The organism is Fusobacteria bacterium ZRK30, from assembly GCA_024628785.1.
Classification (GTDB): Bacteria; Fusobacteriota; Fusobacteriia; order Fusobacteriales; family Fusobacteriaceae; genus Psychrilyobacter.
Window position 1 is genome coordinate 1,903,160 of the sequence record CP102405.1, and the last position, 57,671, is coordinate 1,960,830.

Sequence of the window (57,671 nt, forward strand, 5' to 3'; positions counted from 1 at the left end):
TACCTCTGGATTCAGCTTGTTTTTTTATGGAAAAACTTCCAATTCCTATCAAGATTCCAATGAGAGCAATCACTATCAATAATTCTATTATCGTAAATCCTCTTTTTTTCATATTTTTCTCCCCCTTGCTTAACGGCAAACTATTACTTTATACTTACCATCTTATCATTCTTTTCCTTTAATCCAAAAAAAAATGGAGAGAATCTCCATTTTTAATTTATTTCAGTCATTTTTTATACTAATTCTTTAGCTATATCTATTGCTTTGTCATAGTTAGGATGATTTGTAATTTCTTGTACATATTCTACATGTTTTACAATCCCATCCCTGTCTATAACCACGATACCTCTGGATAAAAGTCTTAACTCCTCCAAAACAAATCCATATTTCATTCCAAAATCTAACTCTTTATGATCTGAAAGGGTTATTGCCGAATCTACACCTTTATTTGCACAAAATTTCCCTAAAGCAAATGGCAGATCTGCCGAAATAGTAATTACATTAATATTTCCATGCTCATAAGCTTCTGTATTAAATCTGATTGTCTGCAATTCGCATACCGGTGTATCTACTGACGGCATAACTGAAATTACAACTACTTTTCCCTTTAATTCTTCCAAACTAAATGGGGATAAATCTGTTTTTAAAGCCGTAAAATTTGGTGCTTTTTTCCCTACTTTGATCTCATTACCTATTAATGTTAATGGATTTCCTCCAAATGTAATATTGTTACTCAATCTAAACACCTCCATATTGATATACTAAACTTTACGACAGTTTCAGGGAAAAGTCAATACTTTGGAGTTATTTTATTTTTATACTGATTATAATTAACTATATATTTCAACTTCTTCCAAATCAGGATTAAATTTATGTCCTGCCGAGATCAATCTGTTTATTTCTAATTTAGGCAAAAGGTTCCTGTATTCACTGTCGTGCATTATAAAAAATACTTCTTTTTTTATGTATTTTTTTACAGTATCTTTAAATATCTCCCTTATTTTTTCATCTTCACATTCTACTTGGATGTTATCTAAATTTATATCTATCTTTTTTACTATTTCAAATTCATTCATAAGAGGTTCAAATATCTCCATAAATTCATGAATGATTTGGTTAGTTTCCAAGTTATCAGCCAAATAACCGCTTGCCCATCTCGGGAAAAGGGAAAGTTCCACAGCTTTTAACTTTATATCTGAAACCACCTTTAATTTTGAAACTTCATGAAAAATAAGTAGTTCATAGATATAGGAATGATTTGAACTGAGTAGAAGTTCCATATCTTCATCTATATCTATCTTTTCTCCATCTAAAAATCCATCGAGATCCAAACTAGTTATATATTTTTTTTCAGTGTCTACCTTATATTCAAAATCTCCATCTTCACTTTCTATTGTAAGTTCTCCGGACCAATTGATTTTATCTTTTTTTTCATCTAAACGAGTCCATTCGTTAAATGATCCCTCTACTAATCTTGCAAATTCTATCTCATTAAATTTTTCTAGATCACCTTTTTTTATATCTATATCTATTTTTTTTAATTTTATCTCCATTCCTGCCTCCTAAATTTAAATCTTTTTTACTCAAAAAATATTGCTAAATGCTCCTCTGAACCAGGCTTTTTAAGATACGACCCTATTACGAACACTATCCCACCTACTACTATTGTAGGTACTATTTGATGCATCCCAAAAAACTTTATTTTTAAAAGGGTCATACCGACATACACCAAAAGGCTTATTCCCATACTTAGAAGAGCCCCTGTAGAGTTAGCTCTTTTCCAATATAACCCCAGCAGTATAGGCCACATAAATACTGCTTCCAAGCCTCCTAGAGCAAATAAATTTAGCCAAACTATAAATTCAGGGGGGTGAAAAGCCAGTGTAAATACCATAACACCCATAATTAAAGTTGTCCATAGGGAGATCCTGCTCAATTTCTTTTCATCTCTATCCACAGCTATATAATTTATATAGATGTCTTTTACTATGGTTGAACTTGTCTGAATCAAAAGAGAATCCACTGTAGACATAATTGCAGCTAATGGTCCTCCTATGAAGACTCCTAATAGTACTGGAGATAAATTTCTAATAGCTAAGATTGGAATTACCTTATCTCCCAACTGTTCATTAGGGATAATCGCTATTCCCATAACTCCAATCAGGTGCATCATTATCATTAAAAATCCGACTACAAAGGTTCCTATAACCATGGCTCTATGGAGTGATCTGCTATCTTTAAATCCCATACATCTTATGGTAGTCTGAGGCAGTCCCAAGAGACCTACTCCTACTAATACCCAAAACGACATGATAAAGGGCTTCGTTATAGCTCCTCCACTACTTGGAGTGAGCAGATTGGGATCTATCTCATAGATGGTTTTCATGATGTTTCTCATCCCGCCGCCGGCTTCTTTTAAAACCCAAAACAGAATTATACTGGTTACCAGCATTATAACCCCTTGGATAGCATCAGTTATAGCTACAGTTTTAAATCCGCCAAACACAGTATAAAATATTATTGCAAATCCAAAAATAACTAAACCTACAGTGTACTCCAGTCCTGTCAAGACTTCAAATAACCTGGCTCCTCCAATAACCTGAACGACCATATAGGCCATAAAAAATAATAGGATAGCCGTAGAAGACATAATTACTACCCACTTATTTTGGTATCTTGCTCGGAGGAAATCATTTATTGTTATACCGTCAATTTTTCTGGAGATAATAGCTAATTTTTTTCCTAATATTCCCAAAGTTAAAAAAGCAGTGGGGATCTGAATAGAAGCTAACAGCACCCATCCTAAACCTAGTTTATAGGCTACTCCAGGTCCTCCTAAAAATGAACTGGCTCCAGTATAGGTAGCAATAACAGTCATGGCCAGGACAAATCCTCCCATGCTTCTATTTCCGATAAAATATTCGTTGGTGAAATTTTTACTTTTTTTTCTTCTTGGACTATTATAATATGCTATATATAAAGTTATCCCTAAATATACCAATAGAGGTAATATTAATTTTATTTTTTCCATTCTTCTCTCCCTGCATTTTTTTCATATGTTTTTAAATCTACTTCTTTAAAGAATAACTTGATAGAAACCCACAATAAAGTTGTTATCATCAAAAACCCTAAGACACAAGAATAAAAAAACCATTCTGGTAAACCTAAGATATATTTATAATCTTTTGGATCTACTTCTCCCAATCCATATGCAAAACTATACCACCACACAAAATATATGAGGTATAGAACCACTGTTATTATCGCTTCTTTCTTTAGTTGTTTATTAATTTTCTTCATCCACTTTACCCTTTCCTAATTTTTTTAATAATTCAGTTAAAATCAATTTTTCTGTGTCTGTCAATACATCGAAGGTATTTTTTAAATTTTCAACATGGGTTCCCAAGATGTAATCCAATAGATTTAAGCCTTTAGAAGTAATACTAATTAGTACCTGTCTTTTATCTACCTCAGACCTTTCCTTTTTTATATAACCCTCCTTTAATAGATTATTTACTACCACTGTCATTGTTCCGCCACTTGAAAATGTCTTTTCAATGATCTCTTTAATATTAAATTTTCCCTTGTGATAGAGTAAATTTAATACTGAAAATTGTGTTTCTGTTAAACCTTCCTCCTTAATTTTTGGATATATCCTACTATTTACAGAGGAATTACACCTAGATAAAGTTACCAATAACTTCAAATTTCTCATCTCTTTCTCATCATAATTTTTCATAGGAAAATTATACTACTAATTAGTATAAAACGCAATGTTTTCAGACAAAAAGGCACCCATACAGGTGCCTTTCATGAATATTTTTTCATTATTTTGATTTTTTACTTTTTCTCTAATTTTTTTACCTTTTTCACCAATTCTGGTAATTTTTTTAAACTGGCTTTTATCTTTAGATGCTCTTTAACACTTACCGGTGGATTTCCAGAAAGAATTTGATTAGAAGCTATATTCCCTGATACTCCTGATTGAGCTCCTAAAACCACATTATCTCCTATCTTAATATGTCCTGCTACTCCTACCTGTCCTGCCAAAGTACAGTTGTCTCCAACCTCAGTACTTCCTGCTATTCCCACTTGAGAGATAATAAAACAATTTTTACCAATTATTCCATTATGTCCCAACTGTACCAGGTTATCAATTTTAGTATATTCTTTTATAATTGTATCTCCAATAGCTCCTCTGTCTATGGTAGTATTGGCACCAATTTCAACATCATTTTCTAAAACTACCCTTCCTATTTGTTCTATCTTTATATTGTTTCCATCTACCTTGGTATATCCAAATCCATCAGACCCTATCACAGCACCGGGTTGTAAGATACAGTTTTTTCCTAAGCTGCAAAATTCCCTAACCACTGCATTGGGATAGATAACAGATCCTTCTCCTATCACTACATCCTGACCTATATAAGCATTCGGGTGTATTGTTACGTCGTCACCAATCTTTGCTCCATGACCTATATAGACATTAGGGGCTATTCTTACCCTCTCTCCTATTACTGCACTGTCCTCTATCGCTTTTATAGGAAACATCACTTCTTTTTTAAAGAACTTTAACAATATAGGCATCAATTCTCTGGGATTTTTTTCAACTACTATATATGTTTTATTAGGCAGATATTCCTCTAATTCAGGGACTACCAATACTGTTGCATCAGTTTCACCTAATTTCGTTAAAAATTTATCCTCTGCTGCAAATGTCACCTCACCCTTCTTGGCTTGAAAAAAGGGAGCAAGTCCAGTAATTTCCTGGACTTTATCCCCCTTAATTTCTCCACCAAGAAGAGCCGATAATTTTTCTAAATTATACATAAACTCCTCCTAATATCATTATAATTTTATTTTTTTTGAACTTTCTAAGACTTTTAATACATCTGCAGTTATATCTTTCCCACCGTATAATACAGCTCCCTCTTCAATAACCATCTCATATTTATTTTTTCTCGCTACTTGTTGAACTGCTGATTTTATCTCAGTTTGTATTGATCCCATCTCTTCATACTCTAATCTTCCTAATTTTTGTTGTAATGCTTGACGTTCTTTTCCAAATTCCATCTGTTGTTTTTGGAATTTATCTTTTTCCGCAACTGTTACTTTATCACCTTTAGCATTTAATTCTTTAGCTATCTTTTCTAAATTTTTAGCTTTAACTGCTAACTGTCCCTCTAATTTTGTTTTTTCAGTTTCTAATTTTGTTTTAGCAACCTGTGTCTTTGAATAACCTTGAAACACTTTTTGTGTATTTACAGTAGCTATCTTAGCTGCAAAGATCGATACCGACATACTTATTGCCATTGCCAACGTTAACATTTTTTTCATTACACTCACTCCTATTTATTTTAATATTTTATTTAAAACATCTGTCCCATGTTAAAGAAGAATTGCATCCCATTTTCTTCAGAGTCTCCTACTGGGAATCCAAAATCAAGTCTGATAGGTCCAATTGGTGTTTTTATTCTAAGTCCCACACCTGCTGATTGTTTCATATCGTCTGGAACATTCCCTTCAGATCTGTCTACAAACTTATCACCACTGTCTCCATGATACCAAGATCTACCGATATCATAGAAGAAAACTAGACCTAAAAATTCATTTATCTGGGTTCTATTCTCGATATTAAAAACTAATTGATCCTGTCCTCTCAACCAACCGTACTTATACCCTCTCATAGAGTTAGCTCCACCAGAAGCATATAATTGTTGATATTTCAATGAATCGGTACCCATTCCTGCAACCATCCTGTAGGCCATGGTATTTCCTTTAAATAATCCCTGATGATATTTTCTAAGTTCTAAGGTAGCCTTAGCAAAAGCTTCATCATCGCCATTGATTCCTGAATTATCTTCATATGCACTTCCTACCTCAGTTCCAAAATAATGACCCATTTCTACACTAAATTTAGCATAGTTACCAGTTGTAGGATCGAGATAGTTATTTCTCGTATCATATATAACTGATGGTGTCACACTGGCATAATTATAAGTTTGTGTCTTTTTCCCATCTTCATTTTCTTCTTCGACTCTCTCTAGTTTAAGTCCTAATTCAAATCTTAAGTATCTGCTGAGACCTTTACCTATTGAGATTGTACCTCCATGAATAGTACTTGCATAATGATCAAAAGTTTCACTGTCTTCATCCTCTTGTCGATACAAATTCCATCCCCATGATACAAAATCCGTGTCCTTTATCCAAGAATCTCTAAAAGATAAACTTACACTTGTATAATCTTCCGAAGATTTTTCAAAGGTAAATCCAAAATCTTGTCCTCTCCCCTTATAGTTAGTATCTTTTATACTGATACTTCCTACCAGTCCTACTGCTGAACCGTAAGATATTGCACCTTGAAGCATCGCTGTTCTGTCTTCATCTATAAGCATTACAACTTTTACACCATCTGGATCTCCAGGAATACTTTTATATTCAGGCTGGATATTTTTAAAAGCACCACTTCTCATTAGGTTTCTTACTGACTGATCGTAATCTTTTTGATTAAATACCTGTCCTTCTTTTACCTCTAATTCCCTTTCAATTATAAAATTTTCCGTTTTTAAAAGAGTATCATTGGATTGTCTACGAGCACCTTTTTGCTTAGTTACCATCTTTTTATACTCAACATTACGAATAATTCCCTCAGAAAGAGTTATTACTAATTCCATATTGTTATTTATATCTATATTTATTACTTTTGCAAGAGTATACCCATCTTCATGGTATTTCTTAAGAATTCTGTCTTTATCATCTCTCAATGTATTTATATTATAGATTTTTCCAGGTTCTGTTTGAATTAACTTAGTCAATTCCTCTGTTGAATATTTTGTATTCCCCTCGATTTTTACACCGGTTATAACCTGATTTTCTTCTAAGCTATATTGTACCGATATCCCTTCACCATATTTATATACCTCTGGGTTTACGTCTCTAAAATGACCGGTATTAATAAGATTTCTTTGTCCTTCTAAAATCTTTGTCTTAGAAAAAAATGAACCTACTTTAATCGGTATCTGCTTCAAAATCTCTTCTCTGGAGATATGTAAATTTCCAAATATATCTATTGAGCTTATAATTAAAGATTTATCCACCTTTACCCTTTCGGACATAGGCAATATATTTTCTTTCTTTAATAGATTAGCCGCATCTTTATCCTCTTTAATTTCAATAATAAGTTTTATATTATTATTTTCTAATTTAGGATATATAGTTATATCATCGATATAGGATAAGTTTTTTATAGTTTGATAGTCTATTACCATGTTGTTCGTAGAGTATTTATCTCCTACTTTAGATTTTAAATTCCCTTTGATAACTTCCATTGGGACTTCCCGATTTCCTTTAATATCTATACCAGATATTTCGTAATCCAGGGAAAAACTTACCAATGAAATCAAAAAGGTTAATAAAATTATTAATTGTTTTCTCATTCTTCTCCTCCAAGTAAAAATATGTTAAGTATTATCTGCTCCAAATTTTTATATTTTTTTCTCCAACTTAAGTCGATATGGTAGTTAATGAGAGTATCTCCTGTTCTTGCTCTCCCCTCTGGAATTTTACCAACTCCTCCACCCCACGACAAGTTTTTTGTTATTCTATGATCTAAAGCAAAATCATACTCAGTGACATTGTCATAATATTTAGATGCTCCCCATCTAGCTTTAGCTTTCCAATACAGTTTATCTTTGTATATTGGATTTTCTGCATCTATCGATGCCCCTAATCCTAAAGTCCCTGTATCTTTATAAGTTCCACCTTCATATTCATACGCTACTAAATCAGATGAAATTTGAAATTTTTCTATTTTTAATACACTGGCAATTTCTGAAGATATAGGCGAAAAAAGTTTATCACTTATCTCTCTATCCAATACATCTTTCACAACTACATTAGTGTTTTTTTCATCACTTACATTATGAAAAGTCAATAACGATCCAATTTCATCCTCATTTAACCCTGAACCTGTACTCATTTGGATCTGTAAATTAGGATATTCACCACTTATATTTATATATACATCTTCATTTGCAATGGTAGAGTTTGCATTTAACACCACTATCGGATGAAAGCTCACACTTTCCGCTTCAGTTTTAATAAATTTTGCTGTAGCAGTACTCAGATAAAATAAATTGTTGTTAAGTACAATGGATCCATCATCAATACTGACCATCCCATTATAACTTATCTCTTTATTTTTTAATTTTAAATTCCCATCTATATCTAAATCTCCATATATATTTTCAACAATGGATGTATAGGTCAACTTTGAAATCTTTAGTTTAATTGGACTTTCAGTTTTTAAGTTTATATCTATATCAATACTAGGTCCGTCATCTTCAACTGTTTTAATCTCAAAATCACTACCCAATTCTCTGGATCTCCTAATAACTTCCTTTTCTTTAATCTGAGAAGCTATATTAGAAACCTCTGTATCTTTAACATCTGGAATCCCTAAAATTTCACCGCTATTGATTATAAAATCACCAGTGACCTTATTTTTAGTAAAAACTGCGTCTGAACTTAACACTAAGTTGATCTTATCCTGATAGGAATAATCCACCTTATCTAAAACCAAATTAAGTCTATAATCAAGTTTGGATACCTGACTATCCTGCTTTTCTATTCCCTCAAAAGCAGGGATTTTTAGATAACCTTCCATTTTAATGTCACCATTATTTATCTTGCCTTTAAAATAATCGATCTTCACAAGTTTTTTATCTAAAACCACCTGGGTATTAACCTTATCTATGAAGATCCCATATTTTGGCATTTCAGCTGAAAGATCTTTGACTTTAAATTCCCCATAATTATTTTTAGAATTTATCTCTACATCGATAGTAGCGATTCCCTTAATTTTATTTATGTACTCAGAGAAAGAAAATATGTTCAGAAAAGAAAGGTCTATTTCATTGGATTTGATATTTAAACTATAATCAAAATCTTTAAAATTAATTTCTCCCCGAGAAGTCAGTTTATTATTATGATAACTTAAACTCAATTCTTTTAATCTCAGCTCTTTTAAATCTCCATGGAGATCGACCTTTAAGTTTTCAAGTTTATTTCCGTCAATAAGAATAACTTTACTATCTATATTAAGGTCATATTTTAAATCATTAAACGAACCGTCTACACTAATATCCGTTTTTAACTTTCCACTTATATCCTGTGTTTCTGAATATTCTTTTAAGTTTTCAACATCTAAAATATCTTTAATTTTAAAAGAAAGTTTATTTTGGCTTAGATCAATCCACCCTCCTCCATTTAAAAGTTTATCCCCTTTTTCAGAAGAAATAGTAACACTGTTAATATCCATGTGACCACTTTTATCTAATTTCCCTAAGTTCCCCCCTTTATAAGTAGAGACCATCTTTAGATTCGGCAGCTTCCTCCCCCGGAGATAGACATTATCTGCAAAAGTTTTTAAAACTCCACTAATATTATCTGGTGTTCCCCACAGGACAACTTCTCCTGTGAGACGATATTTCAAGTTCACATCTCCATAATATTCTGCCAAATTATTTTCAAGTAAATTTACCTTTAATCTAAAGTTTTTCGAGGAAACATTGTAATATCCACCGATATTATTTTCACCGACTTTAAATTCATCAAAGTATATTTTTTGATCATAAAATCGTATTCCTCCCTTTAAATATATCTTTGGTAAATTCTCATATTGAACCCAGGCATTGGTCGAATAAAGTTTAATTTTTAAATCTTTTGTTTGACCCTTTAAACTTCCATCAACATCTTCCAGATCCATCTTGAACCCATACTTTTCTAGTAATTTTATCTTATTTTCTTTTATTCCCCTTATTTTATAATCAAAATCTAAGGTTTGATTAATTATATTATAGTCACCTACAATTGTCAAAAGATTATTTCTGAGTTCTGAGACCTTAAAAACATCATTACTATAATTTAATCCTACCTTAAAGTCTTTAAATTCAACGTTATCGTAGGATACCTCTCCCAAATAACCATCGAAGTCTGCACCGACTTTTCCGTTATTAACCACTCTCAGTCTTCCACGGATATCCTTGTAGGAGACACCATATCTACCGCTCTTACTCTCTACATTAGAGATTAAAGAAAATTTTTCTTTTTCTCCTATAAAAGTACCATCAAAATCTATTCCTGTTTCCAAGTCATCAACAGATATAAAATTTTCAATCTTTAAATTTTTTCCTGTATAATCAAAATTATAGGAGAGATCATCTATATTTAAATAACCATTAGCAGATAAGTGCAGCTCATTGTAGAATAAATTTATCTTGTTAAAGTAGATCCTGTTGCCATTGTTAGTAAAATTTAAAGCTAAGGACCTCAGTGAATCTTTTCCCTTTATCTCCACTTCTCCCTGGCCTAAAAGCAGATCTTTATTAGCATAATCATAGATCACTTTAACATTGTTTTTGGTGGAATAATATTCACCATTATATTTTATCTCTACATCTTTAGTTCCTATACTGGAAATCCCGAATATTTGTCTGTTCAGATCTATCTCCCCACCTATCTTCAATATATCTGAATAGAGGGTATAATCAATTTTCTCAGTATTTAGATCATATTTAAAATTACCATTTAACTCTTTTAATTTTAAAGGGCTCTTCCTATTTAAAATACTGAAGTTCAGGTCTAAAATATCTTCGTCGTAGGATCCGTTCAGCAAGGTGTACCCCTCACTCCCATCATAATTCATAAAAAATCTCAAATCTTTTAATCTTACCTGATCTCCAGACAAAACTATACTTCCCTTAAGATCTTTTACCTCTGCACCTTTAATATTCAAAGTATCTAATCTCAGATAGTTGTCCAAAGTTAAGTTGAAATCCTTATCAAAATTAAATTTTAACCTTAGATATGAAACGTTGAAATCTCCCAGGTCATCCAATTTTTTCTTCAGGGTATCATCGAATAAGGTTACTTTTTTAATATCTTCTTTATTCAAATCACTGGCCGTTATATTCATCTCTACATTATCCGGGAGATATTCTAAGGAAAATTCAACATTTTTCTCCTCCATCTTACCATCTAATTTTAATTTTATCCTCTCACCTAAAAAATCCACTCCTCCATGGATATCCGTTGCCACCCCATCATATGCACTAGTTTTAAAACTGGCTTTGGATAGGTAAGCATCTCCCCACAAACCATCACTATCTATGGTTAAGTCCAGATCTGCTTTTCCTCCTAAGTAGTTTGTATATTCATCTACATAGGCATACTGCATTAGGTCTTGATCAATATCCCCATTTTTTAATTTAATGGTCATAGAGTATTCTTTTTCATAGTTAGTGAAGGAATAATCAACCATCTCATCACCTTCAGTATTATAAAACCTCAGGTCGATTCCATGGGTATCATCAAAACTGACATATCCGTCTACATTATTTACAAACTTATTTATAGGTTTTTCATAATAATTGTCCTGAAACAACAGCTTTCCATTAGTTACTGTAATAATATCTATAGGTACTCCTGCTTTTCCAGGGCTTCCAGTAGCAAAAATATCCACTATGTTTACATCTCTATTTTTATCTACTGCAATATATAGATATGGATTTTCAGCACTGATCTCTGTAATTTTCCCCCTCAGGAGGTCTTTTATAGAGTATCGCAGGATAAGCTTAGGAGCATAGAGTACAGTTACCCCCTTATCGTCTTTTAAGACTGCATCATCTACAACAATGAGACCAAATGTGGAAAGATCAGAGGTTGTATGGGATATATCAGCTAAAAAATACTTTAAAGAGATATCTACCATTTTATCAAAGTTATCCCTGACAGTAATGTACAATGGAACAGTTATCAACATTAAAACCAGTACCGAGGAAGCAATGAAGCTTTTTCGGTATTTCATGATAAGTTTTTTCATAGCTTCCCCCTTTTTTTATTTAAAATTCAAAAGTTCTTAACTCTTTCATCAGTAACAACCTCTATTTTTTTGTTGGCTCGTATCTGGAATTTTTTAATTCCGACTATTATAGTGGTCTTTTAAGTGGTATTCCTGCTCTTCTTGGATATTTCCTGTCAGTCTCCTCCATTTTTTTTATTTCAAATATATATCTTGCATCTCCACAAAATGGTAATTTTAATTCATCTACTTTTACTATTTCACTGTTTAATATTTCAAATGCATTTTTCGAGTATTCCAACTCCTCCTGATAGTCCATTTTTTGGGCTAAAAATGTAGCCCCGACCTTTAGAAAGGGAACCATATATTCCAGTATCACATTAAACTTTGATACTCCCCTGCATAACCCAAGGTCATAAGTTTCTCTCTTATTTTCCAGTTTTATATAATCTTCCGCTCTCATATTTACCACTTCTACATTGGATAGATTTAATTTTTCTGCCACCATCTCTAAAAAATTTGTTTTTTTACTTACAGAATCCATCAGAGTGAAGTTTATATCAGGATTGGCAATGGCTAATACCATCCCAGGAAACCCTGCTCCTGTTCCTATATCCATAGCTTTTTTAACACCAAAAGGTATCTTAGTTTGCAGTAATAAAGAATCTAAAAAATGTTTTTCATACATAGTTTTTTCATCTCTGATAGCTGTTAAGTTGGTGTGTTTGTTGGTCTCTAACAATAAGTTCCCATACTCTAATAACATATCTACTGTAGCTTCATCTAATTCCAGTCCTATTTTTTTTAGTCCTTCATAAAAAAATTCTTTCATCTTATTTGTCACCTCTTATCTTTAAAACCATAAGTAATACAGATATATCTGCCGGGGATACACCAGATATCCTAGAAGCCTGCCCTATATTTAAAGGTTTTTTCTCTATTAATTTTTCCTTGGCTTCACCAGTTATTCCGCTAACTACATCATAATCGAAATCTTTAGGAATTAATCTTTCTTCCAGTGCTTTATGCTTTTCTATCATCTTTAATGATTTTTTTATATACCCGTCATATTTAACCTGAACCTCTACCTGGTATTCAGTATCCTCAGGATATTCTCCTAATTCAAATCCATCTATAATTTCAGCGATATATTTAATATCTTTATAATCTAATCTAGGTCTTTTCAATAGTTCTAACAAGGTAGTTCCTGATTTCAGGTCCCCACTATTTTTCTTGATCAACACCTCTGCAATTCTTTTGTTACTAGATCCTAAATTTAAAGATAATTTTTCAATGATCTCTAAAACATCTTTTTTCTTCTTTTCTACTAAGTTATAAGTCGCTTCATCTAATAATCCTGCTTCGTAACCTATTTTAGAAAGTCTAAGATCAGCGTTATCCTCTCTTAGAAGAAGTCTGTATTCACTTCTAGCAGTAAACATTCTATATGGTTCATTGGTTCCCTTAGTTACCAGATCATCTACTAAGGTTCCTAGGTATGAGTCTGCTCTATCCAATATGATAGGCTCTTTACCCTGTAATTTTCTAGCTGCATTCATCCCGGCTAAAAGTCCCTGCCCGGCAGCTTCTTCATACCCAGAAGTTCCATTGATTTGTCCTGCTAAAAATAGATTTTCTACTTTTTTAGTCTCTAAACTATATTGTAATTCTTCAGGCAACACATAATCATACTCTATGGCATAGGCATATCTCATGATCTTTGCCTCTTCTAATCCATAGATATTTTTTACCATCTTCTCTTGAACTTCTGCAGGAAGTGAAGTTGAAAATCCACTTATATATACTTCATTGGTTCCATAACCCTCTTTTTCTAAAAACAGATGATGTTTTTCCTTCTCCTGGTATCTAAATACCTTATCTTCGATAGACGGGCAATATCTCGGCCCTGTTCCCTCGATAGTTCCGTTAAATAGAGGTGACTTAGATTTGTTTTTAGTTATTACATTGTGTACATCTGGGTTTGTATATGTTACATAACACGGGATTTGCTCCCTTCCTTCCACATCTTCATTCAAAGTTCTATTGGAAAACTTTAAAAGTTGTTCAAAATTCCCCGGCTGCTCCTCTAACCTGTCAAAGTTCATACTTCTAAAATCAATTCTTGGAGGAGTTCCTGTCTTAAATCTTCCCAACTCTAATCCTGCTTTTTTTAGTGATAGAGGCAGTTCATTTGACGGTAATTCTCCCATCCTTCCACCTTGAAACTTTTTATCTCCAATATGGATAAGACCTCTCATAAACGTTCCTGCCGCTATGATAACTGTCTTAGCTGAGTAAGTTACTCCTTCTTGAGTTTTTATACCTACAACTTTATTATCCTCTACTACCAGCTCAGTTACCATTCCCTGGATAGAATCTAAATTTTCTGTATTCTCTATAGTTTTTTTCATCTCCATATGATAACTCTGCTTATCGGCCTGAGCCCGGAGAGATCTTACCGCTGGTCCTTTCTTTGTATTTAAAACTCTTATTTGTACAAAAGTTTTGTCGATATTTCTCCCCATCTCTCCACCGAGAGCATCTATCTCCTTTACCAAATGAGATTTGGCAGGCCCTCCGATAGACGGATTACAAGACATTACTCCTATATTATCCAAAGTTATACTAAATATCGCTGTTTTCATTCCCATTCTTGCAGATGCTAAGGCTGCTTCACAACCTGCATGTCCTGCTCCTACTACTATTACATCAAATTCATGCATTATTTTTCTCCTTATTTACTTTAAATTTTCTAATTCTCTGGCTGTTTTAGAATCAGTGATAACCAAGAGTGTATCACCTTTTTCAATAACACTTGTTGCTCTAGGGCTTGAATTCAGTTCTCCATTACTTTTTTTTATGCCCACTATATTTATATTATATGAATCTCTTACAGCTAATTCCATTAAATTTTTCCCCAGAAATGATGGAGGAGCTTTAAACTCTACTAATAAAAAATCTTTTGAAAATCTCATATGCTCCATCATGTTAGGCTCCATAGCCAGCATAGCTATCCTATGTCCCATATATTCTTCCGGGTATATCACCTCATCGGCACCTATTTTTTTCAGTACTTTCCCGTGACTCTTACTGACTGCCTTGGCTATAATTTTTTTAACACCTAATTCCTTCAAATTTAAAGTTGTCATGATGCTTGCCTGAATATTACTTCCTATTCCTATAAAGGCTATATCAAAATTACTGGCACCTATCTCCTTCAATGCGTTTTCATCGGTAGCATCAAGTATCAGGGCATTATCCACTAGATTATTATTTATAGCTTCCTGGACCAACTCCTCATTTGTATCTATTGCCAGGACCTCACTATCAGCTTCATAGAGTGTCTGTGCAATGCTCGATCCAAACCTCCCTAGTCCTATAACTAAATAGTTCTTCATTTTTATCTCAACTCCTAGATTTTTTCTAAATTAATTTACCCTATAAGTATATTTTCCTGTGGATATTTATAGGACCTAACTTTAATTTTTTCACTGAATGCCAGCATAAATGTAAGGGGTCCTACTCTTCCTATCAGCATAGTTAAAATTAATAATATCCTTCCGAACACATTCAGGTCTGCTGTTATTCCCTGGGATACTCCTACAGTTGCAAAAGCTGACATAACTTCAAAGATAACCTTATCTAAAGTTAGGTTACTGGTATGTACCACAGCATTTCCATGTACAGATCCTTGTAAGACAGCATCTGCCAGATCTTTTATAGAGGTCATCTCATTGGTCATCAATATCAAAAATACTACCACAGTAATATATATTAAAGATATTATTAAGATAGCCATAGCCCTGTGTAAAACTTCCCATGGAACACGCCTGTTGGATACAACAAGATCCTTTTCATTTCTCACAACTACCATTACATAAAACATTATTATCCCAAAAGTTGTAGTTTTTAATCCTCCACCTGTAGAACCAGGTGAAGCTCCTATAAACATCAAAATTAAGAATAAAAACAGTGTTGAAGGTCTCAAATTCTCCATTGGAATGGAGTTAAATCCAGCTGTTCTGGTAGTTACACTTTGAAAAAAAGAATTAGTCAATGCATCTATTATCCCCATGTTCCCGATGGTTCCCGGGTTACTTCTTTCAAATACAAAAAACACTATAGTCCCACTCAAAGTTAAGAAAAGACTGATAGAAATAGCTAATTTAGAAGTTAAATTATATGTTTTTTTACCTGTCTTATAGTAGTTTATAGTAGAGTTAATAACTGCAAATCCAATTCCACCTAAAGATATTAAGATTGCAATGGTCAGGGTCACTGTCATATTACCAGAATACCTGACTACACTGTCTGAAAAAAGTGAGAATCCGGCATTACAAAATGCAGATACTGAATGAAATATTCCATATATCATAGCTTTTTTTAATGGCATGGTACTGGCAAACCCAAAGGTCAAAAAGACAGCTCCTATGATCTCTATCCCTATTACTATCAACACGATCCGCTTTAAAAACTTTATTACTCCTCCAATGGTGTAGGTATTGAGGTCCTCCTTTAATATTTTTCTCTCCTGGTAACTTATTTGTTTCCCTATCAAGGTAAAAACTAATGTTGAAAAAGTCATTATTCCAAGTCCGCCTAATTGGATCAATATCAATATTATCGATTTCCCAAAGGGACTGAAAACCATACTTACATCAACCAATGAGAGGCCTGTCACTGAAACTGCAGATGTAGCTGTAAATAATGCCGTCAAAATACTTATATCCTGACCTTCTTTTACTGCAATGGGCAGTGAAAGAAAAAATGTACCTATAAGTATTATAACTATAAATGACATCACTAAAATCTTAGACGGTAGTATCCTTCTAAAAGATATTTTTTTCATCTTTTCCTCCTAACTATTTGTTCTAACCTATTGTTCTTTTATTTATATTTTTTTGGACTCTAACTTAATTATTATACCTAATTTTTCCCCTCCTTTCAAGGAATACTATTATTTAAGGTAGGTTTTTTAACCATAAAAAAAAGAATCCCTTAAAAAGAGATTCTTTTAGGTAGTTATTTGATATAATTATTTTTTTTATCTTTTTGCAACATTTTCACTGATCTTCACTATTACTTCAACAGCTCTTTCCATAGATGAAACAGGTATATATTCATACTGCCCATGGAAATTATGACCCCCTGTAAATATATTAGGGCATGGCAGTCCCATATAAGATAATCTAGCTCCATCTGTTCCACCTCTAACAGGTTTTATAACAGGTTCTATTCCCAACTCAATCATAGAATCACGGGCTATGTCAAAGACTTCCATCTTTTCTTCTATCTTTTCCTTCATATTGTAATAACTGTCAGTAAGTTCTAACTCAATAACATTGTTATATTTTTTATTCAATAGTTCTACAGCCTGACCTATAAATTCTTTTTTCTCCAGGAATTTTTCCATATCATGATCTCTGATAATATAATCTAACTTTGCACCGGATATATCCCCACTCATCTCACATAACATATAAAACCCTTCATATCCTTCGGTGAATTCAGGACGCTGGTTTACCGGTAATAAATTATGAAGTTCCATTCCTATTTGAAGGGCATTGACTAACTGATCTTTAGCAGTCCCTGGATGCACACTTCTACCTGTTATTTTTATCTTAGCACTTGCAGCATTGAAGTTTTCATATTCTACCTCTCCCAATCTACCACCATCGATAGTATAGGCAAATTCAGCTCCAAATTTTTCCACATCAAATAAATTTGCTCCTCTTCCTATCTCCTCATCAGGTGTAAATCCTATTCTGATCTTTCCATGTTTTATCTCAGGATGATCCATCAAATATTCCATAGCTGTTAATATTTCAGCAATACCAGCCTTGTCATCTGCTCCTAAAAGAGTAGTCCCGTCAGTAGTAATAAGAGTCTCACCTATATATGAATCCAGCTCCTTAAAATCATTAGGAGACAGAACTATGTTTTTTTCCTCATTTAATACTATATCCCCGCCATTGTAATCTACAAATTTAGGTTTTATATCTTTTCCTGAAAATGCAGGTGCAGTATCCATATGTGCTACAAAACCAAAAGTCGGGATGTCTTTATCGGTATTACTAGGCAGAGTTGCCATTAAATATCCATTTTCATCCAATGTTACTTCTTCTAGTCCCAATCCAATCATCTCATCTTTTAAAAAGACAGCCAGTTTCAATTGCTTTTCTGTACTCGGGCATGTTGCTGAGTTTTCATCTGATTCTGTATCAAATTTCACATAATTTATAAATCTTTCTACTAGTTTTGACATTTTTATATCCCCCATTTTTTTCATTTTTTCTATAATCTAATATAGTCAGTATAAAATATACCACATTTATACGAAATTTATACCTAAATAAGCAAATAAATTAAGATTATTTCCAATTTATAGTTATAAGTTTACCCTTAAATTTAATATTTTTATATTCCCTGTCCAATATTTCTATAAAATCATACTTATCTAAGACATAATCCTTGTTGTTTAAATTAAAGGTTGATCCATTATCCAGAGAGAATATAAAGGTATTTTCATCGGTAAATAAATTATTTTTACCGCAAATTTTATTTACATTGACCTCTATATTTAGAGGATTCCATATCAAATTAAAGTCTAAAACTTGTTTTTCATTTTCAGATCTTATCTCATCCTTCCCGTCAAAGAAAAAAGTATCATCTTCATAAAGATCTATGATTTTATTTTTTCTGGTCAATCTCACTTTATTCTCAAGTATTATTAAGATCCTCTTATATCCTGAGAAATCTGAAAATTTACTGGATCCAGGTTCTATAGATGCACTGGATATTCTTATATTAAAATCTTTCATATCTCTATAGAGTTCCTTTGTGATCCCGCCGCTCCATCTATTCCCTGCTGTCTCCTCTAGATTCTTTTTTTTCATAAACAACTCCTCTAAAATTAAATATCTGTCTATTTAAATTTTGAAATGCATATTCCTCCTAAGACTAAAAACATCCCCACTGCCCCGCTGACAGTTATTACCTCATTTAAAAATAATGTACCGATTATTGCTGTTGTAGGTATCTCAACCAAACTGATGATACTGGCTTTTACCACAGGAATATAGTTTATTGCTTTTAAAAATAAGAAAAATGCAATTCCTGTAGGTAACAGACCCAATAAAAGAGAGGTAGCTATTATATGGTTGTCGCTGTATTCTGACACTAAATTTCCAAAATCACAGAATGCAAATACCACTATAGCTCCTATACCAAAAGCATATGAAGTTATTACCTCACTGTCATATTTCCCTTCTAATTTTTTACTGAATATAGGAAACAAACCATAGGTTATCCCTGACAAAATACCAAAACCAATTCCAACTACATCAAAATTTACTTTTTTTATATCTCCGTTAACTATTACAAATATACATCCGATCAGAGTAACAGCCAGCGAAATTAAATTAAATTTTGTAAGTTTTTCCTTGAAGACAAAGCTTGAAAATATCATTGTAAATAAAGGACCTGTACAAATCAATAATGTAGCTACTATAGATCCTGATATATTCACAGCGTTATAATAAAATATATTTGTACAGGCCTGGGTTATTACTCCAATAATCAATATATATACAAACCCTTTTTTATCTATTTTTAACTTTTCTTTCCCTTTTTTGCATAAAAAAATAGCCGTCAATAAAAAACCAAAAAACAACCTATTGAACGCTATCTCATAGGGGGTTAATCCCAGACTTCCCAAAACTACTCCTAACCCTCCCATTGTTGCCCAAATTACACCTGCTAGTAAGGCAAAAAAACAGCCTTTTCTTTCCATGATTATCCCCTCCTTTTTATACCCGAATAGTACTCCAAAGTTATAAAATAAGCAACCTATTTTTTACTTATTTTTCATCTTTTTTTCGACCTATTTATAGGGTGAATAATCACTGCTTTTCTACCCTTTATTTTCAATATGACAATGGAGGTTTCTCTTCATTTTTAACAGCTGATATACAATGTTTCCTATATGAATTTTTAAAATAAAATTACAACTTTTTATTTCTCATAATATATAATCTTTATTTATTTCTCATTTTAATTTTCTTGAGAGGTTCACATTTAAAATTGATTCTATTTTTAGATTTAATTTTAGTATTTGTGAAATTTTCATCAGAAGTAAGAGTTTATTCAAATAAATTAGTAAATAAATACTCTTTGGAGTATAATCATCTTAAAAACTACATATTCAACAGGGAGTGAGTCATGCTAAAAGAGATTAATTTTACCTTTAACAACTATATGAAAGCATTTAAATTCATAGGCCAGAACAAACTAAAAAAGTTTTATCTTATTCCGGGAATCATCAACATAATCCTCATAGCTATATTTTATTTCTTGAGCAGATTTATTGGAGGGACTTTGGTAGAGTTTGCAGGTAAACTTTTAGGAGGAGACCTAAACTCGTTTATTCAGTTTATTTTAAAATTTATTATCTATCTGACAATTTTTGCTATCTATTATCTAGTTTATAAAACATTGATTTTAATTGTTCTTTCCCCATTTTTAAGTTATATATCAGAAAGAACTGAATCAATTCTTACAGGGAAGGAGTTTAACTTCAGCTTTAAAGATAATTTATACTTTATCAAAAGAGGTATAGTTGTTACGGTGAAGTCATTTTTAAGGGAATTTGTAATGACCTGTATCATCCTGCTTTTATTCTTTATTCCCCTTGTAAATACTGCTATCCCGGTATTGTTATTTATGGTACAGTCGTATTACATTGGATTTTCATTTATCGACTATACTCTGGAGCGGCATGATTTTGAGACAGGAACAACTATTATTCGTAAAAACTATCTATTTTTCCTGATCAACGGAGGGCTGTTTACAATATTGCTCTTTATTCCCCTCATAGGAGTATTTATAGCACCCTTAGCCACAGTAGTTGCTACAACAACGGGAACATTAGAATTGATTGAGGAGAATAAAAAGGGCTGATTTTCTTTCTAAGCCCCCTAAAAGTTTCTCCTTGTGTTTATACCTCCAGCATCGAAAAACAGTCAATAAGAAAGCTCTATACCTATTAGAAACATTGGGGTAGATAGCTACAAAATGAGAAAGACTACTGAATGGCCTTTTAGGCCACTCAGTGGTTCTTTTTTAGGTTAAAATAGAGGTTAAATTACAGTAATTATAAAACTTTATTTTGAGAGGATTTTATAATGACTCTTTATAAGAAAGTCATCCAGTATTTCTGTCTCAACTTCATCAAATCGAACCGGTTTATCTAATTTTCCAAATAGAGAAATTCCGGCTCCCAGTAAAATCGGAATACGCGTAATTATCATTTCATCGATCAACCCCTCTTTTAAGAAACTTTGAATTACTTTTCCCCCATCGATATATAAATTAACATATCCTTTTTTATTTAAGTCAGCAGTAACAGCTTTTATATCCCCTGATATAATTTCAACTTTATCACTTAACTCTTCTGGAACTTCTTTTAATTTACTGCTAAGGACAAATACTTTTTTTGTATAGGGCCATTGACCAAATGATAAAACTTTTTCATAGGTATTTCTTCCCATAACAAGAGCGTCAACCCTTTGCATAAAATCATTAAAACCATAGTCACTGTTAGTGGGATTGGGAAATTCATTAAGCCACTCAAGACCACCATCTTCACTTGCAATATAACCATCCAGTGATGTTGCTATATAAATATAATTTGCCATAATACTCCTCCTTTATCTTTTTATTATTATTAAAATTTTAAATTAACTCTTTTTATTATAAAACTTTTCTAAATTTTATCTATTGCTTTTCGAATAAATTTCATTGTATGACTTATTTGATTATTAAGAATTCTTAAAGGATTTCCTCTATTTACCAGCTTCTTAAATAGTTGAATCAATTTATCTGAATCACTTGGATGAAGTCCAGTTACTCAATTCTTCCAGAGTAAAAGCCGAAACTTCAACAATGTTTTTTCCATTAACTTTAATATTCCTTGTACCTTTATTTAGTCTTGAACTATTACAGTCAAGACATATTTTTTTACAAAACAAGGTTCAATATTTTTATTTTTAGTTCCTTTTCTAAGGCTCTCTGCTGATTTTTTCCTTAAAAATGAAAAAATACCTTCAAAATAACCATCACTAACTTTTTTAGACTTTACTATGTCAAGATACATTTTTTAAGTTATGTTCTCGAGCTCCATATATTTTGATATATTCGTACATTATTACCTCCTTACTTTACATTTTTATTATATTTGATATAATAAACTATAAAGTAACTTTATAGTCAAGGAGGTTTTTATGAAAAATAAAATTTTAATCAGTGAAATGGCTAAAAAATATAATGTGTCAAGACCGACGCTTATTTATTATGACAACATCGGCTTACTCTCTCCACGTCACGATGATGCCACCGGATATAGGTATTATTCCCTTGGTGATATGGAAAAACTTGAAATGATCCTCACACTGAAAGAAACTGGTCTGCCTCTTAAAATCATTAAAACTTTTATGGAAAATCCATCCCATAAAGAAAGTATAGTGTTATTGAAAAATCAAAGAGAAATAATTCAAAAAAAAATCCTTGAGTTCCAAAAACTGGAAATTCTTCTCGATAAAAGAATTCATAATTTTGAACAATATGAAAAAGTTAAATTCTATGAAGGGATACAATTAAACTATTATGAAGCTATGACTTTTTACGCTGAGCCACTGAACTACTTAGAAAATGCCCCACTAGAATCAGCTGCAAAATTATTAAAGTCAAAGCTGGATCGTTTACCAGTAAGTTATGGATCTATCATAAGTAAATATGGTCTTTGTTTGTCTACAGATTCTTTATACAATGAGGATTATGAAAACTACTCTTATGTATTTGATTATTTGAGCGATTCTGTAGATGATGTAAAAAAACTTACTTCTCCTTCTGGATATTATGTATGTTCACTTCATCAAGGGCTGATTACTAAAACTGGCGATACTATAAAAAAAATCATAAATTATATCGATACCCATCAATATAGTATTAATGACAATTGTTATATTATTCCATTAATTGACTCATGGGCTACTTCTTGTGAAGATGAATATGTGAGTGAAATTCTAATCCCGGTTATATTTAATTAATAATAAAAAATACAAAATTCTTATTAGTCTGCCATTAGAATTTATTTATTTAGCCCTAAACTTATAAATTAGAAAAAAGAGCTAAGTATTTAAAACGCTTAGTTCTTTACTGTATTAAAACTACAAGTTTTGCAGTCGTTGATTTATTGGTGGAAGTGAGGGATACTGAACCCTTATCTATAAATATTTGTACTCTTAAAAACCAACCCATAGAAGATAAAATCCCCTCACAGCTTCAAAATCAATTTATGGTATAATAAATCTATAAAATAGCAACGTGACGTTGCATCCAAAAATCAAAAAAGTAAATTCAAGGAGGAATTTAATGAATATATTGATGGCATTATCTCAGTTAGAAGTTACAGGAGCTGAAGTATATGCAGTTGAAATAGGAGAAAAATTAATAGATAGGGGACATAATTTATATTTTGTTTCCGATACACTGACGAAGAAAAACAGGGGTAAGTATATCCCCCTTGCATTCAACAAGAGAAATATCTTTCAAAGATTTAATCAGATAATAAAATTAGTAAAAATCATAAAGCAAAATAAAATAGATGTGGTTCACGCCCACTCCCGTGCCTCGGCCTGGAGTACGAAGATAGCCTGTAAACTTACAAAGACTCCCTTTGTAACTACTGTTCATGGGATGCAGCATGTTTCCAAACACAGAAAAAGAAAGCAGCCCATTGGATGCGGGTATGCTGTCTGTGAAAATATCCAAAGAGACCTCATAGAAACCTTTGATGTAGACCCTGCTGCAATTAAAGTTCTCAGGAACGGGATAGATTTAACTAAATTTAAAGTTTCAACTCCTCCCAATAACTCCAAAAAAGTGATCTCTATCATTGGGCGTTTATCAGGCCCTAAAGCAGATATAACCTATAACCTGTTGGCTAACTCCATTGATTTGGATAGATATACTGTAAATATAATCGGTGGGAAAGATATCCCTGAAAGATTTAATAGTTTTAAAAACAAAATAAATTTTACAGGGTATATCGATAACGTCTATGAGTTCATGGCTGCTTCCGACCTGGTTATAGGAGCCGGAAGGGTAGCTATGGAAAGCTTACTCATGGGTAGACCTACTTTAGCCATTGGAGAAGCCAAAGAGATTGGTATTATAGATGCCGATACAGTATCTATGGCTTTAGCTTCTAATTTTGGAGATGTAGGAGACAGAACTTCCCATAATTTTGACTGGGATTTTATTAAGTCTGAGATAGATCACGGTGTAGAATTAAATCAGACTCCTACAGAAGTAATAGACATCATCGCAGAAAACTTCAATATTCATAAGATTGTGGATACGTTAGAAAAAACATACCAGATGGAATGGGTAGGGATAAAAAAATATGATATTCCTGTGATCATGTACCATAGAGTGATCCAAGATATAGATACAGAATCTGGAAAACATGGTACCTATGTGACCATCGATCAGTTCAGGGATCATATGACTATCTTAAAGAAGGGAAACTATATCCCTATTACTTTTAGTGACCTAGCTAGTATTCCCATCCACCAAAGGTTTGAAAAAAAATATATCATGCTGACTTTTGATGACGGTTATGTAGATAACTATACCTATGCATTTCCTATTTTAAAGGAATTCGGTTTCAAAGCTGTTATCTACCTGGTTTCTGACAGAACCTATAATAAATGGGATGTGGATCTAACCGATGAAAAAACCTTTAAAATGATGAATCTCCCTATGTTGGAGGAGATGAGAGACAGCGGTCTCATTGAATTTGGAGGACATACTCTCAGCCATCCCAGACTGTCTCAATTGAGTAACATGGAGATGAAAGATGAGATATTTAAAGATAAGGAGATTACCGAGAAGAAATTAAATATCAAACTGAACTCCTTTGCATACCCCTATGGTGACCTGGATGAGAGGGCTAAAAGATTAGTCAGCGAAGCTGGATACCCTTACGCTGTAGCTACTGACTCTGGTTCATACTGTCTCAGCGACGACCTCTTTGAGATCAGGAGGATAGGGATCTTTCCTACTGTTACAAATTTTGGATATAAAAGGAAGATCAACGGAAACTATAATTTTATCAAGATAAAGAGGGAAAATAAAAAGCAACGTGACGTTGCATCCAGTTAATAATAATCAAAATTTTTATAATTTTCTAAATAATAAAAAATGTCTTAAATACTAAACAAATATTAAAACAAAAATTATCCCCGCACTATTGACATATGCTGAATTTTGAAAGATACTTTTAGTAGATATATTTATAAGGGGGTAAGGTTTTTGATTGATAAATTAATTAGAGAGACGAGATCTTTTAGGAGTTTTGAAAAGGTAAAAATCAGTAAAAAAGAGTTAGAAGAAGTTATTGAAATAGCCAGATATTCTAGTTCTGCTAGAAATGCACAATGTATAAGATATGTCTTAATCTCAAATGAGGAAATTTGCAGTCAAATATTTCCGCATACTAAGTGGGCCGGATTTATAAATTGGAATCCTACTAAAGAGGAATCTCCGACAGCTTATATCCTGATGTTAAATGAAAAAAAAATAGGTGTTACTGAAACCATGTTTAATTTTGATATGGGAATTGCCAGCCAAAATATCATGTTGAAGTTGAGAGATATGAAGTATGGTGGCTGCCTTCTCGGTGCCTATAATAAACCTGTGATAAAAGATCTTTTGGAGATTTCAGATGACTATGATTTAGGTATCTTGATTGCCATCGGTAAACCCAAAGAAAGTGTAGAGATCATAGATACCACTTCTGATACCAGGTATTTCAGGTCCAATGATATCCACTATGTTCCAAAGTTAAGAAAAGCAGATCTAATTATAAAAAACATATAATATTCAAAAAGCCATCAAATAACTTTGACGGCTTTTTTTTACAGATTAAATCTTTTACATCTGTCTGTTTTTTAACAGCCTTTCCATAATCTCAATTTCCTTATTCTGAGTGATTACTATATGTTTATTCATCTCCAATAAGCTGGTATTTTTTCCAACCCTCAAATATGCTTCCGCCATCTTTACTGCACCTCTATGATGCACTATCATATTGGATAAAAACAGTGATTCTGCTTCCTCATTATTTAAATTACTTTCAGGTATAACCATCCCTGCCATCATTTCATCCATTAACTTCACCATTAGTTTTTCGAAATCTTTGACTTCATTGTCAATCAGCCTTTTAGAAGACAATAACTCCTGCATCTCCTTTACTTCCCTTACCTGTGAAGTAACTATCCCTTCACACAGGGTCTTTAATTCTTCATCTTTAGTAATAGGAATTATTCCCTGAGCTGTTATTATTGCTCCCTCATGGTGGGGTATCATATAATTCATAAAAATATTTCCCGCATTTTTAGTGATGTATTTAGAATTATCTGACATCATGACCCTGTGCCCATAAACTTCATAGTCCTTATAATTATCTAATTCTAAATTTAAAAATTCTTCCACAGGTGTGAATACATCTACAGAAGCTACCTCTCCATGCATATGGGTGTCCACCTTCATATGACTTTCAGTCTCCATATGAGTCTGCCCATCCATATGGCTGTCCGTAGGTTTATTCAAATTACTGCATCCAACCAACAAAATTGCCGTTATCAGTAATGAAATTTTTCCGATATTCATCTTTTTCATATTTCCCTCCCTTGGGTTTTTTTATATTTATACCTGTAAATATAAAAATTTCCTAGTCCTTTATTTATATTTTTTTAAGAGGATTCCACTATTTCAATCTGTATAACACTTATATAGCAAGTTTCTCAACCTATCTTTAACTTTTGGAGGGCATTTTATGAAGATTTTTATTTTATTTTTTTTCATCACCCAGCTGTGCTTTTCCATAGATTATTTTTTAGAGTTAAGGGGAGATTACAGCCTGCAAAATTATGAGGAAAATTATTGGTACTATAAAGGAATAGCCGGACTCCGCCATGGCGATGAAAATTTTTATACGGAACTCTCCCTCATTGGGGAGGAGAGGGCAGATCCTGATATAGATCTATACAGAGGGTATTTAGAATATTATATAGATGACCTTACCCTTTCAGCAGGCCGACAGACAATAAGCTGGGGTCATGGCTATATCTTCAATCTTTCAGATGTATTCAATGAAATCGACATAGAAGATCCTAAATCTGATAAAAGAGGAGTTGATTCTATAAGGTTTAAATACAGTCTTTCGGATATGTCCAGACTTGAACTCATTGGATTTAAGACCGATGAAAAGGATGAAAATTTTGCTGGGAGATACACCTTCCTGATAGATGATTTTGAAGTTATGATGAACTATTTTCATATTGCACAGTTATCCCCAATAACCGGAAAAATCGAGAAAAATGAAAGAGTTGTTTTAGAGACTAAGGGAGACCTCATTGCCGGTGTCTGGGGGCAGATATCCTATGATAAATATGAAACCGATGATCTCTATACCCTGGTTGCAGGAATCGACTACAACTTCAATATCTATCAGAAAAATGTCTATACTGCCCTGGAAGGATTTTATAACAAGGAGGGGGGCGGAACCTATCTCACCTATAATTTAAGGATAAATGAATCCTTTGAATTTTATCAAGGGTGTCTCCTTATAGATGATGGAGGATATTTAAACACAACTTTAAATTATATATATAATGATTATGTGAATTTTGAATTTGCCTATAACTATTACCATAACTTTAAAAAATATGGATACTTAACTAAAGATAATAAAGAATTAACCAACGAGATCGTTTTTAGAACTAAGATGTTTTTTTAGGAGGATCTATGACAATTGTAGAAGGAAAAGAAATAACAAAGATATATAAACATGGAAAGGTAGAGGTCAGAGCCATAGATAATATCAACTTTAAGATAGATTCTGGTGATTTTGCCGTAATAGCAGGTCCCTCCGGTTCGGGGAAAACGACTATTTTAAATATTATAGGTGCCATGGACTCTGTCACTGAGGGCAAAATTATTATCCATAACCAGGATATCAGCCTTTTGAATAAAGATGAAAGGGCGGATTTTAGGAGGGATAAAATAGGATTTATCTTCCAGAGTTATAACCTCATTCCTGTACTGACAGTCTATGAAAATATTGAATTTGCTCTGGATCTCTGTGAAAAACACAGCCCTACAGAAAAAAAAGAGAAGATTGATAAGCTTCTCCATGAATTAGGGATTTTCCAGCTGAAAGACCGAAGGCCTTCGGAACTCTCCGGGGGTCAGCAACAGAGGGTTGCCATAGCTCGTGCCCTTATCAAAGATCCCATCCTGGTTTTGGCAGATGAGCCCACTGCAAATTTAGATACCCAGACCGGAAAGGAGGTCTTAGATCTAATGGTAAAAATAAATTTAGAAAAAAAGACCACATTTATCTTTTCCTCCCATGACATCATGATCATTGAGAAGGCCAGAAGGATTATAAAGATAAGGGACGGGAAGATAGAAGGTGAGGAATATGATAGTAAAGATGGCTTTTAGGAATATATTCAGGCACCGCATCAGATCAGTTTTAACATTGGCCAGTTTAGCTTTTGGAATTTTCTTTATAATTGTAGGCATAGGATTAAATATAGGGATGGAGAGAAGAATCATTAAAATAATGAGGGAAACAGAAACTGGAGACTATAAACTCTACGGAAGGGGTTATTTTAAAGAAAAATATGAAAATATTGATGATCGTTTAGATTTTCTTATTTCAAAAGAAGTTCTCCCTATTTTAAAGAAATACGATCATAGCAGCCGACTGGTTTTTTCAGGAGTTATAACCGATGGAAGATATGATTATCCTGTCAGGGTCATTGGCGGGGACAGGGAAGTTGAAGAGAATTTTTTTAAAAGAAGTTCCTACCTCACCCACGGTAATCTGGGGGTAGTTATCTCCTCTACTCTGGCCAAAGACTTAGATCTGCATGTGGGAGATCCATTTATTTTAAGGGGAACTACAGCTAAAGAGAGTTTAAACGCCATAGACCTGGTCATCACAGGAATAATAAAAACAGGGGGACTGGAATTTGATCTCAATACTGTATTGATAGATTTAAAATCAGCTCAGGAGTTTGCCGAAACCGATGATGTCAACGACATCTCTTTAAGGGGGGAGATCTCTCCTGCTGATTTAAAGAGTTTAAAAAGGTTAGGAGTAGAAACAATCTCCTACTTAGATGAACTCTTTGATCTCATAGTCATAACTAAACTTAAAGTAAAGGTGGTTATAATCCTGAGCTGTATTATTTTATTCATGTCTGGAGTGGGGATAGTCAATACCATGCTCATGGCAATGCTGGAAAGACAAAAAGAAATAGGGATATTAATGGCCAATGGTCTAAAGCCCAAAGAGATTATGAAGTTATTTCTCTTGGAAGGGAGTATCCTGGGAGGGATAGGCAGCGGTATCGGGTTTATTTTAGGAGGAACTCTGGTTTATTACTATGAGGTAGTAGGGATTCCGATTCCCTCCCTTGCTCGGGAACTGTCCACCACCATCCCCCTTTCCGACAGGATCTATGGATATTTTGATCCTAAATTAAATTTATTATTTTTGATATTCGGGGTAGTTATAGCTGCCATAGCAAGTTTTTACCCGGCTTATAAGGCAACTCAGCTAAATCCTATCGACGTTATAAGGGAGTAGATGACTATGTTACTTAGTATAGTTTTTAAAAATTTAAAACGAAATAAAAAAAGATCTTTTTTAACTATCCTGATTATTTTGATAGCCACTGCTGGAATGACATTTGGGCTCAGCTGGATAGAGGGGGAAAAAAATCTGTTTTTAGAAAGCGGTAAAAGAATGACAGGTGATGTGAGGATAACGGCACCAGATTATGAACTCCGGTCCAGGAGCTTAGATGTTTCATCTAACTTTTCATACTCCAAAATAAAAAAAGTGGCTGAAAAAATCCCTGTAAAAAACATCGGTGTAGGCCGGATAAAATTCGGCGGTCTGATCTATTTTAATGAAAAACATGAAAAAGCTTTGGGAACGGGGATAGAAAATAAAGATGAAAAAATTATCGGGTTTGATAAGTTTATCTATTCCGGAAGATTTTTAAAAAATAACAATGAAATTATTATCGGTGAAACTCTCAAAAGAAGACTCAATTTAAAATTAGGGGATAATGTTACCCTTCTTACCCAGACCCAGGATAAATCCCTCTATTCTCTTAACTATGATATAGTCGGGTTCTATAAGATGGATAATACCAGATTAAATAAAAGTTTCTATATCACCCTTGCAAGCAGCCAATACCTTTTAGATATGGAAGATAAAATAACCGAATATCTTATATACTCCAACAACAACGAGGACCTCATAAAAAAATTTTTAACTGAAAATACAGATAAAACTGTCCTTGTAAAGAGATGGGATGAAATAGGAATGAATGAAAGTTTCACTCAGGTTTTACCCTTTATCCAGGGAATATTTATCTTTATCTTTGCCACTCTGGCTGGTCTCAGTATCTCCAATACCATGCTTATGACTGTCTTTGAGAGACGCCATGAAATCGGACTTTTAAAAGCTCTGGGGATGAAGGAAAGGGAGATCAAAAAAATATTTATTCTGGAAGGAGGACTCATGGGATCCATAGGAGGGATTGCAGGACTTATATTAGGAGGGGGAATAGCTCTCTACTTAGGCAGGGTAGGAGTAAATTTTGGCGACATGATCGAATCCTTTACAAGTGAATTAAATATAAAGGGAGTTATATACCCTCATTTAACTATTTTTGTCGTAATTTTAAGTCTCACTGTTGCCCTTGCCACCTCTATCTTAGCTACTTTTTTAGCTGTCTTTTCAGAGGTAAAAAAAGAAGCCGTGGAGAATATGAGAAATGAGTAATCTTAGGAGGAAGAGAGCTATGAAAATATTATTTATTTTTTTTCTTTTATCAAATTTAATCTTTAGTATGAGTTCCAAGGAAATTTTAACCCGGTTAGACTATAATATGACCCCTAAAAGCGTCAGTTATAGCGGGGAGATGATCATCCACAGGGAAGATAAAAAATATACAAAAAAATTTATTATGGATGCTGTGGGAAACGAAAGATCTTTTATTGTATTTAAATATCCTGCCAGAGACAGAGGGACTAAGTATTTGAGAAATGGAAAAAACCTATGGATCTATATGCCCAGCACATCCAGAACAATAAAAATTTCAAAACATATGCTGAAGGAAAGTATGATGGGAAGTGATATCTCCTACGATGACCAGACCGATAGAAATAAATACAGCACCCTCTATGACTCCAAAATCATTGACGAAACTCCTGACCAATATGTCGTGGACTTAATCAGAAAAGAAGGAGAGGAAGCTAAATATTACAGGCAGATCCTCTGGATAAATAAAAACACCCTTACCATAGATAAGGGTGAGATGTATGCTAATTCCGGTAAATTGTTAAAAGAATATATAGTTGATGAAATCAAAAAAATTGAAGACAGATACTATATAACAATATTTCGTATAGACGATAAATTAAAGAAAAATTCTTATACCGAGTTAATTTTAACTGATATAAAGTTAAACCCCGATCTGTCTGAATCTGTCTTTACCCTTAAAAACCTGGAAAGAAAGTAAAAGGTTCGATAATTTATTTTAAAATACATATCCCATATTAACAGATATTATGGAACTTTTAGGAGAATCTGCATCATTTGTCAATGAAAGTTCCAGCGGCCCGAAAATAGATTTATACCCTAAAGTTATACCATATCCCTGTTCGAAATCTTCAAATATCAAGTTACCGTTATCTTTTATAGAATTATTGTCCTTTATACCTGTATAAGTTAATACATTAGCTTTAGCTATAATATATATATTTGGGTAGATCATATACTGGGCTCCTATCTGTCCTACCATAAATTCAGAAGCTAACTTTCTCATCATATTGTAACCATAAAATGAGATGTAGTTGTTATCTAAATCATTGTTTATTCCTCCGATTTTAAAATGATTTCCCAAGGGAATATGCTCACCACTGACTACTCCCCCGCTTAAAGATGCATTTAATGAGAGTTTTGGAGTTACTGACATATGACCCTGTATTATCCCCAATTCACTATAATATTCTACATCATCGGTACCTACTCCACCTACCTCATGCCTGGCCTGTAAATAAGTCCCCTTGGTAGGATAGATTGAACTATTTTTCCTGTCCAATACCAGCTTCAAATACGCTTCTTGATATCCATATTTTTGACTTAAAATATCTTTATATTCATCGGAGCCTACATCAAATTCATTTTCAGCATCTATATATTTTAATCCTGCAGAAAAATCAAATTGCCTGAATAATTTAGTTGTTAAGCTGAGATCAATAAATTTATGAGCCTCTGTAGATTCAGCCTTTAAACTTCTCTCATCATAGATATATAGAGGATTCTCCTCGTATCCCAACTTTAAATTTATTCCTACTTTATTTTTTTCCCCATAATACCAAAAATTATCAAATTCAACACTTTTATAGTCCCCTGCCTCAAACTCTAAAGATGTTACCCTTCCTATCTTTCCTATTTTTGTAAGATCTGTTCCTACAGCTAACTTTGCCCCTGTATCAGAATTATAATTTGCCCCGACCCTTATAAAGTTCAGTTCATTTTCATCTACACTTATCTTTAAGGTAGACCCGTCAATTGTATAGTAAGATTTTTCTATATATGGCATTGCATAAAGTTTCATCATCAAGCTCTCCAATTCCTTATAACTTACCTTTCCCGGGATCTCTTTATCCAGATGATCTTCTACTATTTCCTTTTTCATCTCTTCTCCTAAAAATTTAGAGTTCTCAATCTCGATCTTATCTATGTAAACTTCCTCCAGGGCTCCTCTTCTCCTATTTTCTTTCTCTCTGTCTGAATTTTTATATTTTTCTAATTGTTTTAACTTTTTCTCAGCTGCCGACTCCCCTTTAGAGATCAGGTCGTCAAAATTATCAAAGTTTGTGGCATCTTCTAATTTCACATCGGGATCTATGATTATAGTTGCTAATTCCCTTTGTTTTTCTGTAGATTCTGTCCCTCTGTATGTAGAAATTTTACTTACTACAGTCAGTAAATTATAGGTCAACTGGTCTATCTGGGGAGCACCTACATCACTGGCAATAACAATATCAGCCCCTGCTGAAAAGAGATCTTCTACAGGTAGGTTCCTGGAAACCATACCGTCTATATATACCTTATCTTCTATTTTTACAGGGTCATATATAGTGGGGATTGCCATACTGGCACTGACAATCAGAGCCAGGTCTCCATGATCAAAACTTTTAGCTTTTCCCGTATTAAAATCTGTAGCAACTATTCTCAAAGCAGGTTTAAATTCATCAAAGGATTTCACATCTTTTACATCCCAAAATAACTCCTTTAATTTTAAATATGATTTTTCTCCCGTTAGAACTCCCTTTGGAAGGCTGAAATTCAATTTATCATCATAGGTTACTGAAGCAAAATATTTTTCAGATCTAAATTTTTCTTCCAGTGGAATATCCATCCTCATAGGGTCATTAGATAACCTATATCTCCAATCCATAGTTTTTACAATAACTTCTATCTCATCGGGGTTATAGCCTACAGCATATAAACTGGCTACAATCCCTCCCATACTGGTTCCACTGATATAGTCTATAGGGATATTATTCTCCTCCAAAACCCGGAGTACTCCTATATGAGCAAACCCTTTAGATCCTCCTCCACTTAAAGCCAGCCCTACTTTAATTTTTTCCCCGGACTTTTTCTTCTTTAAAATTGACTTTTTTAACCTTTCCAACTCCATTATCTGGGTTCTTTTTAACTCAATCTTTGAATCTATAGATGAAATCTCCATGGGGTGGTCTTTAGCAACTGGTGGTTCTGATTTGAGAGTAATAACAAAAACATTGTATATCACTAATATGTATAAAAATTTTATTTTCATCTTACCTCCTACATTTTTAATATTTTTTCCTTGGTCGGTTCTTCCATATCCAGCTGTTTCATAAAATAGGTATTTAGTTTTTCCTTGAACTCTACACCTGGCACATCTCCGTTTTTAAGAAGATCTTCCCCTCTGATAAGAGGTTTTATTTTAGACAGATTATAGATATAGTTTTCAATTTTTATTTTTATTTTTTCCTTTCTGTTTTGAATATAAATCAGAGTTATTATTTCCATAGATATATTCTTTAATGCATTATATATATCTGAGTTTTTATTTGCTGAATCTAACTTATCCAGTATTTTCTCCCTTATTAATATACCATAATCATACTTTTCTATAAATTTATTTGAAAAATTAAATTTTTTAAATACCAGATCCAGTTCTTTTTTCTCTAAATTTTCTAGTATGATCAAAAACACCAATAACCATTTTTTAATATTAACAAAATTTAGAAGCTCCTCAAGGCTTTCTATTTTTTCTATATTTTTCTTCATCTCCAAGTCATATTCAATATTAGAGTTAATTTCTTTGAATACATTATATTTATTTAAAAATCCCATCCCCCTGGTTAAGTTTTTATCGGAAAACAATATCTCTAACTCCTGTTTAACCCGGGGCCAGGATATTTTCTTCAAAAACCCGTCATCTATTGCATTTTTTAAAAATATTTCCGTATCTTTTTCCAGTTCAAATCCATATCTGGCTGCAAACCTAAAGGCCCTGATTATCCTTGTAGGATCTTCTATAAAACTCAAATTATGCAAAATTCTTATTTTTTTATTAGCAAGGTCATCATATCCACTATAAAAATCAATGAGTTTGCCAAAATTATAACTGTCGATCTCCAAAGCCATGGCATTTATACTAAAATCTCTCCTATACATATCATCTCTGATATTTCCATATTCCACCACCGGAAGGGAAGTTGGATATTCATAGTATTCCAGCCTTGAACTGGCTATATCCAGTTTTAAATCATCATGGACCACTACCACTGCTGTTTTGAATTTTTCATGTATCCTTACTTTTTTTGCCCCCAGCATCTCCTTTAGTTCCAGAGCAAACTTTATTCCATCTCCCTCCACTACTATATCAATATCTTTGTTGTTTATTCCCAGGATAAGGTCTCTCACAATCCCTCCTACTAAGAATACTTTTTCATCTCTTTTTTTTGATACCGCTTCTATAACTTTTAACAATTTCAAGAGTTCTTCCGGGACTACCTCTTCTATATCATTTCTTATCTCCGATTCAAATTTTAATTTTTTAGCTCTCCTTACTGGATTTTTACTGTAGATAGATTTCAATATATCGGTTCTGGTTACTATTCCAAGTATCCTTCCCTCTCCATCAACTATTGGAACTCTCCCGATCCCCTTTTCCACAACAAGAGCTTTTAATTCTTCAACACTTAGATCTATATCTGCTGTGACTACTTCCGATGTCATATAGGCACTTACAGGTGCATTTGAGAACCCATGATTTAAAGCTTTGTCTACACTGTTCCTTGTAATTATTCCTACAATTTTTCCGTCTTCCACAATGGGTAACCCCCCATAACCCATCCGATACATTATTTTATAAGCAAGTTTAATTTTTGTATCTCTTAAGATAGTTTTAACAGGAGTATTCATTATGTCTATCGATTTTTTACTGGGTTTAATCACACTTTTTATCCTTCTTTTTATATCCTCGTATAATTTTTCCATATTTTGATCTCTGATTACACCTGAGACAGCATATTCATGCCCTCCTACCTTGTAGTCTTTTAAAATTTCAGCTACATTTATTTTATTTGAAGACCTTCCTACTATACTTATCCTCTTATCGTTTCCACATAAAATAACACATAGACTGGATTTTTCCAGATACTGTATCTTATTTATCAGCTCATCCATACCAAAAATAAAATCATTGCTTTTATAGTAGGTTAGTTGTGCTACCTCTCCATCGATATCTATAAATTCGGAGTTCTCGATAAGTTCTATAAATATTTCCAACTGCTCCTTTTCCAACCCTTTTTGGACATACTCGTTGACCTTGGACAGATCCCCATTATTTTGCAATAAATAAGATGCCATCTCCAAATCCTTTGGGGTAGTGCTGTCAAAACTGAAGTTTCCTGTATCTTCATAGATCCCCATAAGACCCAAAGTAGCTTCTATCTCATCAAATTCAATATCCGGATCAGCATCCAGGAGAACTTCTAATATATTGGTGGTATTAGAACCGTAATTTTTCCTAATAATCCTCCTATTCTTTATATCATTTTCACTAATCTTGTGGTGATCATAGATTACAACCTCTACATCTTCCTTCTCCAATAATTGCTCGAATAATCCTATCCTATTTTTTTTTGAAGTATCCACAACTATAAGTTTACTCACCTTGTCCATCTGGATATCTTTTATTTTTTTCACCTGTAAAAAATTTTGATATAGGTTTACAAAAGCTTTTACACTTTTCCCGATATGTCCCGGGAAAACTAATATCCCATTGGGATATAACTTTTTTATTAAAACCATAGAAGAAAGTGCATCTAAGTCTGCATATATATGACAAGTTATTATTTCCATCTCTACCACCCTCTAAATTTTATAATTATATTCAATATAATTATACACTTTTATCTATTTTTTTCTAACATTTTTTAAAAAAATAAAATCTTTATGTTGACAATTACATCCAGTTCATTATATGATTATTCAAATAAAAAAATTAAATGGAGGTGACTATTATGTCTAAGAGACTTACTTGGTGGTGCAAAAACGAATCTAATAAATTTAATACTGAATTATTAAGTAGATCTGTTTTTGACCAATAGTTGCTGTAGTTATATATAATTTCAAAGGCACCTTATAAAATCCAAGAAATATTCTTGTTTTTTCCAAGGTACAAGAAAAAATTAATTATACAGAAGAGGTTGATCCTATGGGTTGACCTCTTTTTTATTATACAGAAACTTATAAAATTTAAATCGTGTTTATCTGGATGCAACGTCACGTTGCTTTTTTATACAAAAATAAATTAAAAGGGAGTAAGGAAATGAAAAAATTAATTTTAGGAATCATTTTAATCATGATCTTAGCAGGATGTCAGGAAAAAAATAAGGAAAACAATGATACTTCAAAAAAAATAACTATCGGTATTACCCAGATTGTGGAGCATCCATCGCTGGATCTAATCAGAAGCGGAGTGGAAGATGCTCTTAAAGACAGTAAATATAAAGATGAGGTTATATTGAACTATCAAAATGCCCAGGGAGACTTTATCACAGCTCAGACTATTGCAGCTCAATTTAATGAAGATTCCGATATTGCAGTAGCCATTACCACTCCCAGTGCCCAGGCTGCCTTAAATAAAATACCTGAAAAACCTCTCTTTTTTACAGCGGTTACCAACCCTGTAGTAGCTGGATTAAAAGGAACAAACGTCACAGGGGTTAGTGACATGTCCCCGGTAAAGGAACAGGTAAAGCTGATACAGGAATTACTTCCTAAGACCAAGACAATCGGAACTATATATACTACCAGCGAAGCTAATTCAACATACCTTACAAAAGAATTTACTAAGGCCGCTAATAAAGCTGGATATAAAGTTATTGCCAGGGGAGTTACCAATGTTACAGAGATAGCTTCTGCAATGGATAGTTTTTTAGGAGAAGTTGATGTGATTTACACAGCCAAAGATAATAATATAGCCTCTGCTTACAGCCTTATCATAGATAGAGCTAATAAAGCTAATACCCCAGTTATAGGTGCTACCAGAGATTTCACTGAAGCAGGTGCATTGGCTTCCTCTGGTATATCAGAATACCAGGTGGGATACCAGACTGGAGAGATGGTTATAAGATACCTCGATGGGGAAAAAATCGAAAAGATGCCCATAGAATATTTAAATAAATCAGAATTAACTATCAATGAGAGACAGATGAAAAAATATGGAATTTTACTGGATAAAGATAAGTTAAAAAATATTGAAATTATAAAGGAGTAAATTATGTTATTAGGAACTATTGAACAGGGATTAATTTTTGCAATAATGGCTTTAGGATTGTATATATCCTATAAAATACTAGATTTCCCAGACCTTACCGTAGATGGATCTTTTCCTATGGGAGCTTCTATCGCAGCTATACTCATTATGAAGGAGTTCAATCCTATCTTAGCTTTAGGAGCAGCATTCATCGGCGGATCCCTTGCAGGGTTTATCACCGGGTATATCCATATCAAATTTAAGATTACAAACCTTTTGGCCGGGATCATTGTTATGACAGGTTTATACAGTGTCAATCTCCGGATAATGGGCAAGTCCAATATCCCGCTATTTGGAATTGATAATATTTTTTCTAATAGATCCAATCTTTTTATTATATTATTTATTGTCCTTCTGTCTAAGTTCTTTTTGGACTATCTGCTGAAAACAAAATTTGGCTTCTCCCTCCGTGCTTTAGGTGACAATGAGACGTTGATTGTATCTTTGGGAATAGACGAAAAAAAACTAAAGATTATCGGTCTTATGTTAGCCAATGGACTAGTAGCTCTATCTGGGGGTATCTTAGCCCAATATCAGGGATTTTCAGATATTGCCATGGGTACAGGAACTATCGTTACAGGACTGGCCTCTATCATAATTGGTGAAAGTGTATTAAAAAAAGGAAAAAGATTAAGCGTCACTACTATCGTAATTATCGGTTCTATCTTATATAGATTTATAATACTAGGTTCCCTCAAGATAGGATTTAATGCCAGCGATATAAAACTTATCACTGCAATCCTTACTGTTGGGATTATGGCTTTTAAAAGTAAAGATTTAAATTCAGCACTAAAAAGTAGATTAGGAGGTGTATTTCAAAATGCTCAAAATTAATAATTTATATAAATCATTTCATTCTGAATTAGGAAATGAAAAAAAAGTTTTTAAGGGATTAGATTTCCAATTGAACCAGGAAGACTTTGTATCCATAATTGGAAGTAATGGTGCCGGGAAATCCACTCTTCTAAATATCATTATGGGAAATATTGTTCCAGATGATGGAAAGTTATATATAGAAGACAAAGATTTTACAGATCTGGCCAGCTACAAAAGAAATACTTTTATCTCAAAGGTCTACCAAAATCCTACCTTGGGAACTGCACCATCTATGACCATCTTTGAAAATCTTTCCATGGCAGATAACAAGGGAAAGAAATTTAATCTTACACTGGGTTTAAATAAGAAAAGAAAAGAAACTTATAAAAAGACTCTTACTGAATTAGGTTTAGGATTGGAGAAACAATTGGATACCGAAGTTGGGTTATTATCCGGCGGGCAGAGACAATGTCTTGCTCTTATTATGGCAACTTTAAATAAACCGAAAATATTATTGTTAGATGAACATACTGCTGCTCTTGATCCTCAGACATCGGAATTAATCATGGAAAAAACAAAAAAAATAGTGGAATCTCATAAGATTCCCACCCTTATGATAACTCATAATTTAAATGATGCCATAAAATATGGAAACAGACTGATCATGCTCCACGAAGGAAAGATCATCCTAGATTTTAAAGGGGAGGAAAAACAAGGTCTTACTCCTGAAAAACTCCTAAAAATATTTCATACTAAAAATACTTCCATAAAGGATGATGAACTTTTCAGTCTTTAATAGTTCATTTCAGATATGCAAGTATTTTATTTTCCTCTAATAGCATTAGAAAAAAATAAAAATACAGCAAAAGAAATAGAGAAAAGAAAAGTAAGAAGATTTTTACACTTTTTCGTTATAATTTCTTTTTGACGACTTAGTAGAACATTTACTGCATAGCTAAATAACATCTAGAAAAAAAGTAAAACATATTCTTTTGTGAATCCAGTTTATAATAGAATCCTTATTTTTTTTTATATAGCAATTAGGATTAATTATAAATAAAATCATCTAACCTTTTTAGAAGATTAAAAAAAATTAAAAAACTCTTTTAAAATTTTTAAAAGGGTTTTTCTTTTTTTTCCCTAATAACTATAATAGATATTAATATTAAAGTTTAAATCTAATTAAGTAGGTGAATTAAAATGGTTAATTTTAGAAAATATCCTCTTTTCATTATTTTTTTTATTCTCATAGGAAATATGATCCTTGGAGAGGAAGGGAAAATAAGTTACAACTTGGAGGTAGAAAATGTTGTCTTTGAAAAAAATTTTGATAAATTAAAAAAGGATACAGGTTCACTATTCATCTTAGCAGGTGTAACAGCCACTACCCTATACCTACTTCCGGGCTCATCCACAGGATGGGATAAGGACGATGAAACCAGTATATTTCAAAAATGGGAAAACAACGTAAAAAGTGGGCCAGTATGGGACCAGGACAGCCCAATGTATAACTATGTAGGTCATGTGTATGCAGGTGGTGCTTATTATATCCTTGCTCGAAATGCCAATTATTCCCCTTTGGAATCTTTTTGGTATACACTTGTTATCTCTACATTTTTTTGGGAGTACGGAGTAGAAGCATTTGCTGAGCCACCTTCCATGCAGGATCTTGTTATAACTCCTGTTTTCGGCTCTATGCTAGGAGAGGGATTCTATACCCTTCAAAACCACATATTAGATAATGACGGGATGCTCTTTGATTCTAAATTCTGGGGCAGTGCTACTATGATGTTTATAGATCCCATGGGACACCTTTCCAGTTATATCTATGACGACTATGAAAGAACAAGTCATACGGGGGTAATAGTAAACGCTGTTGAACACGAAGGAAAAACCGATTTACTTTTAGGAATAAATTTTACATTTCCATTTTAGGAGGCAGTTATGAAAAAATTAGTGTTAGCAGGATTATTTCTCTTAGGATTAAACCTTTATTCAGTTGGAGTAAATTTAGGAGTTGGTGGTGGATATGGTAAGTATCTAGATGATAAAACTGGAAGTTTAAATTTAAATTTAGAAATCGTTCACGAAATCTTCCCCAATGTTGAACTTGGAGTCGGAGGAATCGGGGAATTTAACTTTAAAAACGAAGAGATGGAATCTTTTCCTGTCTACCTCAGTGGTAAATTCTATTCTGAAAATATCCCGGGGTTTTATGCTGCTGGAAGATATGGAAGAACCCTCTACAAAGGCAGTGATAAAATCGGAGCTTATGCATACCTGGGAATTGGAAAAAGGTTGGAGTCCGGACTTTCCATAGAAGGAGGAGTTTCAGCTGGCAATCAGGATACAAAAGAATCTATATTGGATAATGGAAATATATCATTTTTAGTTATAACACCGATATTTTAATCGTAAGAAAAAAAGAAGTTTATCTATAATATAGATAAACTTCTTTTTTTTATCCCAAAATGCTTTCTTTCTTGCTTTCTTTATTCTTCATATGAATTTTAGAGGCTAATAAAGATGTCAAAGGAACAGCTATTAATATCCCTATACTTCCACAAAAAGCCCGAAGAAATTCAACTCCTACAAATTCAAAGTTTAATATCCTAATATTGGGAAAATCATTTTGCTGGATAGTAAGAATCATTATTGTGAAGAGTGATCCTCCTATATAGGCTAAGATAAGGGTATTTATCATGGTACCTATGATATCCCTTCCTATACTCATCCCGGAATTGTATAATTCCAAAGATGTAATATGGGGTTTATGGCTCTTTATCTCTGAAAGTGCTGAAGAGATAGACATAGATACATCCATAACTGCTCCTGCACTCCCTATAATTACCCCTGTTGAGATCAATTCCTTCAGATTTATATTTTTTATAAGAGATGCATAGTTAATACTTTCCATAGTTGTATACCCTGTAAGACCCATGGTCTTGGAAAAAAATATCGAAAGTACTCCTGCAAAGATAACTCCTCCTAAGGTTCCTAAGATAGCTATAATTCCCTTGGAATTAAATCCAGTCATAAAAAATATCGTAACGATGGAAGATATGGATAAAATAACTATTGAGATCAAGATAGGGGAAAAACCTAAGATGATTCCGGGAATCATAAATTTAAATATTAAAAATCCTGTTATTCCTAAAGACAAGATTGCCTTCAGTCCTTGTTTTTTTGCAATTAACAGTGTCAACCCTAAGAAAAGAGAGACTAAAAGATAGAGACTCCCCCTCCTATCCCTTTCAATGATATAGTATCCGTCTGTATCATTATATATGACTACATTCATATTGGGCTTAAAGGATAGATTGTGCTGTTTTTCCCTATAGGTTGGATGGGGAATGGTTAAGATCTTTCCTTTCTCCTGTCCCTCCATTATTTCCACTTCAAAATCTGTCATAGAACTCAGATACTCATCATCTGCTAACTCCTCTTCTTTTAATACAGACAGGATCTTTCCCTTTACATATGTTTCTTTGGCAAAAATAGAGATACCCAGGATAAAAAATATCCCTATAATTAATTTTTTTTTCATACTCTCCTCCAAGTTAATTCTGTTATAAATTCATTATTCTTTATATTTTAACACAAAATATCACTGTTGGCTCTATCTGAACTTTAAAAAATTATAACTTGTTTATTACAATGAAAATAAGTTTTATAGGAAGAGTTAGTTTTTAAGTTTAATAGTGATATCGTATCCTTTGAAAGTTCTTTTTAAGCCTTTACTTAAAGAGGATAGGGTGATATAATTACTAGCAATAGGAGATAAATAAGTAGTAAGAGATGAAAATATAAATTAAAATAATTATATTTTTTCCCCTTATTATTTTATGTCTCCTATTGAAATAACTGAATTTTTATACTTTCCTGATTGGTATCAGATAGTTAGATTCAGAAAATAAAGTGTAAGGATGGTCCCTAGGCTCATCCAATATAATAGGAGGAATATATGTTTAAAGAAAAAAACATGGAATTAGAAATCGGTGGAAAAGTAATTAAAATGTCTACTGGAAAATTAGCTAGACAAGCTGGAGGAGCTGTATTAGTAGAATGTGGTGGAACTGCATTATTAGTAACAGCAACTAGAAGTAAAGCACCTAGAAAGGGAGCTGACTTTTTCCCATTAACAGTAGATTTCGTAGAAAAATATTATGCAGCTGGAAAGATGCCAGGTGGATTTATGAAGAGAGAAGCTAGACCTTCTACAAATGCTACATTAACAGCTAGATTAATAGACAGACCAATCAGACCAATGTTCCCTGAAGGGTTCAACTATGATGTACATATTGTAAACACAGTAATGTCATACGACGAAACTTGTACTACTGATTACCTTGGAATCATCGGATCATCAGCAGCATTAATGGTTTCTGATATTCCTTTCTTAGGACCTGTAGCAGCAGTTACAGTTGGAATGATAGACGGAGAATTTGTTTTAAATCCAAGCCCGGCTCAGTTAGCTGAAAGTGATTTAGAATTAACAGTAGCAGGAACAAAGGAAGCTGTAAACATGGTAGAATCTGGAGCAGCTGAATTATCTGAAAAAGTTATGTTAGATGCAATCTTATTTGCTCATGACAACATCAAAAAAATATGTGCATTCCAAGAGGAATTTGCTGCATTAGTTGCAAAAGAAAACATTGAATTTGCTGCACCTGCAATCGACGAGACTGTTAAGTCATTCATCGATGAAAAGGCAACTGCAAGATTAAAAGAAGCTGTATTAGTTGTTGGAAAACATGCTAGAGAAGATGCAGTAGACGGATTAGAGGCTGAATTATTAGAGATATTCACAGCTGACTATATAGAAAAATCTGGTGAAGAAGAATTAGACGGGGCTTTAGCATTTGACTTCGCTAAATACTACCATGACCTTATGAAGCAATTAGTAAGAGAAGCTATCGTTTATAATAAGCATAGAGTAGATGGAAGAAAAACTGATGAATTAAGAGATCTTTTCGCAGAAATAGATATCTTATCTCAACCTCATGGGTCAGCAATGTTCACTAGAGGAGAAACTCAAGCAATGGTATTCGCTACACTAGGAACTAAACAAGATGAGCAGTTAATCGACGGATTAGATGACAGTTTCTACAAGAAATTCTACCTTCACTATAACTTCCCTTCTTACTCAGTAGGAGAACCTGGATTCATGAGAGGACCAGGAAGAAGAGAATTAGGACATGGAGCATTAGCTGAAAGAGCACTTTCTTATGTTTTACCAACTGAAGAAGTATTCCCATACACAGTAAGAGTAGTATCTGAGATCACTGAATCAAATGGTTCATCTTCTCAAGCAAGTATCTGTGGTGGATCATTATCACTTATGGCTGCCGGAGTACCTATCAAGGAACATGTAGCTGGAATAGCTATGGGACTTGTTAAAGAGGGAGATGACTATGTAGTCTTAACTGACATCATGGGATTAGAAGATCATTTAGGAGATATGGACTTTAAAGTAGCTGGAACTTCTAAAGGAATCACAGCACTTCAAATGGATATCAAGATCACTGGAATAGATGAAGAAGTTATGAGAATAGCTTTAGAGCAAGCATTAGTAGCAAGAACACAAATATTAGATGTTATGAACGCAGCTATCCCTGCTCCTAGAGAAGAATTAGCAGCTACAGCTCCTAGAGTATATCAAATGCAAATTGATACAGATAAAATATCTGCATTAATCGGACCTGCTGGAAAGAATATTAAAGGTATCGTAGAAGAGACTGGAGCTAAAGTTGACATCGATGACACTGGAAAGGTATTAATCTTTGCTGTAGATAAAGATGCATTAGATAAAACAGTTTCATTAGTAAATGGATATGTAAAAGACGTTGAAGTAGGAGAAATCTACACTGCTAAAGTTGTAAAAATAGCTTCATTTGGAGCATTTATGCAAGTAGCACCAGGAAAAGACGGATTATTACATGTTTCTCAAATCTCACATGAGAGAGTAGCTAATGTAGAAGATGTATTACATGTTGGAGATGAATTTGAAGTTAAAGTTATCTCAACTGAAAAAGGAAAGATCAGCTTAAGTAGAAAAGAATTATTACCTAAGCCGGTTAAAAAAGTAGAAGTAAAAACTGAAGAAACTAAGTAGGTTATAATAAAAAGGTCCAGCAAATGCTGGACCTTTTTCAATATATTTTTTAAAAAACTAAATTTATTTATTTTTATTTTGCTCTTTAATGCTCAACAAATGAGAGTTATCAAATGATGTTTTAGATAAACAATCAGAGATAAAGTCACTTTTGGCTTCACAATAACCATCAATATCATCTAGATGAGTTTTAGCTAACTCTTTTTTTAATTTTGAATATTCTTCTAGTGCTTTTTTATTAGTTTTTAAATAATCTCTAAAATTTAAATGATTCTCTAAACTAGGGATCCCCTCTATACAAAGGTATAGATTGTGAACGGGAAAGATTTTAATCTCTTTATCATTAAACGGAATATCACAAGCATATCTAAAAAAAGCTTCTCTATCAACAATACCTAAATCTCCCATATGTCTGTAACCTAATTCTTCTAATAATTTAATAACAATATTTTTATTTTTTTGATCTTTCACGATGATATCAATATCAATAATAGGTTTGGCACATAATCCTTCTACCGAAGTACTGCCAACATGTTCAATAGAAAGAATATGCTCTTTCACCTTCTCAAAAATAACATCACAAATTAATTTGAAATCATCTTTCCACTTTGAATTATACTCTTCTATAATAATGTTTCCGGTGATATCAATTTTTTCTTTTTTCATTCTATACACCTCATCAAATTTAAATTATTGTTACATAATAACAAAATTTCAAATAAAATCATAGTTTTTTTAACTTTTAACTTTTCTTTACAAATACCGACTTCTCATTGGAATAAATTACCAGTCCGGGTTTTGCTCCTTTTATTTTTTTCACATATTTTTTTAGACAATAATCTATTCGAATGGTTTCTCCCATACCTATCTTAGAATGCTGGCTGGCTAACTCTCCTACTTTATATAGTGTCTCATCAGATATTTCATCACCGTTTGTCTTGACTATCAGATGACTTCCAGGAACGTCTTTTGCATGGAACCAGAGGTCATGTCTGTCTCCAATTTTAAATGTAACATATTCATTCTCTATATTATTTCTTCCATAATATACTGTGAATCCATCTATCTCCGTTGTAGGAGGCATGATCTTAGCCACCTTTTTTTTCTTCTTTGTCTTTACTATCTTTTTAAGATACTTATTGGCTATTAACTCCTCCTCAATACCTTCCAAAGTCTTCTTGTCCTGGGCATGGTTTATAAAAGATAAGATAGACTCTAAATATACAATCTCAGATTTTATAGTCTCCAGTCTTTCACCACTATGCTGATATCCCCTCTTATGTTTGTTGTAGAGATTATAGTAGTTATCCAGATTTTCATTGGGATTCTTTTGAGGATTCAAAATTATCTCTATATTACAATTTTCGTAAAAATCATAGAGAGTCACACTTTTTTCATACCCCTTCAATGAATACAGGTTAGCCGCCAGGATATCTCCTATCTTTTTATACTTTTCATAGGTAGAATATTTTTCTATATCCCTCTTTATATTTTTAATGGTTTTTTTATTTTTTTTCAGTTCCTTCTCCACTACTTTAGCCAGAGTTCTTTTTTGGTTGTTAAATTGCTCTGAGTTTAATGTTTCCAATATATAGGTATCTATCATACTGTTGATCGATTCAAATTTTACCTCTTCGTATCCCTCTAAAGGAAGGTTAAGTATAGTTCCATATTTGATAGCTCCATCTTGTTTATAGAGAGTAGGAGATGCCGCTTCATTTATGATCTCAGAAAATTTATTGTAATTGGTCATATATTTGGCTGTAAGTTTTCCTATTCCATCTACATTTTGTATCAGTGTATTTTCAACGAGATAACCGTCAAATTCCTCTTTGGATACGTCTGCAGGAGATCTTTTTTCAGTTACGATAGGAAATTGATATTTGGCTCCTCCCATGAGTAACCTCAACTTATTTTCCTCTATAGAAAACTTCTTCAACAGGTCCAAGATCATAAAGTTATCATCTACCAGGATAATATTACTGTGTTTACCCATAATCTCAACGATCATTTTAACTTTTTGTTTTACTCCCAACTCGTTGATCTTTTCAAAGGAAAGGAGTAATATCCTGTCATTTTTATACTGCTCTACTCCTGTTAATATTGCACCTACCACATATTTTCTGAGAGATAGTGAAAAACTCATAGGTTTATCGGGAGCTACCTCTTTTTTTGTGGCTATATAACATATGGGCAGATTAGGAGTTGCTGAGACATACAAATTTAGTTTTCCTAAAAATACAGATAAACTCAGTGGTGAATATTGAAATATTTTAGTTACCTTCCTGCCTTTTAATGTTTCATCTAACTCGTCTTTTAATTTACTTAGGGATATCCCGTCTATATATAACATAATTTTTACTCCTTTTTCGCAGATTAAATCTTTCTGATTTCAGACCTCTTCCTTTTTATAGTTTCTCCTATCTTGGGAGAAACTTAGAGTGAAGATTTGGCTTTTTCTCTCCTAATTTAGGAGAGAAAAGAAAGAAAAGAGAGATCTAAAGAATTTTTAATTAATTTTATCAAAATAGGAGGAAGGTTTATCCCTCCCTCCTACTATTATTTTCTTATATATCTTTCTTTACTACTACTAAGTTTTTAGCATCTATAGTATTTATCTCTACTATTTCATCATCGGGAGTTTTTATTGCAATTACCCTGTGTGAATTAGACATTATTTTTAACTCAGTGTATAACTTTATACCCATTCCGGCAAAGAAATTCTTGATTACAGGAGTTCCTTTTACATCTAAAACGCTCACAGAATCTCCCTCTAAGAAATTAGTGATAACATCCGGTTTGAAAAATTCTACCTGGTTTTTAAGATTTTCCAATATTTTAGTAAATACTGTAGTAAATATTTCTAAATTTTCTGTTTCTATATTCTTTGTAATACTTGAAATTATCATTTTATGAAAGTTATTGTGATAAGTAAGTGCATCCTCACCTTTTTTAGATAGGGAAACAAAAACTTTTCTCCTGTCATTGTCCGATCTCTTTCTAGTTATAAATCCTTTATTGGATAATTTATTTATGGCAACTGTAGCAGTCCCCATAGTAATACCTAATTTATCAGATAAATTATTCATAGACAATGATTGATTTCCAATAGCTTCTATAACATGAAGCTCTGTGGTAGTCAAACATTTGATTCCTTGCTTAAGTGCCAGTGATTCCGTTTCATAAAAAAGCTTAGTGAAATCCTCTATTACCGTATTAACTCTTTCTAAAGACATATGCCCTCCTTAACCTCTTAATTTTTCTATTTGTTCCTTGTAATCTCCACCAAATACGAAAGATCCGGCTACAAATATATTCGCTCCAGCCTCTATACAAGGTTTAATTGTAGCATCTGTAATACCACCATCTATTTGGATATCTACTGTAGAAGAGATCCCTCTTACATCCTTTATCTTTTCTATAGTAGTAGGTATGAATTTCTGTCCTCCAAAACCAGGATTAACAGACATAAGTAATACCATATCCAATTCATCTATTACATATTTTAAATTTTCTACAGGTGTAGCTGGATTCAGTGAAACTCCGGCTTTTAAACCAAGATTTTTTATTTGTTGAACAACTCTATGAAGATGAGTTGTTGATTCAGCATGAACCACTATCATGTCTGCTCCTGCCTTAGCAAAGTCCTCAATGTATCTTTCAGGTGCGTCTATCATCAAATGTACATCAAAAATTAAATCTGTTTTATTCCTGATTGATTTTATAATTGGAACTCCAAATGAGATATTTGGAACAAAATTTCCATCCATAACATCAATATGGATCATATCCGCTCCGGCTTTTGTTATCTCTATTATTTCGTCTCCTAATTTACTAAAATCAGCTGATAGGATTGAAGGTGCAATTTTAATTGTATTCATTTTTATGGTTCACTCCTTAAAATTAATTTGATTATAAAATAATTATATCATACTTTACTAATATTTATTCCATCTTTCTTCACTATAAAATTTATAGCACCATAGGTAGAAGTCATATCTACTTTGACTTAGCCCCTGGTCAAGTCCATCTTTTATACCACATTTGGGCTCATTTATATGAATACAGTTACTGTATTTACAGGTTCTGTATTCATTAAATTCTGCAAATAAACTAGCTAATTCATCAGCTGTTTCTATTGGTGGCAGCTCTATTGAAGAAAAACCAGGTGTATCAATTACCCACCCGCCATCTTTCATTGGTAACAACGTGGTTCCCTTGGTAGTATGTTTTCCCCTTGAGTTTTTCTTACTAGTCTCTCCTGTTTCTAGGACTCTTTCCTCCTGAAGCATGTTTAGTAACGACGATTTTCCTGCTCCAGATGGTCCTCCAAATGCAGTTATCTTATCTTTTATATAATCTTTCACATCCTCTATCCCTGTATTTTCATAGGTTGAGATATAAAACACCTCTATATCTAATTGTTTTAAAAATTCTAACTCTTTTTTTAATTCTTTTAGTCCTTCATCATCTAATAATTCAATCTTGTTGATAACAGCTACTGGTTTAATCTTATAATAGAAAGCATTGAGTAACAATATATTAAATCTTCCAATATCAAATTTGGGATCCAATGCTGAAAACTGAATAACCAAATAATCTATATTTGAAACCAGAGGTCTATGGATAATATTTTGTCTGGGATATACCTTTGTGATAAATCCATCTTCACCAAATTCTACCAGGTCCCCTGTAACACAGTTATCTTTATTATTTTTTTTCTTTAATATACCTCTTAATCTACATTCATAAGTTTTTTCTTCCACTTGAACATAGTAAAATCCCTTTATTTTTGTAATAACTCTACCTTTGATAATTATTCCTCCTCACTTTGAGTTGTAACTGTAATATTTATAACCGAGCCTGCTAAAACGTCTTTCCCAGCAGGGTAACTAATGTCAATTATAGTATCTTCAGGAAAATCATTCCTATATACCTTTTTTATATCTCCTACAACCAGCTTTTTTTGCCTAAGAATCTTTTCACCTTCTCCCAATGAAAATCCCAGGATATCCGGCATTCTGATATTTTTTATCTGGCTGACGTTGATCAATAGAGAGACTGAACTACCACGGGAAACTGAACTACCTTCCGAAGGATCAGTTCCTATAACTCTATTATTCATATAACCTTCCATAGTATGGGAGATTCTGTCTACTTTGATCCCCATATCACTTAGGATAACTCTGGCATCCTGCATATTTTTCCCCTTTAAATCGGGTAAAATGACTGTATCCATTCCCTTACTTATCCAGATTTTTATAGGTCTGCCTTTCTTTATATGTTTTGGCGGTACAGGCAGCTGAGAGTAGATCTCGCCTTTTTTCAATTCAGAATAATGTTCTCCCATATCAACTAATTTAAATTCTGATCCTACCAACACTTTGGCTTCCTCAACTGTAAGACCTTTTAAATTTGGTGTCTCATATAAATAGTCATGAAAGAAAAACTTTAACCCCACATTCCCGGCAAGAAATATCCCGGCTATAATTGCTAAACTACTTATTGTAATAACTATTTTTTTATTCATTTTATGACTCCTTAATATCACTATAAATTTCTCCCTAAATAGTAACATAGATATAGTTAAATATCAATTATACTACAACTTATCATAGGAATTCAGAGGAGGGTTCAAAATTAAAATAAAAAATTTCACATATATAAAATAAGTGGGGTATAATCTGTTTAGATAATACAAAATTAGGAGGATGATTTATGCAGTTAAACTACAAAAAGCTGGATGAAAGATTTATAGATGAACTCAATGAAAGAATAATTTCAGTTGAGGGTGCTATTGAGGAGTTATTAAAAATAAAAGATAAAACATACGATAATTTCTTCGACGTAATGGAACACCTTTTGGATGACGTTGAAAAACTTTCATTTCCACTACAGATTGAAATCTCAACAAATATTACAGACTTAGGAAAGAAGACATATGAGGAGTATATCCCTATTATGAATGAATTCACTTCTAAACTAAGCCAGAATGAAGAGGTTGCTAACTCTATCATAAAAATTTATGAAACTGAAGATTTAAGTGATGTAAGAAAAAGAATATTAGAAAAACAAATATTATCATTTAAGTCCAGCGGTATTGGCTTAGATCAAAAAAGCAAGGAGAAGATCAAATCCATCAATTTAGAATTAGCCAAATTAGGAAATGATTTCAGCCAAAATATAACTGATGCTACAAATGGATATGAATTAATTATAGAGGATGAAAAAGTTCTTTCTGAATTTTCTGAGATAGATAAAAAATCTGCTGAGATAGAAAATGGAAAATGGAAATTTACCCTTCACGGGCCATCCCTTACTACATTTTTAAAATATTGTAATGACAGAACATTAAGGGAAAAACTATATAAAGCTTCTGCCACAAAGGCTCCTCAAAATGAAGAACTCATTGAGAAAATTTTAAACTTGAGGGATGAAAAAGCTAAAATTTTAGGTTATGAAAATTACAGGGAACTATCTATTGCCTCAAAAACTGCAAATAACGCTTTAGAAGTTATAGATTTCTTGACAGAATTAGGTAAGGAAGCTCTGCCAAAGGCTGTGGAGGAGATCGAAGAATTAAAGAGTTTCGCAAAAGAAAAATTAAGCTATGAAACTGTAGAGATCTATGACTACGCATACCTTTCTAGAAAATTAAAGGAGATAAAATATAATTTTGATCCCAGTGAAGTGAAACCATATTTTGAGAAAAACAAGGTAGTTTCCGGGATGTTCCAATTTTTAGATAATATCTTTAATTTAAAAGCTAAACAGATAGAGGATACAAAATTATGGAATGACAAAGCTTTAGTCTTTGAATTAGAAAGAAATGGAGTACTTTTAGGGAATTTAATCATGGATTTAGAAACCAATGAGAATAAGAGGGGAGGAGCTTGGGCAGACAGCTGGATTACAAGCTACACTAAGGACGGTGTCCGTGTTCCTGCAACAGGAATAATCGTTTGCAATTTCCCTCCTAGTAAGGATGGAGTCCCATCACTATTAGATCATTCAGATGTAGTAACACTATTCCATGAGATGGGACATGCTCTTCATCTTATCACTTCTAAAACAAAGGAGATCTCTGCTTCTGGATTTAACGGAACTGAATGGGATGTAGTAGAATATCCGTCTCAATGGCTGCAGGAATTTGCTAATAACAAGGAGATTATAAAGACATTTGGAATTCACTATGAGACCGGTGAAGTTATCTCCGATGAATTGATTCAAAAAGTATTAGATTCTTTAAATTATGGGCAGGGATATGGAAATAACAGACAGGTTGAATTCGGGTTATTTGATCTGATGATCTATGATGATGCATACTCTAAAAAGCAGGTTCAGGAAAAATTAGATGAAGTCAGAAAGATGGTTTCAGTAATAAAAACACCAGAGTACAATAAGTTCCAATGTTCATTCAGTCATATATTTGCAGGTGGATATGGAGCAGGTTATTATTCATATAAATGGGCTGAAGTACTTTCAGCTGACAGTTATATAGAGATGACTAAGGATGGCAATATAGATAAGCAGCTGGCCAATAACTTTTTCGATAACCTCTTATCACTTGGAGGATCGGTAAATATGAAAGAAAGTTTTGTTAATGTTCACGGGAGACAGCCAGACCCTAAGGCATTGTTAAAACTTACAGGAATATTGTAAGGTAGGTTTAAATAACTAAAAAACCCTAGGAGGAAGAGTACATATACTCTTCCTCCTAGGGTTTTTAACTTCACCTTGCCTTATTCTGCCAACCTATAGATGTTCACAATGTCTTCCTGAGTTAATTTAACAAAACTACCCAGGGTTCCATTTTCTGTAGCTTTGGCTGCCATCTCCTCAAATTTCTCCCCATCTATATCTGCCTGTGATAATCTAGTAGGCATATCAATAGATGTAAAGAACTCCTCGGTTCTCTTGATCCCTTCCAAAATTGTAGCTTCTGGATCATTAAAATTCATATCTACATTCCACACACGGGTAGCATACTGTACAAACCTATCCATATTAGTTTTATACACATATTTCATCCATGCTGGGAATATAATAGCCAGCCCTGCTCCATGGGTAATATCATAGATACCGCTCAATTCATGCTCTATTCCGTGAGAGGCCCAGTCAGATTCACGCCCCATATCGAGAAGGCTGTTATGAGCTATCGTTGAAGAGATCATGATCTCAGCACGGGCATTGTAGTCTTCTGGAAAATCTAAGGCTTTAGGAGTATTTAAAATAACTGTTTTTAATACCGCTTCTGATAACCTATCTGTTAATTCTACATGTTTTTCATTGGTAAAGTATCTTTCTAAAACATGAGCCATAATATCTACTGCACCTGCTGCTGTCTGATAACTAGGCAAAGTATATGTAACTTCAGGATTCATGATCGCAAATTTGGGTCTGATTATATTTCCGCCGAATGATTTCTTATACCACCCATCTTCATTTGTAATAACACTACCACTGCTAGCTTCACTTCCTGCTGCAGGAATTGTCAAAACCACTCCTAATGGTAAAGTTTTAGATACTACAGCTTTCCCCTCAAAGAAATCCCATACATCTCCATCATATTCTACACCTGCACCAATTGCTTTAGCTGAGTCAATGGCACTTCCACCTCCCACAGCCAGGATAAAGTCTATATTATTATCTTTACAAATTTTTATTCCCTCTCTTACCATGGATAATCTAGGATTTGGCAATACTCCTCCTAACTCAAATATTTCTATACCTTCATCTGTTAAGTTTTTTACTATTTTTTCATAGAGACCGAATTTTTTAATACTGGTCCCCCCATAATGAAGTAATACTTTTTTTCCATATTCAGATACTTTCTTCCCGACCTGTGCTTCTACATCCTTACCAAAAATTATCTCTGTTGTATTCTGAAAATTAAAATTTAACATACTTCCCCCTTTATAAATATAGTAACTACCTTGCTATTTTTTTTATAGATCTCAAAAGTTCCTTGTTCTCATATATAATTTTAAATTTATCTTTTAACCAATTTAATTCAGTATCTGAAACCCCTAGATTTATCTTTATAAAGTCTCCGATCTTTTTTTCTTCCTCTGGCAGCAACTGTATTCTGGTAGAATTATTGATCTCCTCAATAGTTCCCTTCCCTTCAAAATAAGAGAGCAGTTTTTTCCAATTTGACATACTGTCAACCTTCCTAAGGAGCATAACACAGGTAAAATTTAATTCAGGAATCTCCTGGTACCCTCTTTTTTTTAAAAACTTTAATATCTCTTCATTTTTTTGAGTATGAAAAAGCAGCTCTCCACTTTTTTTGGTATTCATAATTTTAGGCATCTTATTAGTTTTGCCTTCCATCTTTAGGTACTTAGAAAGAGGTACTATCTTCGTCTCCAAATAAAAGTTCACAGCAAACTCATTGAAACTCTGAGATTCCGGTATCTCCCCACTAGCTATAATCTTTATCATTTCATCTATTTTTTCAAAATTTACCACACTTAATCACTCCTTTATTCACTAATTCAAACCCCTGTATTTTCTCTTCCTTATCTGCGTATACACACTATCCGCGTTCTATTTTTTATCAGTTATTCTTATTTAATAACTCCTACAGCTACTCCTACAAAATAGTCATTTATATCCTGCTCATTAAAATATATAGGCTCATACTCCTCATTCTCACTGGACAACAATATAGATGTTCCTATCTTCATATACCTTTTTAGAACCGATTTTTCCTCCATTATAACTGCTATTATATCATTTGTTTTAGGAGTTCTTTTCTCTATGAGCACTAGATCACCGTCACAGATCAACGGGTCCATGCTGTCCCCATAATTTTCTATTATGTAGTTACAGTTGTCACCGGTCCACTCTTTAGGCAATAATATTTCCCCTTCCGGATCTTCATAGTCTGTATATATATTTACCCATTTAAATTTTGGCACCGACACCAGATCGATTCTATTATATGTTATATCTCCGTCTTTATCCTCTGCAATTATAGTCTCTTCGTCTATTACAAGATACGGTATCTGTATTTCCTTCTTTAAATCAGAATATATAAATTCTTCCCCTACAGTTTCCTCTACCATATCCAGTGTAAAATCAGGTATCTCAGAAACTTCTTTAAATTCAGAATTGTATATCTTTATATCCCTTCCATTGGTCAGTATCCCGTATTCCACCGATTTTTCCATGGTCATATAACTTTTCAACTGTTCAAAACCGTCTAATAGTTCAACTTCCTTTGATTTTGTTTCTATAAATATATATGGTTTTTTCTTGTTGTAGATAACTACATCTACAAAATATTTTTTCGACCCAAAGGTTAATGGATATTCAAGATCTATAAGGTCTAATCTATACTCATAGGTAGTTAGAAGTTCTTGGATCAGCCACTGCCTTACCTTCTCCTCATTGGAATGAATATTTACCAGCCTATCTTTAAAGTAATAATCATCTACAGGGATATTATAAAACACTCTCATCTTCTTATCAGTATCTATCTGTAAATATTTATATCCTATATCCCCTATGAACTTACTGGGAGTTTCAGAGGATAACAAATATAATTCTTCCATGGCTCTGGTCATCCCTACATACATCAACTTTCGTTCCTGTATCTCCTCATATTCCTTCAATTCCTCTATATTAGATGAATGAAATGGCAGTATTTTTTCATTTAAAGAGATCATAATTATTACCTTGGTTTCAATTCCCTTTATAGAATGCATAGTAAATAATTTTATCTCGTTGGAATCAAAGTCATCATTTCCACGATCTATAAATGTTGTCTTCACCCCTAATTTTTCCATCAAAAGTTTAAAGTTTAACAACTGGTTTTTAGTCCTTCCGATTATAGCAATATCACTTTTAAGAGTTTTTGAGTGTCTCCCATCTAGTATTTTTTTTACATAGGCTGCCTGTTCTCCTTCAGATAAAAACTCTTTAAATATTGGATAGTTTCCGTATCTATCAATAAGATATGGTTTTACGTAGTCGGAATTCCCTGTGATAACCTCATTTTTATTTAGGAGACTATAAGCTGCTTTAGATATCTGTGTTGTGGTTCTAAAGTTTTTACTGAGAGTTTTACTTTTTCCTATCATATTAAAACCTATACTGGCAAATGTCCGTTCCCCTCCCATACCCAGCCATGAATGGGAATATATGCTCTGGGCACTGTCAAATAAAAACGTAAAACTAGAGTGGCTTTTATTAGCATATAATCCCCTTATAAATTCCAGCTGTACCTTGGATAGATCCTGACATTCGTCTATCAGAATATGGGTATATTTTTTCTTAGCTTTATTTTCTAATTCCCCTAAAGCAATGAGTCTCATATCATTATAATCTATACTATTTTCATTTAAAAGATTCTCTGTATATAGTTCCATCAATTCAAATATTGCCTTTCTGACTATGGAATTTTTAGGCAGCTTTTGAGTAGTCACTCCTAATTTCAGACTTCCTATCCTGCTGGCTTCCTGATATTCAGCTTCATCTATATAGTTACAGGCTTTGATCCAATTTATTTCTTCCAATAAAAAAGCTGTATTCACATCTTCAAAGATTGAAACTTCACTATATTTATTCTTCAATTTTTCGATCAATTCATTTAAAATACCATGTTTTTTATGGTTGGTCGGGTTGAGTTTTAACTCTACTTTAGATTTTTTTTGATACTCTAAAAAATACCCATACATCAAACTATCAACTGTTGTTATCTTTACCCTGTCTTTTGGGAACCCAAACAATGAATGCATATTATATTGAGTTATATTATCGACCTTGTTATAAAAATAAGATACATAGTTAACCAAAGTTTTATTAAATGTTATAAATAAAATATTATCATCTTTATCATGACAATAGTTATTCAATAAATATGATATCCTGCATATTCCTACTGTTGTTTTTCCGCTTCCTGCTATACCCTTTATAAGCATATGACCATTTGGTTTTGTATATGCTATTTTTTCTTGCTCCTTGTTCATAAGCAACTTCAATCACCTTCTTATATCGTATCTCTGAGCTATAGTACTAATTCTATTCCTATTATACAATAATATTTTACTATTCGTAATTATTATTTATTCACCGACCATAATCTTAACTAAAATAGTAACCAAATGAGAAATATAACACTATTTATTGAAAATTAATTTTGAATAAGATAATTATTAAGATATAATATTGATATAACTTTTCAAGGGTGGTTTTTACTATGCAAAACACTAAATTTTTCATTAAACTTATTAAAAAATGGTACCATCCTAAAAAATTGGATATTATATATTCAATTTTGCTTATTTTGATATTAATTTTTGCAGTTTTAGGAATAGTTTACCTTACTGGCGGGACTAAATATGTTTATATAAACCTTATGTATATCCCTCTGATACTAGCAGTATTTAACTTTGGATATTTAGGAGGGCTTTTCTTTGGAACTATAGCCGGTTACCTTGCTAGTTTTATTCCCCTGTCAGTTGCAACCATGGAGATGCAGTCCCCTGAAAATTGGATATACAGACTTTTATTCTTTGTGATTGTCAGTACTGTCAATGGATCTATCATAGATATAATATTAAAAACATTAAAAGATGTTGAAAAACTAACATTTTATAACCGAATTACAAATATAGCCAACAGAAAATGTTTCGATACTTTTTTTATAGAAAAAAAACATCTTCGAGGTAAATATTTAGCTCTTTTTGAAATTGAAAATTTCAACCAAATTCTAAATGAATACGGTAATTTTATCTTAGAAGATTTTATAAAACTTTTATCTCTTAATTTGAAAAAGGTATCTCAGGATGGCGTTGAACTTTTTCACTTTAGAGATAATGCTTTTGGG

At 32.9% G+C, this 57,671-nt stretch carries 49 protein-coding genes (2 of these 49 running past the window's edge); 17 read left to right on the forward strand and 32 right to left on the reverse strand.

From position 1 onward, the window contains the following. The 17 genes from NRK67_14355 to NRK67_14435 all read right to left on the reverse strand — a co-directional run. Positions 1-112, reverse strand: partial view of a prepilin-type N-terminal cleavage/methylation domain-containing protein gene (locus NRK67_14355; protein ID UUV18456.1) — the 5' end (the start) only. 488 nt of this gene lie to the left of the window's left edge; 112 of the gene's 600 nt are visible here — the first part of the coding sequence; the start codon lies at positions 110-112; its stop codon lies beyond the left edge, outside the window. Positions 113-233: 121 nt separating this feature from the next. Beyond that, complete coding sequence (gene tpx, locus NRK67_14360; GenBank protein UUV18457.1) at positions 234-752, reverse strand: thiol peroxidase; 519 nt, start codon at positions 750-752, stop codon at positions 234-236. Positions 753-830: 78 nt separating this feature from the next. Then, on the reverse strand, positions 831-1,553 hold the full coding sequence (locus NRK67_14365) for a hypothetical protein (GenBank protein ID UUV18458.1): 723 nt from the start codon (positions 1,551-1,553) through the stop codon (positions 831-833). Positions 1,554-1,579: 26 nt separating this feature from the next. Next, positions 1,580-3,031, reverse strand: a complete 1,452-nt coding sequence (gene panF, locus NRK67_14370) for a sodium/pantothenate symporter (protein ID UUV18459.1) — start codon at positions 3,029-3,031, stop codon at positions 1,580-1,582. After that, entirely contained in the window at positions 3,019-3,300 is a 282-nt protein-coding gene (locus NRK67_14375) for a YhdT family protein (protein ID UUV18460.1), read from the reverse strand. The genes panF and NRK67_14375 overlap by 13 nt, the downstream gene beginning before the upstream one ends. Then, complete coding sequence (locus tag NRK67_14380; GenBank protein ID UUV18461.1) at positions 3,287-3,739, reverse strand: MarR family transcriptional regulator; 453 nt, start codon at positions 3,737-3,739, stop codon at positions 3,287-3,289. The genes NRK67_14375 and NRK67_14380 overlap by 14 nt, the downstream gene beginning before the upstream one ends. Positions 3,740-3,840: 101 nt before the next feature. Then, on the reverse strand, positions 3,841-4,830 hold the full coding sequence (gene lpxD / locus NRK67_14385) for a UDP-3-O-(3-hydroxymyristoyl)glucosamine N-acyltransferase (GenBank protein ID UUV18462.1): 990 nt from the start codon (positions 4,828-4,830) through the stop codon (positions 3,841-3,843). An 18-nt stretch (positions 4,831-4,848) separates the two neighbouring features. Continuing rightward, positions 4,849-5,337: an OmpH family outer membrane protein gene (locus tag NRK67_14390; protein ID UUV18463.1), complete on the reverse strand. Its 489-nt coding sequence runs from the start codon at positions 5,335-5,337 to the stop codon at positions 4,849-4,851. Between the two features lie 32 nt (positions 5,338-5,369). Next, a complete protein-coding gene (locus tag NRK67_14395; GenBank protein UUV18464.1) occupies positions 5,370-7,436 on the reverse strand; it encodes a BamA/TamA family outer membrane protein in 2,067 nt (688 codons plus the stop codon). Beyond that, entirely contained in the window at positions 7,433-11,881 is a 4,449-nt protein-coding gene (locus tag NRK67_14400) for a hypothetical protein (protein UUV18465.1), read from the reverse strand. Before NRK67_14400 ends, NRK67_14395 begins: the two co-directional genes overlap by 4 nt. 106 nt (positions 11,882-11,987) lie before the next feature. After that, positions 11,988-12,692, reverse strand: a complete 705-nt coding sequence (gene rsmG / locus NRK67_14405; GenBank protein UUV18466.1) for a 16S rRNA (guanine(527)-N(7))-methyltransferase RsmG — start codon at positions 12,690-12,692, stop codon at positions 11,988-11,990. 1 nt (position 12,693) lies between these two features. After that, the gene (gene mnmG, locus NRK67_14410; GenBank protein ID UUV18467.1) at positions 12,694-14,583 is read right to left on the reverse strand and encodes a tRNA uridine-5-carboxymethylaminomethyl(34) synthesis enzyme MnmG; all 1,890 of its coding nucleotides are present in this window, start codon (positions 14,581-14,583) and stop codon (positions 12,694-12,696) included. Positions 14,584-14,598: 15 nt separating this feature from the next. Then, on the reverse strand, positions 14,599-15,258 hold the full coding sequence (locus NRK67_14415; protein UUV18468.1) for a TrkA family potassium uptake protein: 660 nt from the start codon (positions 15,256-15,258) through the stop codon (positions 14,599-14,601). Positions 15,259-15,293: 35 nt separating this feature from the next. After that, on the reverse strand, positions 15,294-16,709 hold the full coding sequence (locus tag NRK67_14420) for a potassium transporter KtrB (protein ID UUV18469.1): 1,416 nt from the start codon (positions 16,707-16,709) through the stop codon (positions 15,294-15,296). Positions 16,710-16,904: 195 nt separating this feature from the next. After that, positions 16,905-18,125 (reverse strand): peptidase T, encoded by a 1,221-nt coding sequence (gene pepT, locus NRK67_14425; protein UUV18470.1) that lies wholly within the window; start codon positions 18,123-18,125, stop codon positions 16,905-16,907. A 106-nt stretch (positions 18,126-18,231) separates the two neighbouring features. After that, positions 18,232-18,756, reverse strand: coding sequence for a HutD family protein (locus tag NRK67_14430; GenBank protein UUV18471.1), 525 nt, complete (start codon positions 18,754-18,756; stop codon positions 18,232-18,234). A gap of 29 nt (positions 18,757-18,785) precedes the next feature. Then, positions 18,786-19,652: a DMT family transporter gene (locus NRK67_14435; GenBank protein UUV18472.1), complete on the reverse strand. Its 867-nt coding sequence runs from the start codon at positions 19,650-19,652 to the stop codon at positions 18,786-18,788. 428 nt (positions 19,653-20,080) lie between these two features. On the opposite strand from NRK67_14435, the gene NRK67_14440 reads away from it, so the two are divergent. Continuing rightward, entirely contained in the window at positions 20,081-20,818 is a 738-nt protein-coding gene (locus tag NRK67_14440; protein ID UUV18473.1) for an EI24 domain-containing protein, read from the forward strand. Positions 20,819-21,021: 203 nt separating this feature from the next. On the opposite strand, the gene NRK67_14445 is transcribed toward NRK67_14440, so the two are convergent. Continuing rightward, complete coding sequence (locus NRK67_14445; GenBank protein ID UUV18474.1) at positions 21,022-21,555, reverse strand: dihydrofolate reductase family protein; 534 nt, start codon at positions 21,553-21,555, stop codon at positions 21,022-21,024. Between the two features lie 287 nt (positions 21,556-21,842). Further along, positions 21,843-22,013: a hypothetical protein gene (locus NRK67_14450; GenBank protein ID UUV18475.1), complete on the reverse strand. Its 171-nt coding sequence runs from the start codon at positions 22,011-22,013 to the stop codon at positions 21,843-21,845. Positions 22,014-22,140: 127 nt separating this feature from the next. Here NRK67_14450 and NRK67_14455 point away from each other — a divergent pair, with 127 nt between their 5' ends. The 3 genes from NRK67_14455 (at position 22,141) to NRK67_14465 (ending at position 25,801) form a co-directional block, all read left to right on the forward strand. Next, the gene (locus NRK67_14455; GenBank protein ID UUV18476.1) at positions 22,141-22,965 is read left to right on the forward strand and encodes a MerR family transcriptional regulator; all 825 of its coding nucleotides are present in this window, start codon (positions 22,141-22,143) and stop codon (positions 22,963-22,965) included. 325 nt (positions 22,966-23,290) lie between these two features. After that, on the forward strand, positions 23,291-25,084 hold the full coding sequence (locus NRK67_14460; protein UUV18477.1) for a polysaccharide deacetylase family protein: 1,794 nt from the start codon (positions 23,291-23,293) through the stop codon (positions 25,082-25,084). Between the two features lie 150 nt (positions 25,085-25,234). Beyond that, positions 25,235-25,801 (forward strand): nitroreductase family protein, encoded by a 567-nt coding sequence (locus tag NRK67_14465; protein UUV18478.1) that lies wholly within the window; start codon positions 25,235-25,237, stop codon positions 25,799-25,801. Positions 25,802-25,855: 54 nt separating this feature from the next. Here the strand turns inward: NRK67_14465 and NRK67_14470 are convergent, their stop codons facing one another. Further along, positions 25,856-26,602 carry a DUF305 domain-containing protein gene (locus NRK67_14470; GenBank protein UUV18479.1) on the reverse strand — a complete coding sequence of 249 codons (747 nt, stop codon included), beginning with the start codon at positions 26,600-26,602 and terminating at the stop codon, positions 25,856-25,858. A 157-nt stretch (positions 26,603-26,759) separates the two neighbouring features. On the opposite strand from NRK67_14470, the gene NRK67_14475 reads away from it, so the two are divergent. The 5 genes from NRK67_14475 to NRK67_14495 are packed head-to-tail and all read left to right on the forward strand — an operon-like array spanning position 26,760 to position 31,533. Next, the gene (locus tag NRK67_14475; protein ID UUV18480.1) at positions 26,760-27,722 is read left to right on the forward strand and encodes a hypothetical protein; all 963 of its coding nucleotides are present in this window, start codon (positions 26,760-26,762) and stop codon (positions 27,720-27,722) included. Between the two features lie 8 nt (positions 27,723-27,730). Next, positions 27,731-28,432 (forward strand): ABC transporter ATP-binding protein, encoded by a 702-nt coding sequence (locus NRK67_14480; GenBank protein UUV18481.1) that lies wholly within the window; start codon positions 27,731-27,733, stop codon positions 28,430-28,432. Then, complete coding sequence (locus NRK67_14485) at positions 28,410-29,585, forward strand: FtsX-like permease family protein (GenBank protein UUV18482.1); 1,176 nt, start codon at positions 28,410-28,412, stop codon at positions 29,583-29,585. Before NRK67_14480 ends, NRK67_14485 begins: the two co-directional genes overlap by 23 nt. A gap of 6 nt (positions 29,586-29,591) precedes the next feature. Continuing rightward, entirely contained in the window at positions 29,592-30,794 is a 1,203-nt protein-coding gene (locus tag NRK67_14490) for an ABC transporter permease (GenBank protein ID UUV18483.1), read from the forward strand. Positions 30,795-30,813: 19 nt separating this feature from the next. Next, positions 30,814-31,533, forward strand: coding sequence for an outer membrane lipoprotein-sorting protein (locus NRK67_14495; GenBank protein ID UUV18484.1), 720 nt, complete (start codon positions 30,814-30,816; stop codon positions 31,531-31,533). Between the two features lie 18 nt (positions 31,534-31,551). On the opposite strand, the gene NRK67_14500 is transcribed toward NRK67_14495, so the two are convergent. Next, positions 31,552-33,864 carry a patatin-like phospholipase family protein gene (locus tag NRK67_14500; GenBank protein ID UUV18485.1) on the reverse strand — a complete coding sequence of 771 codons (2,313 nt, stop codon included), beginning with the start codon at positions 33,862-33,864 and terminating at the stop codon, positions 31,552-31,554. A gap of 8 nt (positions 33,865-33,872) precedes the next feature. Continuing rightward, on the reverse strand, positions 33,873-36,443 hold the full coding sequence (locus tag NRK67_14505; GenBank protein ID UUV18486.1) for a CBS domain-containing protein: 2,571 nt from the start codon (positions 36,441-36,443) through the stop codon (positions 33,873-33,875). Between the two features lie 469 nt (positions 36,444-36,912). On the opposite strand from NRK67_14505, the gene NRK67_14510 reads away from it, so the two are divergent. The 5 genes from NRK67_14510 (at position 36,913) to NRK67_14530 (ending at position 41,130) form a co-directional block, all read left to right on the forward strand. Then, positions 36,913-37,863, forward strand: a complete 951-nt coding sequence (locus NRK67_14510) for an ABC transporter substrate-binding protein (protein UUV18487.1) — start codon at positions 36,913-36,915, stop codon at positions 37,861-37,863. 3 nt (positions 37,864-37,866) lie between these two features. Beyond that, the gene (locus NRK67_14515) at positions 37,867-38,736 is read left to right on the forward strand and encodes an ABC transporter permease (GenBank protein ID UUV18488.1); all 870 of its coding nucleotides are present in this window, start codon (positions 37,867-37,869) and stop codon (positions 38,734-38,736) included. Continuing rightward, on the forward strand, positions 38,723-39,514 hold the full coding sequence (locus NRK67_14520) for an ATP-binding cassette domain-containing protein (protein UUV18489.1): 792 nt from the start codon (positions 38,723-38,725) through the stop codon (positions 39,512-39,514). The genes NRK67_14515 and NRK67_14520 overlap by 14 nt, the downstream gene beginning before the upstream one ends. 404 nt (positions 39,515-39,918) lie before the next feature. Then, positions 39,919-40,653, forward strand: a complete 735-nt coding sequence (locus tag NRK67_14525; protein UUV18490.1) for a DUF3943 domain-containing protein — start codon at positions 39,919-39,921, stop codon at positions 40,651-40,653. Between the two features lie 9 nt (positions 40,654-40,662). Then, the gene (locus NRK67_14530) at positions 40,663-41,130 is read left to right on the forward strand and encodes a hypothetical protein (GenBank protein UUV18491.1); all 468 of its coding nucleotides are present in this window, start codon (positions 40,663-40,665) and stop codon (positions 41,128-41,130) included. Between the two features lie 49 nt (positions 41,131-41,179). On the opposite strand, the gene NRK67_14535 is transcribed toward NRK67_14530, so the two are convergent. Continuing rightward, complete coding sequence (locus NRK67_14535) at positions 41,180-42,265, reverse strand: YibE/F family protein (protein ID UUV18492.1); 1,086 nt, start codon at positions 42,263-42,265, stop codon at positions 41,180-41,182. A 417-nt stretch (positions 42,266-42,682) separates the two neighbouring features. Here NRK67_14535 and pnp point away from each other — a divergent pair, with 417 nt between their 5' ends. Beyond that, positions 42,683-44,833 carry a polyribonucleotide nucleotidyltransferase gene (pnp, locus tag NRK67_14540; GenBank protein ID UUV18493.1) on the forward strand — a complete coding sequence of 717 codons (2,151 nt, stop codon included), beginning with the start codon at positions 42,683-42,685 and terminating at the stop codon, positions 44,831-44,833. 63 nt (positions 44,834-44,896) lie between these two features. Here the strand turns inward: pnp and NRK67_14545 are convergent, their stop codons facing one another. The 6 genes from NRK67_14545 to NRK67_14570 all read right to left on the reverse strand — a co-directional run bounded on the left by NRK67_14545 (position 44,897) and on the right by NRK67_14570 (position 50,363). Then, positions 44,897-45,499, reverse strand: a complete 603-nt coding sequence (locus tag NRK67_14545; GenBank protein ID UUV18494.1) for a GrpB family protein — start codon at positions 45,497-45,499, stop codon at positions 44,897-44,899. Positions 45,500-45,575: 76 nt separating this feature from the next. Next, positions 45,576-47,186, reverse strand: coding sequence for an NFACT family protein (locus tag NRK67_14550; protein UUV18495.1), 1,611 nt, complete (start codon positions 47,184-47,186; stop codon positions 45,576-45,578). Between the two features lie 214 nt (positions 47,187-47,400). Beyond that, a complete protein-coding gene (locus tag NRK67_14555; protein UUV18496.1) occupies positions 47,401-48,069 on the reverse strand; it encodes a MarR family transcriptional regulator in 669 nt (222 codons plus the stop codon). A 9-nt stretch (positions 48,070-48,078) separates the two neighbouring features. Then, positions 48,079-48,714 carry a ribulose-phosphate 3-epimerase gene (gene rpe / locus NRK67_14560; protein UUV18497.1) on the reverse strand — a complete coding sequence of 212 codons (636 nt, stop codon included), beginning with the start codon at positions 48,712-48,714 and terminating at the stop codon, positions 48,079-48,081. 57 nt (positions 48,715-48,771) lie between these two features. Further along, entirely contained in the window at positions 48,772-49,632 is an 861-nt protein-coding gene (gene rsgA / locus NRK67_14565; GenBank protein UUV19949.1) for a ribosome small subunit-dependent GTPase A, read from the reverse strand. 17 nt (positions 49,633-49,649) lie between these two features. Beyond that, positions 49,650-50,363: a PASTA domain-containing protein gene (locus tag NRK67_14570; GenBank protein ID UUV18498.1), complete on the reverse strand. Its 714-nt coding sequence runs from the start codon at positions 50,361-50,363 to the stop codon at positions 49,650-49,652. Positions 50,364-50,551: 188 nt separating this feature from the next. Here NRK67_14570 and NRK67_14575 point away from each other — a divergent pair, with 188 nt between their 5' ends. Next, a complete protein-coding gene (locus NRK67_14575; protein ID UUV18499.1) occupies positions 50,552-52,495 on the forward strand; it encodes a M3 family metallopeptidase in 1,944 nt (647 codons plus the stop codon). 80 nt (positions 52,496-52,575) lie between these two features. On the opposite strand, the gene NRK67_14580 is transcribed toward NRK67_14575, so the two are convergent. From NRK67_14580 to NRK67_14590, 3 genes are all read right to left on the reverse strand, one after another. Further along, a complete protein-coding gene (locus NRK67_14580) occupies positions 52,576-53,739 on the reverse strand; it encodes an iron-containing alcohol dehydrogenase (protein UUV18500.1) in 1,164 nt (387 codons plus the stop codon). Between the two features lie 25 nt (positions 53,740-53,764). Further along, positions 53,765-54,307 (reverse strand): hypothetical protein, encoded by a 543-nt coding sequence (locus NRK67_14585; protein UUV18501.1) that lies wholly within the window; start codon positions 54,305-54,307, stop codon positions 53,765-53,767. A 98-nt stretch (positions 54,308-54,405) separates the two neighbouring features. Then, positions 54,406-56,811, reverse strand: coding sequence for a type I restriction enzyme HsdR N-terminal domain-containing protein (locus NRK67_14590; GenBank protein ID UUV18502.1), 2,406 nt, complete (start codon positions 56,809-56,811; stop codon positions 54,406-54,408). Positions 56,812-57,041: 230 nt separating this feature from the next. Here NRK67_14590 and NRK67_14595 point away from each other — a divergent pair, with 230 nt between their 5' ends. Then, a protein-coding gene (locus NRK67_14595) for an EAL domain-containing protein (GenBank protein ID UUV18503.1) crosses the window boundary here: on the forward strand, positions 57,042-57,671 show its beginning. Its footprint extends 996 nt past the window's final position; the window shows 630 of its 1,626 coding nt (coding positions 1-630); its start codon is at positions 57,042-57,044; its stop codon lies off the right edge, out of view.

Excerpts from the sequence above, each read along its gene's own strand:
- tpx (UUV18457.1), bottom strand. The coding sequence starts at position 752 with ATGGAGGTGTTTAGATTGAGTAACAATATTACATTTGGAGGAAATCCA.
- NRK67_14365 (UUV18458.1), bottom strand. The coding sequence starts at position 1,553 with ATGGAGATAAAATTAAAAAAAATAGATATAGATATAAAAAAAGGTGAT.
- panF (UUV18459.1), bottom strand. The coding sequence starts at position 3,031 with ATGGAAAAAATAAAATTAATATTACCTCTATTGGTATATTTAGGGATA.
- NRK67_14375 (UUV18460.1), bottom strand. The coding sequence starts at position 3,300 with ATGAAGAAAATTAATAAACAACTAAAGAAAGAAGCGATAATAACAGTG.
- NRK67_14380 (UUV18461.1), bottom strand. The coding sequence starts at position 3,739 with ATGAAAAATTATGATGAGAAAGAGATGAGAAATTTGAAGTTATTGGTA.
- lpxD (UUV18462.1), bottom strand. The coding sequence starts at position 4,830 with ATGTATAATTTAGAAAAATTATCGGCTCTTCTTGGTGGAGAAATTAAG.
- NRK67_14390 (UUV18463.1), bottom strand. The coding sequence starts at position 5,337 with ATGAAAAAAATGTTAACGTTGGCAATGGCAATAAGTATGTCGGTATCG.
- NRK67_14395 (UUV18464.1), bottom strand. The coding sequence starts at position 7,436 with ATGAGAAAACAATTAATAATTTTATTAACCTTTTTGATTTCATTGGTA.
- NRK67_14400 (UUV18465.1), bottom strand. The coding sequence starts at position 11,881 with ATGAAAAAACTTATCATGAAATACCGAAAAAGCTTCATTGCTTCCTCG.
- rsmG (UUV18466.1), bottom strand. The coding sequence starts at position 12,692 with ATGAAAGAATTTTTTTATGAAGGACTAAAAAAAATAGGACTGGAATTA.
- mnmG (UUV18467.1), bottom strand. The coding sequence starts at position 14,583 with ATGCATGAATTTGATGTAATAGTAGTAGGAGCAGGACATGCAGGTTGT.
- NRK67_14415 (UUV18468.1), bottom strand. The coding sequence starts at position 15,258 with ATGAAGAACTATTTAGTTATAGGACTAGGGAGGTTTGGATCGAGCATT.
- NRK67_14420 (UUV18469.1), bottom strand. The coding sequence starts at position 16,709 with ATGAAAAAAATATCTTTTAGAAGGATACTACCGTCTAAGATTTTAGTG.
- pepT (UUV18470.1), bottom strand. The coding sequence starts at position 18,125 with ATGTCAAAACTAGTAGAAAGATTTATAAATTATGTGAAATTTGATACA.
- NRK67_14430 (UUV18471.1), bottom strand. The coding sequence starts at position 18,756 with ATGAAAAAAAAGAATCTAGAGGAGACAGCAGGGAATAGATGGAGCGGC.
- NRK67_14435 (UUV18472.1), bottom strand. The coding sequence starts at position 19,652 with ATGGAAAGAAAAGGCTGTTTTTTTGCCTTACTAGCAGGTGTAATTTGG.
- NRK67_14440 (UUV18473.1), top strand. The coding sequence starts at position 20,081 with ATGCTAAAAGAGATTAATTTTACCTTTAACAACTATATGAAAGCATTT.
- NRK67_14445 (UUV18474.1), bottom strand. The coding sequence starts at position 21,555 with ATGGCAAATTATATTTATATAGCAACATCACTGGATGGTTATATTGCA.
- NRK67_14450 (UUV18475.1), bottom strand. The coding sequence starts at position 22,013 with ATGTATCTTGACATAGTAAAGTCTAAAAAAGTTAGTGATGGTTATTTT.
- NRK67_14455 (UUV18476.1), top strand. The coding sequence starts at position 22,141 with ATGAAAAATAAAATTTTAATCAGTGAAATGGCTAAAAAATATAATGTG.
- NRK67_14460 (UUV18477.1), top strand. The coding sequence starts at position 23,291 with ATGAATATATTGATGGCATTATCTCAGTTAGAAGTTACAGGAGCTGAA.
- NRK67_14470 (UUV18479.1), bottom strand. The coding sequence starts at position 26,602 with ATGAAAAAGATGAATATCGGAAAAATTTCATTACTGATAACGGCAATT.
- NRK67_14475 (UUV18480.1), top strand. The coding sequence starts at position 26,760 with ATGAAGATTTTTATTTTATTTTTTTTCATCACCCAGCTGTGCTTTTCC.
- NRK67_14480 (UUV18481.1), top strand. The coding sequence starts at position 27,731 with ATGACAATTGTAGAAGGAAAAGAAATAACAAAGATATATAAACATGGA.
- NRK67_14485 (UUV18482.1), top strand. The coding sequence starts at position 28,410 with ATGATAGTAAAGATGGCTTTTAGGAATATATTCAGGCACCGCATCAGA.
- NRK67_14490 (UUV18483.1), top strand. The coding sequence starts at position 29,592 with ATGTTACTTAGTATAGTTTTTAAAAATTTAAAACGAAATAAAAAAAGA.
- NRK67_14495 (UUV18484.1), top strand. The coding sequence starts at position 30,814 with ATGAAAATATTATTTATTTTTTTTCTTTTATCAAATTTAATCTTTAGT.
- NRK67_14500 (UUV18485.1), bottom strand. The coding sequence starts at position 33,864 with ATGAAAATAAAATTTTTATACATATTAGTGATATACAATGTTTTTGTT.
- NRK67_14505 (UUV18486.1), bottom strand. The coding sequence starts at position 36,443 with ATGGAAATAATAACTTGTCATATATATGCAGACTTAGATGCACTTTCT.
- NRK67_14510 (UUV18487.1), top strand. The coding sequence starts at position 36,913 with ATGAAAAAATTAATTTTAGGAATCATTTTAATCATGATCTTAGCAGGA.
- NRK67_14515 (UUV18488.1), top strand. The coding sequence starts at position 37,867 with ATGTTATTAGGAACTATTGAACAGGGATTAATTTTTGCAATAATGGCT.
- NRK67_14520 (UUV18489.1), top strand. The coding sequence starts at position 38,723 with ATGCTCAAAATTAATAATTTATATAAATCATTTCATTCTGAATTAGGA.
- NRK67_14525 (UUV18490.1), top strand. The coding sequence starts at position 39,919 with ATGGTTAATTTTAGAAAATATCCTCTTTTCATTATTTTTTTTATTCTC.
- NRK67_14530 (UUV18491.1), top strand. The coding sequence starts at position 40,663 with ATGAAAAAATTAGTGTTAGCAGGATTATTTCTCTTAGGATTAAACCTT.
- NRK67_14535 (UUV18492.1), bottom strand. The coding sequence starts at position 42,265 with ATGAAAAAAAAATTAATTATAGGGATATTTTTTATCCTGGGTATCTCT.
- pnp (UUV18493.1), top strand. The coding sequence starts at position 42,683 with ATGTTTAAAGAAAAAAACATGGAATTAGAAATCGGTGGAAAAGTAATT.
- NRK67_14545 (UUV18494.1), bottom strand. The coding sequence starts at position 45,499 with ATGAAAAAAGAAAAAATTGATATCACCGGAAACATTATTATAGAAGAG.
- NRK67_14550 (UUV18495.1), bottom strand. The coding sequence starts at position 47,186 with ATGTTATATATAGACGGGATATCCCTAAGTAAATTAAAAGACGAGTTA.
- NRK67_14555 (UUV18496.1), bottom strand. The coding sequence starts at position 48,069 with ATGTCTTTAGAAAGAGTTAATACGGTAATAGAGGATTTCACTAAGCTT.
- rpe (UUV18497.1), bottom strand. The coding sequence starts at position 48,714 with ATGAATACAATTAAAATTGCACCTTCAATCCTATCAGCTGATTTTAGT.
- NRK67_14570 (UUV18498.1), bottom strand. The coding sequence starts at position 50,363 with ATGAATAAAAAAATAGTTATTACAATAAGTAGTTTAGCAATTATAGCC.
- NRK67_14575 (UUV18499.1), top strand. The coding sequence starts at position 50,552 with ATGCAGTTAAACTACAAAAAGCTGGATGAAAGATTTATAGATGAACTC.
- NRK67_14580 (UUV18500.1), bottom strand. The coding sequence starts at position 53,739 with ATGTTAAATTTTAATTTTCAGAATACAACAGAGATAATTTTTGGTAAG.
- NRK67_14590 (UUV18502.1), bottom strand. The coding sequence starts at position 56,811 with ATGAACAAGGAGCAAGAAAAAATAGCATATACAAAACCAAATGGTCAT.